The organism is Vibrio sp. 14N.309.X.WAT.E.F5 (assembly GCF_030397615.1).
Taxonomy (GTDB): domain Bacteria; phylum Pseudomonadota; class Gammaproteobacteria; order Enterobacterales; family Vibrionaceae; genus Vibrio; species Vibrio lentus.
The window spans coordinates 1-57671 of the sequence record NZ_JAPNXR010000016.1 but is presented as its reverse complement, the minus strand read 5'-3'; the positions used below and the strand labels follow the sequence as shown (position 1 = coordinate 57671).

The window sequence follows — 57671 nt, the reverse complement described above, 5'->3', positions numbered from 1 at the left end:
GCGTTAGCAAATCGAACTCAAATCAGTACCTCTGAAATAGAAGAGGCGCTGTCTGGCTTGCAGTCGAAATCAGATGGTTTGGTCAAATCGATAGAGTTAACGAAGAGCAATTGCGAGATGACTCGTGCTCAAGTTGTCCAAGCGGTAAACATGCTAGCGAAGCTGACGGAACAGATGGAGACCGTGAGTCGTTTCAATAACGATATCTCAGGTTCTTCTGTCGAGCAAAACGCCCTGATTCAGAGTATCGCTAAGAACATGCATAAGATTGAAAGCTTCGTTGAGGAGCTCAATAAGCTAAGCCAAAATCAACTGACAGAGTCGGCAGAGATCAAAATACTGAATGGCAGCGTTAGCGAGCTAATGAGTAGCTTTAAAGTCTGACGTTTCTATCAATAAACACTAAGAATCAATGCGTTAATTTTGGTTTTTAGCTTGAGAGCCGCTCCAAGCCTGTCGAGTTTAGAGTGGCCTTTCTACGTTGTTTTTGTCTCTAAATCCTCGGTAAAACCAGCTCATATCACTTCATTTGCCGTATCTCACATTCTGATAAATGGACAATTGACATAAAATAGTACAAATATACATTATCACTTAACTCTTATGGATAAGTGAGATAAATGTGAATAAGCCAATTTTTGTCGTCGTGCTCGCTTCGCTTACGTATGGCTGCGGTGGAAGCAGTTCAAATAGTTCAAGTGACAGCAATGACCCTTCTGATAACAGCAATCCAGGGACGTCTTATGGCGTTGTCGCACCTTACGATATCGCCAAGTATCAAAACATCCTCTCTAATTCTGACTTTCAGGTATCGGATCCTAACGGCACAGAGGGAAACAAAACCTCTGAAGTTAAAGATGGCGATTTCGATGGTTACATCAGTGATTACTTTTACGCAGATGAAGAGACGGAAAACCTAATTTTTAAAATGGCGAACTATAAGATGCGTTCTGAGGTTCGTGAGGGAGAAAACTTCGATATCAATGAAACTGGTGTAAGACGAAGCTTGTATGCGGAGATAAGCTTACCTGATATCGAGCATGCAATGGCGAGTTCACCTGCCGATCATGATGAAGTGACATTGCTACAGATACACAATAAGGGTACTGATGAGAGTGGGACAGGATACATTCCTCATCCGTTATTGCGTGTCGTTTGGGAGCAAGAACGAGATGGCCTCACTGGTCACTACTGGGCAGTCATGAAAAACAATGCGATTGACTGTAGCAGTGCTGCTGATTCTTCGGATTGTTATGCCACTTCATACAATCGTTACGATCTAGGTGAGGCGGAACTGGATAGCTTTACCAAGTTTGATCTTTCTGTTTATGAGAACACACTGTCGATCAAAGTGAATGACGAAGTAAAAGTGAATCAAGATATCGCGTACTGGCAGCACCTGTTGAGCTACTTTAAAGCGGGTATCTATAACCAATTCGAGAATGGTGAAGCGACCGCTTACTATCAAGCGCTGAGATACACCACGACTCAAATCAACGGGTCAAACGATTGGGACATTAATGATTGGAAGCTGACCATTCCGACAAGTAAAGATACTTGGTATGGAAGCGGTGGTGATAGCGCTGCTGAATTAGAACCGGAACGTTGTGAATCGAGTAAAGATCTTCTGTCAAATGACAGCGACGTGTATCACAGCGATATTAACCTTTCTTACTTCAATACCGATGAAGGGAGAATGCACTTTAGAGCAGATATGGGATATGGCACCTCTACTCAAAACTCTAGCTATATTCGCTCTGAGCTCAGGGAGCTGTATCAAAGCAGTGCTCAACCGGATTGCAGCACCAGCGATGAAGATACAAGTTGGTATTTGAACGACACTAGAACCCACGCAACCAGTCACGAGTTAAGTGCAACTTTGAGAATCGAAGACTATCCGAACATTAATAACCAAGATCCAAAAGTGGTACTTGGGCAAATTCATGGTTGGAAGATCAATCAAGCATTGGTGAAGCTCTTATGGGAAGGAGAGGGCAAGCCCGTCCGAGTTATACTCAACTCCGATTTTGAGCGCAACAATCAAGATTGCGGCGATTGTGACCCATTCAGTGTTGAATTGGGTACATACGCAGCCAGTGAAGAGTGGCGATATACGATTCGCGCGAACCAAGACGGTGTCTACTTGGCAACCCATGATGCAGATGGAACCAATACTGTTTATCACTCAATCCTTTGGGGACAAGATTACACAGATAAGGATGGGGACACGGTGTCGTTAACGTCAGATTGGGCATCGACAGATATTGCTTTCTATTTCAAAGCGGGTATCTATCCACAATTTAAGTCTCACGACGACTATGCCGGTGAGGTGTTTGATGTGAGCTTTAGTTCTCTTAGAGCTGAACATTATTGAATAAGCTGACGTCTAAATAACAAAAATGACTGCTTCGAAGACCATGTTGACTCCTAACAATGTGGTCTTTTTTTTGCTTTTTGGACGCTTGCAGTATGTGTTTTGAACGACAAAAGTTCTGCTCGAGCCATACAAATGCTCACTATTGCGGGTCCGTTGATCTGCGCTTGCTAGTTCATTTCGCATTCCAAATTATTATAGATTGTCTTTTATCAATAGGAAGTGTGATCCAGTTAAAGTATGGAAAAATCGGAAAGTGTTCCTAGTCTCATTTATCCAACGAAGTGTTTTATTTGTATTATAAGATTACGTAATATTTTCATGTTATCGCAAATACTGATAGGTGAATCGCCTTATAGCTCGTGTTTGCTGATTTAGCTTTCACTTACGAACGCTGTCTTTGTATTATAATAATGGATTAAATATGAAACAAATTACTTTAAAAACTTTACTCGCTTCTTCTATTCTACTTGCGGTTGGTTGTGCGAGCACGAGCACGCCTACTGCTGATTTTCCAAATAACAAAGAAACTGGTGAAGCGCTTCTGACGCCAGTTGCTGTTGCCGCTAGTAGCCATGATGGTAACGGCCCTGATCGTCTTATTGACCAAGATCTAACAACACGTTGGTCTTCTGCGGGTGATGGTGAGTGGGCAACACTGGATTATGGTTCAGTGCAAGAATTTGACGCTGTTCAAGCATCATTCAGTAAAGGTAACGAGCGCCAATCTAAGTTTGATATTCAAGTTAGTGTCGATGGTGAAAGCTGGACGACGGTACTAGAAAACCAACTGAGCTCAGGTAAAGCTATTGGCCTAGAGCGTTTTCAGTTTGAGCCTGCGGTGAAAGCACGTTACGTAAGATACGTTGGTCACGGTAACACCAAGAACGGTTGGAACAGTGTGACTGGATTAGCTGCAGTTAACTGTAGCATTAACGCATGTCCTGCTAGCCATATCATCACTTCAGACGTTATTGCTGCAGAAGCAGTAATGATCGCTGAAATGAAAGCGGCAGAGAAAGCCCATAAGGCCGCACGCAAAGATCTGCGCACTGGTAACTTCGGCGTAGCAGCTGTTTACCCTTGTGAGACTTCGGTTAAATGTGACACTCGTAGCGCACTGCCAGTACCGACAGGCTTACCAGCGACACCAGTTGCCGGTAATGCACCGAGCGAAAACTTCGACATGACTCACTGGTACCTATCTCAACCATTCGATCATGACAAAAACGGCAAGCCTGATGATGTGTCTGAGTGGAACCTTGCAAACGGTTACCAACATCCAGAAATCTTCTACACAGCTGACGACGGCGGCCTAGTATTTAAAGCTTACGTGAAAGGTGTACGTACATCTAAAAACACTAAGTACGCACGTACTGAGCTTCGTGAAATGATGCGTCGTGGTGATCAGTCTATTAGCACTAAAGGTGTTAACAAGAACAACTGGGTATTCTCAAGCGCACCTGAGTCTGACTTAGAAGCTGCGGCTGGTATCGACGGCGTTCTTGAAGCAACGTTGAAAATCGACCACGCGACAACGACGGGTAATGCGAATGAAGTAGGTCGCTTTATCATTGGTCAGATTCACGATCAAAACGATGAGCCGATTCGTTTGTACTACCGTAAATTGCCAAACCAAGCTACGGGCGCAGTTTACTTTGCACACGAAAGCCAAGACGCAACAAAAGAGGACTTCTACCCTCTAGTGGGCGATATGACGGCTGAAGTGGGAGAAGATGGTATCGCACTTGGCGAAGTGTTCAGCTACCGCATTGACGTTAAAGGCAACACGATGACTGTTACTTTAATGCGCGAAGGTAAAGACGACGTTGTACAAGTAGTTGATATGAGTAACAGCGGCTACGACGCAGGCGGCAAGTACATGTACTTCAAAGCGGGTGTTTACAACCAAAACATCAGTGGCGACCTAGATGATTACTCACAAGCGACTTTCTACCAGCTAGACGTATCGCACGATCAATACAAAAAGTAATCTAACCGAGTAAACAATAGCCTCCAACTCCTAGAGTTCGGAGGCTTTTTTGTGTCTGTTATTTGGGCATAAGATTATGATTCAATTTAATAAAAGAAAGGGATAGCTATCAGTTCACGGTTAACGTTAGTCATGATTAATCTCAGCTAATAACAGGCCATCTTGTCTCTTATTCAAAGCTAAACAATGCCAATATCATTTTGGAATCACCATAGCTCGAACACTTCGACTTTGTTCTCAAGGTATTTACCAATGTGACATCTATACACGAACGTATTATTGTGCGTAGTCTACTAATAAGCGTAAGTCCGGTTGATTACTCCCATTCTGTTCTTGAAGGCTTCACTCTTGGGTTGTTTAGCAAGACTCCTAGCAACAGCCATAAATTGTGCTTTAACTCTTTCATAATTAGAAGAGTAGGGTTAGCCATCACTCTATTAGCTATTTTTTTCTATGAAATACATAGGTAGGTTCAGTCGATAATCAAACGACTTTAACAACTCAAGGTTATGTGCTTTAGCGTAGTTACTTGCAGGCCGTAAATGCTGTGTGATGCTGAATAATAATTTATTGGATAAGTGTAAAGCTGAGGGTTTTATCTATATATGATAGATACAGGACTTTGAGAGGGCTAAATAAGTAGGGAGGACAGAGTGATAATTGGCACAGAGTTATTCTAGTTTGGAATTGGAGATAATCAGGGATATTGGCTTGTTAAATGTAAGCGCATCATACCTCTGCATTCTAAAGAATCAAAAAGCCATAGCAGTTGCTATGGCTTTGGATTAGTCAGGTTCAAAGATAAGAAAACAGCATGTCAACTAGCCTGTTTTGATATTATTAGGTTTAGTTCAAAGTATTCTCTTTACCAGGTGAGGTGTTGATTGCATCTGGTTGTGCGTAAATAGCTGTATTTCTAAAATCGCTAGTGTTGTCTGCTGAAAGTAGGGTTTTATAACCATTGAACGTATTACTTTCGACAGTTACATTACAGGTTTTGTTATCATCGGTATCCTTTATTTCCGCACCACTAGAATCACCAACTTTAATTCCGCCGACATCACTACCACCAGATTTAATAGTGAATGTATTATTTGTGATTTGTGAACCAAATCGCGCGTTGTTACTGCTACAGTTAATACGAATTGCATTATTTTGGAAGCTGCCACTTAAACCGACAAATTCGCTATTGTCTAATGTAAAGTAACCTCGAGAGAATAACCAACTTGCTTTTTTAGTACCTAGATCATCTTCGGTAATGCCGTTTGCATCGAACTTTAGGTTTTCAAGTGCTACAGGATCTGAATCTTTACCAATTTTACCTATGATGATCGCACCAGTTTCATTATCTGAAGTACCAGCTGACTCTCTACCAAAACATCCGGCCAAATTATCATTGGCAAAAGTCATGTTTTTGATACTAGCACCGGGTGCAGTGACATCAATACAAGCATCTCCGGTAATTGTTACCAAACTAGCACCATCAAGTATAACGGCTTTGTTTAACTCGATAACGCCAGTATCAAATGTACCTTGAGATGATAGTTCAATAGTTGCGCCTTCTTCTGCTGATGTAATCGCAGCGTTCACTTCTTCGACGGATTTAACTTTTCCATCATTAGCATTTTCTAATGCAGAGATAACATCTTCGTCTGTAATCTCTGTTGCTGAGTAAGCTGTTTCTACATCATCTTTTTCACAGGTCATATCTAGCTGTTGTTCAGTCACTGTGTAAGTACAGTCCTTACCTTCAAAGGAAACAACACCTTCTTCTTCAGCAGTATATATTGAACTCTCAAAAGTGAAGCCATTAGCTACGTCTCCACTGTAAATGCTTAGAGCACGAGTACCTTCCTCATCATTATCAAAGCGATATGGTGAAGTTCCGCTGAGTGACTGTGCAGCAACAGCATCACCTGTTAGATCCCAATAGACGTTTTCTATAGTGTAAACTTCAACAGGTTCAACAGGTTCAACAGGGTCAGTTCCGCCTGGGTCTGTTGGAATAGGTAAACCATCACTGTTACAACCAAATAATAAACCTGTCGAAAGGGCGACAGCAGTAGCGACTTTAGATATTTGCATAAAATATTCTCTTTATGATATTAAATCCATATGTAAGCCATATGAGAGATAAATAATGAATAGCCTTTAAGTATTTATAAGGATGAAACTAACATTAATTAGAACATCCTCTTATTTAAAATAAAGTGCTTAAAATATGCCCCAAAATTTTCAAGAGGAGAGGGCTATTCTATAATGTGACTATTCTATTATTAGAATGAGTAAGCTACGCCAACACGGTATTTTGCTTCGCGATCTTTAGACGATGAACTGATATCAGATGACCAGATTTCAGCAAAAGGTTTCCAAGAACCGAACTTGTAGTTTACTTTTAAGCCAGCATCCCATTCCCAGTCATCACTATTATAAAGAAGTACGTTATCCAAAGATTTTACATAGTTTGCTTCGTAAGAAAGGCCAAGCTTAGGTAGAGATTCAATTTTGTAAGAACCCGTCAGTGTAACTTTAGATTTTTGAGCTGATTCTAAGCGTTCGCCAGTTTCAGAATCTTTGTCGCCAAATTGTGTGTGGTTACGGAAGTCAGCATATTCATGACGGTAACGAATAGCAGTTGTTAAACCCATGTCTGCTTTATAGCCAACGCGGAACTGAGGTTTAAACGTAACCTTCTTCATCTTCCAGTCGCCATCGTTAGCATTAGGCTCATCCCAATCCCAAGCAATAGGCATACCCATTTGTAGATACCAATTATTGTCTATTTTGTATGTCGCAGTGTTATCGATCTCCATACCATAGATGTACCAATTGCCATCGTAAAAACTCTGGCTGTTTGCTGATTTAACAGAACCTGAATCTTCATCGTAGTAAGAGTCATCACCGTGGAACTTAAGTTCTAGACCAGTAGAGTGCTTCCACTTGTCTGACAGCTTAAAGCTTTCACCTAGCTTAACTCGGTGTTGATGGCGAGCGTCTACGTGAGCCGTATCACCATTAGTCTTTGTATAATCCGTCGCAGCACGATACTCGTAACGATAATCAAGAGTTGCACCAGTCGCTGTGCCCGCTAAAAGAGTACATGCAACAGCTGCGGCAATTTTTGTAACAGAATTCATACCTTTGTCTCACTATTATTTTTTTATTGTGGATACATCCAATGTATCCCTGGCTCACAAACCAATACCTTACATGGTATTAAATTAATGTATGACAAATATGGTATTTATTCCTGGGTTAAATTTCTGTGAGATCTATCAAAAGTTCCGACTAATGGCCTATTTATATAGCTAAATGTTATGAATATCTCAATTTAAGGCTTGTCTATCAAATCAATCATGACTCAGTTCTCATATTAACAAACCTTGGGTTATTGAAATTTACCATGTGTTAAAATAATACAAATATTGAGTAGTACCACGTTTTTGTCGATGATTTAGTTATTGTGGTTCTAACATAGCGGAGCATGTTGAGGGATATAGATACAAACCATCGCCAAATGTTTAATAAAAGTTAAAAGATGGCTAAGTGTAAATCTTATTTACTGGTTGGTTTATTTAAGTCGAAGAGAAAATATTTAGTACTAATTCGTGTTCAAAAGTAGTTTCTGTGCTGAGAGTGTACTCAGTATCTGTTAACAATAAAGGATGAGTCATGTTTAAGAAAAACATATTAGCAGTGGCGTTATTAGCGACTGTGCCAATGGTTACTTTCGCAAATAACGGTGTTTCTTACCCCGTACCTGCCGATAAATTCGATATGCATAATTGGAAAATAACGATTCCTTCGGATATTAATGAAGATGGTCGTGTTGATGAAATCGAAGGGGTAGCCATGATGAGCTACTCACATAGTGATTTCTTCCATCTCGATAAAGACGGCAACCTTGTATTTGAAGTGCAGAACCAAGCTATTACGACTAAGAACTCGAAAAATGCTCGCTCAGAGTTACGTCAGATGCCGCGCGGAGCCGATTTCTCGATTGATACGGCCGATAAAGGAAACCAGTGGGCATTGTCGAGCCACCCAGCAGCGAGTGAATACAGTGCGGTTGGTGGAACGCTAGAAGCGACGCTAAAAGTGAATCACGTCTCAGTTAACGCTAAGTTCCCAGAAAAATACCCAGCGCATTCTGTTGTGGTTGGTCAGATTCATGCTAAAAAACACAACGAGCTAATCAAAGCTGGAACCGGTTATGGGCATGGTAATGAACCACTGAAGATCTTCTATAAGAAGTTTCCTGACCAAGAAATGGGTTCAGTATTCTGGAACTATGAACGTAACCTAGAGAAAAAAGATCCTAACCGTGCCGATATTGCTTACCCAGTATGGGGCAATACTTGGGAAAACCCAGCTGAGCCGGGTGAAGCGGGGATAGCGTTAGGTGAAGAGTTCAGTTACAAAGTGGAAGTGAAAGGCACCATGATGTACCTGACATTTGAAACTGCTCGCCACGATACAGTTAAGTATGAAATCGACCTGAGTAAGGGCATCGATGAACTTGATTCACCTACGGGTTACGCGGAAGATGACTTCTACTACAAAGCTGGCGCATACGGCCAATGTAGCGTGAGTGATTCTCACCCAGTATGGGGGCCTGGTTGTGGTGGTACTGGCGATTTCGCTGTCGATAAAAAGAATGGCGATTACAACAGTGTGACTTTCTCAGCACTTAAGCTGAATGGAAAATAGTTAGCAGTTAGCAGTTAGCAGTTAATAGCTAGAGCTGATTAAATAGATAACAGAGTAGGGCGATCGATACGCTAGCTTCAAAGAACATGTTCAAAGGCCACTTAACACAACGTTAAGTGGCCTTTTTTTGTCAGTCGCGTTCGCTCCACCGTTTCTAGTGATGCGTTGACTGTGAATACTATCCAATGCTTAAACGTTGGTTAACTCATCTCAACCAAACCTCCAGTCACTACTACTTACCACTAAATATTTACCATTTAGTTAGACCCCAAATTCTGGCCCCTAAAACAAAACAACCTCGCCAAGTGGCAAGGTTGTTTTCGACAGCTCAGCTAAAGCTTTTTCTGGAGCTAGGTAAGACGATCAGTCATACATCAGTTCATTCGCTTTGTTCGCATCAAATTCTTTTAAAGACTTACGTGCTAGATGTCGGAATGGGAACGCTTTGACTATCTCTTCGAATGGTTGGATAGCAAATGCCCAAAAGATAGAGCCGTCTAAACCAAAGATGATTAATGCGCAAAGCGGGATTGAAACGACCCATTGACCCGTAAAGTTGATTTTGAATACGTCAGTTGTTTTACCTAGTGCTCTTAATACGTGTCCGTGAACGGTGTTGTAACCACGAACGATTGGCAAGAAGATGTAGAGTGGGGCAATAACAGCCAATGCTTGATAGGTAGAAGGATCTAAGTCTGGATACACATCGCCAATCACCAAACTTAAGCCTGCAAACAACACCGCACAAACAACAGATATACCGACGGCAACATCGATACTGGTATCAACGTTCTTAGTCAGGTCACCCATTTTCTTAGAACCGATCGCTTGGCTGATCGTAATCGCGGAAGAGTGAGCCCAAGCGGTAATAAATTGAGTGCCAGCACGTATCCATGGCATCACCAAGGTAATCGCTACGTAGGCATTGATGTTGAGTTGCGAGTACAGCAATTGGTAAATCGTGGCACCAATCGAAAGCATGGTCACATTCGCAGCGACAGGGAATATCTCAATGAAGTGGCGACGAATGTTGGTGATGAATTCTGACTTTTCCGTATCCAATTTTAGTGAAACAGATGAGTCGTAGTGAACACACAGAATCAAATACACAAGACGAATAGTGATAGCGATAACGCTGCCGAGCGCTGCACCTTGTACGCCAATCCCTTCAAAGTTTGTGAAGCCGTGAATAAGCACATAAGAGAGCACAGCGTTTATCGGCAATTCGATCAAGTAGCCTTTAAACGGAACTTTGGTTCTTCCTAACCCGTTAAATAACGCGATGATAACTTGCGTTAATGCAGTGAAAATCACCAGATATTTTGAAATATCCAGATAGTGGCTGATCTCAAGGTGAAGAGTTTTGTCGTCGGTTAAGGCTTGAATTAAAGGTTGTTCAAAAAAGGTAAGTAGAAGCCAGAATATTGCTGCGACGCCAAAGTTGATGAACAATCCTGCCCAAAATGCTTTGGATAACGAAGAGGTGACACCAGAACCAACCGCACGGCTGAGAACCAGTTGCGTACCATTCGCCAGCGCCATTTGAATACCCAACACAAACGCGATGATGGTCGTAGCAATCCCCATGGCAGCAAGAGGAATCTCACCGAGTGGAGAAACCAATAGCGTGTCGATCATTAACATCGACTGCATCAATAATGCGTTTAAGGCTAGGGGCCAAGCGAGAGAGAAGTTTTTCCTTACATACGATTGCGAAGACACAAACAATACCTTATGTGTATAACCGTAAGTTTTCTCTGAGAGGACCCGAGTTCACCATTTATAAGTGAAATACTACGGTAATGGATGGTTAAAAAAGGGCGTTAAAACATGACTGACTCGTGTATTGGGGTACACGAGTCAGTCTGGTAAACCTCGGTTATGCGATGGCTAGTTCAACTCTAGACAGCTTTTGGTTTTCATCATCAAGTAAGGCTTGAGAGGCGATTCGAGCCTGATTTGCATTACCTGACATAATCGCATCGTATATCGCTTTGTGCTCTTCTAAACAGAAGCGGCCGCCTTCGGCTGAATGGTCGATAAACTGCTTGAAGATTGTCGAGAGAATGTTCGCGAACGGAATATAAAATTGGTTACCCGTCGATAGAAAAATCGTTTGGTGAAACAGATGATCGTTCGTTGTCCACTCTTCATAATCAAAGCCGTTTGCCGCGATGGTCATCTTTTGGAAAAGAATCGAAAGCTCTTTGCGTTGCTCTACCGTAGCGTTGGATGCAGCAAGCGCACACGCTTCTGGATCAATCGCTTTTCTTAACCCTAAAAATTGAGATAAGAAGGGCTTGGTGTCTTCTAAGTCTTGAATCCAATACAGTAATTGCGGATCTAAAAAGTGCCATTGCGTTCTTGGCTTGATGCGAGTGCCCACTTTAGGCTTGGATTCAATCAACCCTTTTGCTGAAAGCAGCTTAGTCGATTCTCGAAGGGCAGTTCTGCTGACTCCAAAGATCTCGCATAACTCCATTTCACTGGGTAATTTCTGATTTTCTTCTAACTCGCCAGACAAGATTTTGCGGGCAATTTGTCTCGCGACTTGAACATGAATTCGGCGGCTTGAATCTTCCACCAATGTAAATATTGACATTTAAACCACCTGAAATTGAAATTTTAAAAACAAAAAAAGCCAGACGAATCTGGCGTTTTGGTGTCAGTGTATACGTCTAATATAGTGTGAGGTTTTCCCTCATCTACTCGTACCTGTCAAACAGGTTTTATGTATTTAACTTAGCTACCTACTAGGGCGCTATTTGTCCGCCGTTAACATCTAGGATTTGTCCTGTGATGTAGCCGCTACAAGCGTGCGATGCAAAGAAAGCAAAAGTAGGGGCGACTTCTTCGATACTGCCAAAGCGTCCCATTGGGATGTTGTTAGCAATGTTCGATTTCAGCTCGTCGCTTTTACCATCGTGAAATGCAGTGTCGATAGTGCCAGGAGAAACAATGTTGAAACGGATATTGTCTTTCGCAAACTCTTTCACCCAGTTACGGTGAATATCGTGTAACCACGCTTTTGAAGCGGCATAGATACCAGCACCCACACCACCACCTTCGCGAGCGGCAATAGAACCCGTGCTGATAACACACGATGTTTGACCTGACTCAGCCGCTGAGGCGCGTAAGTGGGGAATAGAGAACTTGGTTGTCATCAATGCAGAGCGAACGTTTAGATCCATGACTCGCTCATAAAACTCGTCATCGATGTCTTCGAGATTTGCACGCCCGCCTAAGCCACCTGCGTTGTTGATCAACACATCCATACCACCAAAATGTTCGGTGAACTCATTAACTAATCTTTCGCACTCTAATGTGTCCATTAGGTTTGCTGGGAAAAACGCAACATCGCCGCCAAGTGCAGTCAGTTCTGTTAGAACCTCATCCACTTTTGGGCTGAAAGCACGACTATTGATGCCGATCTTTGCGCCGTACTTTGCAAAAATACGTGCGGTAGCTAAGCCCATACCAGCAGTAGAGCCAGTAATTAGAATGCGTTTGCCTTTTAAATCGTTAAACATCAGAGTCGCCTATATTGTAGATCATTTGCATTAATAAATCATACAATAACACTTGCTATATTCAAGGATGTTCATCTCAAAACCGATCATTAACGGCATAAATAGTGACAGGAAGAGTGGTTTTGTGAGTTAACGCATACAAAAAATGTGTAAATAAGAACTATTTGTATGAATAAATTGGCTTGTTTGGTTTGATGGGCTTAATACTTATAAGATTGTCAAAATAATGCTCTAGCCTATATTGGTAGTGACCTCACGTTATTCTGATGCTGAGTTGGTCGAGATATAAATTAGTGTTATATTCCGAATTAAATAATACATATCTAATAAGTAAGTAGACACATGGCTGGTCATTTCAATTCTATTTCAGGCTCTAAGCGAAGCCTTCATGTGCAAGTCGCACGTGAAATCGCTCGTGGTATTTTGTCGGGCAATTTGCCTCAAGGTTCTATTATCCCTGGTGAAATGGCTCTGTGTGAGCAATTTGGTATCAGTAGAACAGCATTAAGAGAAGCGGTTAAGCTTCTGACCTCAAAAGGCCTATTAGAATCTCGCCCTAAGATTGGTACTCGTGTTGTCGACCGTGCATACTGGAACTTCTTAGATCCACAGCTTATCGAATGGATGGACGGACTGGCAGATACAGACCAATTCTGTCACCAGTTTTTAGGTTTACGTCGTGCTATTGAGCCTGAAGCTTGCGCATTGGCTGCTACATTTGCCACTGCGGATCAACGAATTGAATTATCAGAAATTTTCCAAAAGATGGTGGAGATATCGAGCGAAGAGACTCTTGATAAAGAGCGTTGGTTAGATATTGATATGAAGTTCCATAGCTTGATTTTCAACGCAACGGGTAACGACTTCTACCTACCATTCGGTAATATTTTAACGACCATGTTTGTTAACTTTATTTCTCACTCTTCGGAAGAGGGAAGTACATGCATTAATGAGCATCGTGCTATTTATGAAGCGATTATGGCTGGCAATAGTGACAAAGCACGTCAAGCATCAGCAAGTCATCTATTAGAAACAAATCATAGATTGCCAATCGCTAGTTAATTGTTTTATAAGGTATTTTAGTGCTGAGTTCTAAGTTCACTCTTTAGGGTTTCTATCTCAAAAAGCTAAGATAAATAAAGTTAACATCGCAACGGTTACCAAACCGGACGATAAGAAAGCACGTTTGATACGTGCTTTTTTTGTATTCAAATTTGATGAAAACCTGACCAATGTCCAATATTTACTCTATTGTTTGTTGTTTTGTTAAAAGCACTAGCAACTAGCGCTATTGGTTATATAATAATACTAATTAAATTATTGCGAGTGTGATTATGCCTCAGTCTCTTTTGCCAAATATTCTTCAATTTATCGGTCAGATAGACCCTTTCGATAAGATCCCTAAACAAGCGCTTCGTGAACTTGCCTCTAATGTTCAGATCACTTATCTCGGTAAAGGGGATGTGGTTGATTTGTGTGAGTCGGGTAAAGAAAAGTCGCTCTACATCATTCGAACCGGCTCTATGGAACAAAGAAAGTCAGACGGTGTACTTCGTGCTCGTTTAGGCAGTGAAGATTTGTTCGGCTTTACGTTCTTAGACTCTGAAGTCAACGACGAGAAAGGCTATCGAGCGATCGCAATCGAAAACACCTTACTTTATGTGATTCCACACTCGGCACTTCAAGCGCTGTTCAAAGCATTTCCAAGCTGCGCAGAACACTTTGCGTCGCAGGCTCAGGTTCGTTTGAAGTCAGCATTGGATGTGGTGTGGTCAAATAAAGAGAAAGGCTTATTCATTCGTAAGGTTGAAGAAGTGGCTAGCGGGCAGGTGGCCATCGTTAAGTCTGAGCAAACTATCCAATCGGTCGCGGTTGAAATGCTGCATCAACGCTCACCTTGTGCGGTGATTTATGAAGGTGAAACGATTGTTGGCTTGATCACCGACCGTGATATGACCAAGCGAGTGATCGCTCATGGTGTCAGTACTGATAACCTGATCTCCGAGGTGATGACGCATTCTCCACTGACGGTCAAACCGGATGATCTTGTGTTACATGCCGCGTCTATCATGATGCAATTCAACATCCGTAACTTGCCTGTCGTGAAAGAGAACAAAGTTGTTGGCTTGCTTACTACGTCTCACTTGGTTCAAAACCACCGTGTTCAAGCGATTTTCTTAATCGAGAAAATCAAATATGCGGGCAGCGTAAAAACAATGTCTTCATTTACTTCAGAACGACAAGCCATTTTTGAAGCGCTGGTGGAAGGCAAAGTGGCACCTGAAACGGTGGGTAAGGTCATGACCATGATTATGGACGCCTACACACGCCGATTGATTCAGATAGCGATTGATAAATTAGGCCCACCACCTTGTGATTTTTCTTGGATTGTTGCGGGCTCGCACGCTCGTAATGAAGTCCATATGTTGTCGGACCAAGACAGTGCGATTGTCCTGGCTGACGATGCAACCGATAGCGACCGAATTTACTTTAAACACCTAGCGATGATGGTAACGAACGGATTAGCAAGCTGTGATTACCCACTGTGTCCGGGTAAATTCATGGCGGCGACACCAAAATGGTGCCAGCCACTCGGTGTTTGGAAGCACTACTATAAAAAGTGGGTCGCAAACCCTGAGTACGAACGCTTACTGAACATCAGTGTGTTCCTAGAGATTCGTACTATCTATGGCAACAGTGAGTTTGAAGGTATTCTTCGTGATGAGCTGCATTCCAATATTCGCGGTAACCGTGAGTTCTTAAGCACTCTAGTGAAAGATGCGGTGAACACCAATCCGCCACTGGGTATCTTCAATAGTTTGGTATTAGAGAAGTCAGGTGAGAACAAGAAAACGTTGAACGTGAAGAAGTACGCCATTAACTTGATTATCGACTTAGCGCGTATTTACGGATTAGCGGTGGAATGTGATTTGTCGGCAACCGATGAACGCTTTGCCGCAGCCAATGAAAAAGGCATGTTGAGTGATGATGCGTTCAAGAACATCCTTGGTGCGTATCAGTTCATTCTGTCTTTCCGTTTCGGTCATCAGTTAGAAGCCTTGAAGAATGGTGAAGTACCAGATAACAACATCAACCCAGACAGTTTTGGTAGCTTTGAACGTAAGCACTTGAAAGATGCCTTTAGGATCATTGCAGATCTTCAAGAAGCAGCGAAAATCCGTTTCGGAGCGCGCTAATGAAATCGTTTTTAAATTACTTTCATCCGCTTGAGCGAATTAAACGTAAGCGTAAGCAGTATTTGAATACGGTTAAGTTGCCAGAAGCGTTACACGATCTTGTTGAACAACCTTGCCCTGAAATGACGGACTTGGCCAAAGACAGCGACTATATCGTGTTGGATCTAGAAACCACGGGCTTAGACAGCGAACAAGATCTGATTTTGTCTATGGGATGGGTCGATGTGGTGAAAGGGCGAATAGACTTAGCGTCGGCCAAGCATATTTATCTCAATAACGATTCGCAGATTAACGCTGAAACCGCGGTTATCAACCACATCACACCTCAAATGCTGGAAGAGGGCGCTTCAATTCATGATGCGATGCTCACGTTTTTTGAAGCCGCAAAAGGTAAGATCATCGTCGCGCACGCTTGTGTGGTTGAAGAGAAGTTCATTAGCCAATATCTTCTTCGCAGCTACGGTTTAAGAACGATTCCTCTGCTTTGGCTTGATACCTTATGTATCGAAAAGAGCATGGAGAAAGCGATCAGCAATCATGAAGAAGTCGACTTAACCTTGGCTGGAACTCGCGAAAGGTACGGGCTTCCTGAATACAACAGCCACAATGCATTGGCCGATGCCGTATCAACAGCAGAATTGCTGTTAGCTCAGCAGAAGCGAGTGGTCCCTAATGATGAAGTGACACTTTCATTTCTATATCGAATCAGTCACTAGGGCAGTAATTTCAATCTCTCGATTCTGTTGAATGAACTGATTTCAAAGTATAAAAAAGCCAGCGATTAAGCTGGCTTTTGTTTAGGTCTTAGAAAATTAGGACAGTAATTATCTTAGATTTTTCACGTAGCGTGCAGATTAGAAGCTGTAAGTTAGACCAACACGGCTACGCAGTTCACGAGTTGCTTTTGTTGATGAAGTGCTCACATCACCAAATTCTACATACGGTGCCCATTGACCCATCATGTGGCGAATACTAGCGTTCAACTCGTAGTTAGTATCGTCGTTGTCGTAGATGTCATATCCATCCGCTTTGTAATAGTTACCTTCTAGACCAAAGCGCCAGTTTTCCATTGAGTAGTTAACGTTTGCCGTTAGACGGTGACGGCGTTGGTTAGAAACATTCTGATCGACCGTAATTGGAACACCATCACTATCAACGATAACATCGCCATTACTATCGAACTGGTACTCTGAGCTGCTCGTGTTCTGTCTCATATCGTAACGGTAACGAGCACTTAGGCTTAGGCCATCAACGCTATCCACTTTGTATGTTGCACGAACTTGAGGTTTGTATGTAACGCCAGATTCACGACCTTCAATTGGCATACCGTAAGTCATTGTCCAGTTATCGTTTAGTACATGACGGTAATTTAGACCAAGCTCCCAACCATTGTTCTTCAAATCTTCCATGAATTTACCGTCTTCTCCCTTGAATTTCGCTTCGATATCTACAAGGAAATTGCCAATGCTATCGCCAAGTTTTACACGAGTAGCGTGTTGATCTGTATGACTCTTGTATTCGTGTCTCATATCGAAAGACGCAGCAGATACAGAGCCAGCAGCGAGTACAGATGCCACAGCAATCACGATTTTAGTTTTATTCATGGTATTAGTTCCATATTTATAGGTTGAGTATTGGCCATAATTACAAGCCAAATAGAGTAGTTCTTGTCTTCAATGCATTTTGTTTTCGAAATTATTTCTTGGTTATTTCAAATTTATTTTGCATTTAAATAATACAAATATGGTAACGATCCGAGGCGTGATGATCTGTGAATTAGATCGTGTTGTAGTGACAAAACCACTGTTTACAAAGGGTTACAAAGTTGAAGTATTACAGTAAGTTAATGATTTTTAGTTGTTTATTGGTTTTTAGGTGATAGGTCTTAATGGTTTTGTTCGTCAATAAATGTGCGCTACAGCAAAAAATTGAACGTTTAGATATCATTCTTATTTGTAATACATTATTATTTACTAACTTTCTGTAGCAACACATAACTTTGCTGTGTTGATTGCATGCACTGACGGTGCAAAGCCGAATAAGTAAGAATGGTCTTGAAGCTAATTGGATTAAATCCAACCGCTTTAAGAGCATGAGGCATTTGTTTGAGGTGATTTAAAGCTCAATCAGAGAAGGTTTGAAATGTAGTAGGCAAGGCAGTGACATAGCCTGCTATATAAGTATGGACTTGATAGGAATGAACAGGGTTCGAATAGTTACTCGTTGTTCTAACCTGCGACAAAGAAGAAATCGTTGAAGTGCTTGCGAAAGCATTTTGATTATTGCTCCCAACTATTCTAATTATAACTTCTGCTTTCATTTAGAAAGGTAGGAGATGGTAGTCGAAGATCTGCCCTTGCGCTCATGTTGATACAGGCAACATGAGCGTTTTTTTATCTGAAATTTGAGTAGAGAGTCGTTTGAGGTTCAATAAGCGTGTAAACCACGGCTCAAGAGCTAGGCTTTTAGATTGATGACAGCACGTTCAAGTGAACCCGTTTGCTTTACCACAGACGTGGCAGAAGCGGCGTTTTTAGATGCTCCCGTCACATTGGCCAGTGTTAGCTGCTTAATCGCACTCACGTTTTCAATGATCTCTGAGGTGACAGCGTTTTGTTCTTTCATTGCATTCGCCACTTCCAAACTGTTATTTAGAATGGTTTCCATGTCTGCGATAACCGATGTGATTCTTGAATGTGCTTTCTCACAAGAGTCGACACTGCTGTTGCCTTTCTCACAACAGTTTTGAATGGTATTTACGACCGTTTGGGTCTGGTCTTGAACGCCTTTAATAATCGTTGAAATCTCTTCGGTTGAAAGCTGAGTTCTGCCCGCTAGGGTTCTTACTTCATCCGCAACCACCGCAAAGCCACGACCTTGTTCGCCAGCGCGCGCCGCTTCTATCGCTGCATTCAGAGCAAGTAGGTTGGTTTGATCTGCAATGCCTTTAATCACTTCTAAAACCGTATTAATTTTCTCGGAATGAACAGAGAGGCGATTCACTTCTTCACTCGCACTGACGAGATCAGTCGAAAGCGTATTGATGGTGTCTCTGGTGAATGCCACGTCGTTCAAGCCATCATTCGCCGTGGAGAAACTGGTTTGTGCATTGGATGAGGCATTTTCACTGTTGGTGGCCACATTTTGAATATTGCTGCCCATCTGGTTTATCGCGGTCGCAATATTTTCGGTTTGTTGCTGCTGTTTGTTTAAAGCACTCTCAACTTCCATTCCATCGTGCTGAAGCTGGTTAGATATGTTACCTAACTCTTGAATAGAGCCCTGAACTTGGCCGACCAACTGACGAATATCAGCGAGTACGATATTAAACGCCCTTGCGATATCGGCTATTTCGTCCGTTCCGCTGTCGTCGGCTCTTACGGTAAAGTCACGTTGCTGCGCGACCAACAACATGGTTGAGTTTAACGAGGCTATTTTCTTTGCGACACGAGATGAAATGCCAAAAGATAGTGCCATCAGTAATGCTGCGACGGTAACAATGGAACCAATAATAAAGGTCGTAATGGTTTGTTGAATTGATTCGACCTGCTGTTCTAAGCGGCCTTCAAGGCTGATGAATATTGAGATGATGTCTTCAAACAGCATCTTCATTTCAGATTTCAGTTCCGCGACCTTTGCCGGGTTTCGATCAATCGCATCCACCATCAAAGAGAAGTCTTTGTCGTATTGCTTTAATTCAAGTGTCAGCTTTTCTAACTCAGGGACTGCAATATCAGACTCTTTGAGCAGGACGGAAAAGCTCCTCATCAATTGTTGAAAGTGAGAGTACTCTTTGGCGAATACTGGCTTGAGTGCTTTCTCATGGCTTATTAGAAACTCTAATTCGGTTCTATTGAGCTGAAGCATAGAGACTTCGAGCGACTTTACTTTGATCAGCGTTTTTTCAAGTTTGATCAATTTCAGGTTGGCCAGTTCAGTGAATGACACAACAACCAACAAAGACACAATGGATAAACAAGTTAGGCTAAAGAGGGAGGTTTTAATTTTCATAGGCGGGCACCAAAGCAGAACAATATGACTCAACAACGTATTTGGAATCGTGTTTCTCTTATTTGCGTGTAGATAGCTTACGAGGTCGGTAATTGAGATCTGACTCGCAACGGAAACGTTTGCTTACAGTATTTTATGGAAAGGTTATGCGCAAGTTAAATATTTATTATTTTAAATGGCTATTGGTGATTATTTTGTTATTAGTGATTGTTTTGGACATAAAGGGAGAGGAAAAGGAGGGAGGGGGAGATTAGGTCAATAGATCTTGTTAATGGAGAGCACAGTGCTTACTTGAGATTAAAGAAGATGAGTACTTGTGCTTTGTAACACGAGCACTCATCCGTTTGTATTTAGCTTTCTGTCGGCATCCACACCTGTTTAGACGTGATTTTGTGGTCTTTAAAGGTCAGTTCTTCAACCTTGTCACCGTTAGTATTCCAGCGAGTTAGTTTTCCGTTCGCGACTTCACCTTCATCGAACTTCGCTTGGCTTGCCTTATTACCGTTAGGGTAGTAGTCCGTTACCAAACCATCTTTTTGTCCGTCGCTGTATTCAGCGGTCAGGCTTTGTTCACCATTGGGATACCAACGAGAGGCGGTGCCTGATAGTTCATTGTCTTTATAATTGAGTTCTTCTTTTTTCTGTCCGTTTGGATACCAGGTTTCTGCCTTGCCTTGTAGTTCACCTTTAACGTAATTCACTTTAGAGGCAACTTGGCCATTCGGATACCAGTTAGTTTCTAACCCTAGTTCTTGGCCGTCAGCAAACTGAGCTTGGGTCGCGACTTGGCCGTTATCAAACTTCTCTTCAAATTGACCAGTAAAGGGTTTTGAATGGTTTACTTGGTAAGCCACGCCTTTACGCATCTGTAAGTAGTCAACAGCATCTTCACGTGGTGTTGCTGCATAGCTCATAGAAGATACCGCACTAAGAGCAATTAAGATTGGAACGTATTTCTTCATAATGACACCTTTTTAATGGACGAGAGAAACTGTAACGGGTGTGTTAAAAGCATTTCACTTCCGTGTATCCCTGTCAGTATCTAATAGTGGTTTTCAAGTTTTCATTATTGGCTACCTAATATAGGGAACTTTTAAAAGCAAATATTTAATCTTATTTGTACTACAAATGTATTGGTTTGATTCATTTTTATAAATTATATCTAACGATTTTCTTGTTGTTCGCATTTGAGCTTTGATCGTGACGAATAATAATTTTTAACGAGTATTCTTTGGTTTTTAGAGACTTTGTTCATGTTTTTCGGGGTTTTGTTCGAAATTTAGTGCGGATGACTGCACTGACTTGAGGAATTGCGCTCCTAGGTGGTGCAACTTTGAACTCGATCACTTGTATGATTAATTGAGTGTCAGACTGTAAGATCATTGTCACGCATTTGGATTATTGTAGTACAAATGTGCTTGCCATCTATCTATAGTGACCTCAACAAAAAAACATAAATAAAAGGTCTAAAGATGGAACTCAATACCCTGATAGTTGGCATCTACTTCCTATTCTTAATTGCGATAGGGTGGATGTTCCGAACGTTTACAAGTACGACAAGTGATTACTTCCGTGGGGGAGGTAACATGTTGTGGTGGATGGTAGGTGCAACTGCATTTATGACCCAGTTCAGTGCGTGGACATTTACGGGTGCCGCAGGTAAAGCCTTTACCGATGGTTTTGCCGTAGCGATTATCTTCATCGCTAACGCATTCGGTTACCTAATGAACTACCTCTATTTTGCTCCGAAGTTCCGCCAACTGCGTGTTGTGACGGTAATTGAAGCGATTCGTATGCGTTTTGGTAAGGTGAATGAGCAAGTGTTTACTTGGTCGGGTATGCCAAACAGCGTTATTTCTGCGGGTATCTGGTTGAACGGCCTTGCGATCATCGCATCAGGGATCTTTGGTTTCGACATGACAACCACGATCATCCTAACAGGCCTTGTCGTACTGATAATGTCGGTAACGGGAGGCTCTTGGGCGGTAATCGCATCTGACTTTATGCAGATGGTTATCATCATGGCAGTAACGGTGACGTGTGCTGTGGTTGCGGTTTACCACGGTGGCGGTGTTACTCAGATCATTAGCGACTTCCCGACAGACTCGTTCATTACAGGTGACAACCTTAACTACCTAAGCATCTTCAGCATCTGGGCTGTGTTCATCTTCTTAAAGCAGTTCAGCATTACCAACAACATGCTGAACTCTTACCGCTACCTTGCTGCGAAAGATTCAAACAACGCACGTAAAGCAGCTCTACTTGCTTGTGTACTGATGACGCTTGGTCCAATCATTTGGTTCATGCCTTCTTGGTTCATGGCGGGTCAAGGTGTTGATTTAGCAGCAGCCTACCCAGAAGCAGGCAGTAAAGCTGCTGACTTCGCTTACCTTTACTTCGTTCAAGAGTACATGCCAGTTGGTATGGTTGGTCTTCTGATTGCCGCTATGTTTGCAGCAACGATGTCTTCAATGGATTCTGGTCTAAATCGTAACTCAGGTATTTTCGTTAAGAACTTCTACGAGCCGATTCTTCGCCCTAAAGCGACAGAGAAAGAGCTAATGGTTGTTTCTAAGCTAACGTCTACTTTCTTCGGTATCGCGATCATCTTGGTTGCTCTGTTCATCAACTCTCTTAAAGGTCTGAGCCTTTTCGACACCATGATGTATGTGGGCGCATTGATCGGCTTCCCAATGACGATTCCAGCATTCTGTGGCTTCTTCATCCGTAAAACACCGGATTGGGCAGGTTGGGGCACGCTAGTTGTAGGTGGTGTGGTTTCTTACTTCGTTGGTTTCGTTATCACTGCTGACATGATCCAAAACTGGTTCGGTCTAAATGAGCTAACTGGCCGTGAGTGGGCTGATCTGAAAGTGGCTATCGGCCTTATCGGTCACATCGTATTTACTGCTGGCTTCTTTGTTCTTTCAACACTGTTCTACAAACCATTACCGGAACACCGTGAGAAAGATGTCGACAAGTTCTTCAACAACCTAGCGACACCATTAGTTGCTGAAAGTAATGAACAGAAGAAACTGGATAACAAACAACGTCGTATGTTGGGTTCACTTATCGCGGTAGCGGGTGTGGGCGTAATGACCATGTTTGTACTGCCAAACCCAATGTGGGGACGCATGGTATTCGTTCTGTGTGGCTTGATTGTGTTCTCTGTCGGTCTGTTACTTGTTAAAGCGGTCGATGACAAAGTCGAGCAACAAGACGAAGTGACTCCAGCCGAAAGCTAATTTAATACGCATCCAAAATAACATCACGACCACCTGAATGGGTGGTCGTCATTTTTATAATCCAATATTTAACGTGAGATGTACGATGAACAAAAAACTATTATCGGTAAGCATTATTAGCGCGTTCACGCTCGCTTTTGCAACAGGCTGTACAACACAAGAAAAAACAGCATCAGTAGTCAGTGTCGCTGAACAAGCTGCGCCTGCTATTAGCGAAATCGACCGTAGTTACCTATTGAGCAGTGACCGCTTAACTGAGGTTGATGGCGACATCTTAGACGTTGCATCAGAAGAGCAAGTCGCTGCGCTTAAAGCACAATTTGAAAACCTAAAAGATGGCGACGAAGTTATTATACCTAATGGTAAATACGCGAACTTAGGTCAAGTCACTATCACGGCGAGTGACATCACCATTAAAGCAGAACAAGCAGGTTCTGCGTGGATCACTGGTTTGATTCAGTTCGAGCTTAAAGGCGATGACATCACGCTTGATGGCCTAGTGTTTACCGAAGGCGGTCCTAACGAACGCTTTGGGGCAGTACGTATGATGGGTAACGGTAACACGTTGCAAAACTCAACGTTCTACTACTTCAACCACGACTACACATACGAGCCAGACGAGCGTCGCTCTGAGTATCCAAAGTACCTTTGGGTTTCGCTATGGGGCAAAGACGGTAAAGTGATCAACAACCGTTTCGAAGGTAAGCAGAAGCGCGGCACTTTGATCGGTGTTCAAAAAGATGACACAGCGGATAACCACCTGATCGCAAATAACATCTTCATGGATCAAAAGCCGAACCAGTTTAATGAATTCGATATCAAAGAAGCGATTCGTTATAACGGCAACAGTTGGGAAGCGATTCGCATCGGCGATTCTAAATCTTCACAGTGGGATTCAAGCTCTAAGTTCGTAAACAACCTAATGATCGATATGGATGGCGAGCGCGAGCTTATCTCTATTAAGTCGGGTGACAACACGATTGCAGGCAACACCATCTTCCAAAGTGCGGCACTGATTTCACTGCGTCACGGTAAAGGCAATACGGTTGAGAACAACATGATTTTGGGTAACGAGAAACGCCTAACTGGCGGTATGCGTATCTACGATGAAGACCATGTGATTCGTAACAACTACATTACGAATACTCGTGGTCGCGATGGTGTGATTGAAGGTAACGCTGACCTGCGTGGCGGTATTGTTATTAACACCGGCATCATCGATGTAGCGAATGGCGAGCAGTTAGATCAATCAGTGAAGGGCAAAGAGCTGAATAAGCAATGGACGCCGAAAAACATCACGATTGAGAACAACTCTCTAGTCGACACTGAGTGGGGCATTGTTTACGGCAACCAAAGCCACCGTGTAAGTCTATTCAACAACGCAGAAGTTGAAGGTATTTACGCAGGTGTGGATGTGGCGTTCAAACACAATGTGGTTGATAACTCACAATCACCTGAGTTTGTAAGTGTACGTGCAACGCAAGATTTCCCATTAGTCGGCGCAACCTACACAGACGAAACTTACGTGGGTCAAGTGACGGATTCAGAACTGATCGAAAGTTACTCGGTTGAACTGCCAAAAGTGACGGTTGAGAACGGCATCAACGCTTACCAAGGCGAAGGTGCAGACGTGTCTAAACTTGCAGTGGTAACCGCTGAAACAGCAGGCCCAAATTACGTGCTTGAAAATACCAAGAAGTAACCCGCATTAGTGCTAATCCTAATGAGAGTAACGATATAAGTGTGAAGCGCGATTCGAGAACGACTCGATAGGTTATCTAAACACTAGAAACTGAAAAAGCCCCAATAGGTATATTCCTGTTGGGGCTTTTTAGTGTTCTGTTTCTCGTTTCTAGGCTCAAGCCTAGGACTTGTATTTATGCAGCAGATCCCAAGGAATATTGCATAAGTGGTGATCTTCAGGGAACTGACTTAGGTGATGCTGGTGGATCTCATCACTCGCGACATAGTGAGTTAACGGCAATATCTCGAGTGCGATTCGGTCTGCGTCCTCACGAGAGGCAATGTAGTTCGCAGCTTCTGATAAGTGCAGGGCGTTAGTGCTGTATACACCCGTGCGGTATTTCTCGCCCACATCAACCCCTTGTTTGTTTACGCTGTATGGGTCGATGATCTCAAACAGATGCTCCATCAAAACCGTGACTGACGTGATGCTCGGATCAAACTCAATCTGGACACACTCTGCGTAACCATCATAAGCGTTTTGGGTCTCATCACTTTGTGTTGTCTCGTTTTCTGTTGGCTGGGCGCTACCATTGGCACGACCGGCTTCTGTACTGATCACTCCGGGTACATATTTAATGAACTCTTGCACGCCCCACAAGCATCCGCCTGCTAAATAAATTTGTTCCATACTTCTTTTTGAGCTCTCTGTGTTTGTTGCTGGCGACTCATTGTGAATAGACCGCCGAGGTAACTATGGCTACATGCATATCAATAGCTTGGAGCAGGCTTAAATACGTGATAGAACCGTATATAAAACAGGCTCATAAAAACAAGCGCTTAAGCATTGTAAAACAGTGACACTGAACAAACGCGCCACTGAACAACTTAAGTAAAATGCGATGATGTGATTATATAAGTCATCGCGCCTTGTCACCAACCCGAATCTCAACATCAAGTGAGAGTTAGTCTAACCATGTTTGATCAAATAAAAGACTTCATCAATCCGAGCAAGAATCCCGATCTGACTCAGGCTCATGAATATCAGCGCACGCATCTTCCGACCTTGTGGTTGTTGGGTAAAACGGGCGCGGGCAAGTCATCGTTTATTCAAGCGGTCACGGGTGACTCTTCTGTTGAAGTCGGCAATGGATTTGCGCCATGTACCATGACGGCGATGTCGTATGAGTTTCCGCAAGACAAACCGGTGATGCGCTTTCTCGATACCCGAGGTTTGGGTGAAGCGAATTACGATGCGAAAAAAGACCTAGAAGAGATTGGTCAGGCAGGTAATGCGTTAGTCGTGGTGATGAAAGCCGATGAACCTGAACAATCCTCGGTACTTGCTGCTCTGAAACAGATTAAGAAGGAAAAGAAAATTAAGCACTTGCTGCTTGTTCATACGGCGGTGTTGTCTTCGAGTGAGACCGACCGAGCAAGACAGGTTCTGTTCAACATCAACCAAGTAGAAACGGTTTGGGGTAAGAGCTTTGAATCCGTCGCGGTGGATTTTGAAACGGATGATTTGAGCAATAACAGTGGCTCAATATATAACTATGACGTTTTGTTAGAAAAGCTGACCAACATCCTTCCTGTTATCGGCATGATGGTGGTAGACAAAGAACATTCAACTCAAGAAGAAGCCAACTTTGATCAAGTAGAAAATGAAGTGCTTTGGTATGCAGGAAGCGCCGCGGCGAGCGACCTTATTCCGGGTGTTGGCTTGGTGTCTGTACCTGCGATCCAAGCGAAAATGCTCCATAGTTTAGCGAACCAATATGGTGTCGAATGGAACAAGAGAGTGTTTAGCGAGTTGATAGGCACTTTGGGAAGCAGCTTTGCGTTGCAATACGGTATGAAATTGGGCACTCGACAGCTGATAAAGCTGATTCCGGTTTATGGCCAAACGGTAGGCGCGGTGGCAGCAGCGGCAATGAGTTTCGGAACCTCTTATGGTTTAGGTCGCGCGGCGTGTTTTTACTTCTATCATAAGAACAAAGGCGAAGAAGTCTCTGAAAAAGAGATGCAAAAAATCTACAAAGAATCCCTGAAAAAAGGTAAGGCGGCGTCGGGCTATGAAGAAAATTAGAAACCTATTTCGATTATTGGCCGTTCTGTCTAGTGGACGTTGGGGCATTGCGCTGATTTCGGCGATCTTCCCAAGCATTATCATGATGGGTTTTGGTGTCTTCTTGGCGGTTAAATACGGCTATTTGTTGGAAATGTCGATTGCTATAGCGGTGAGTACCTTGGTGTTCACCATTCCTTTATTCATCTCTAGCCGCTCTTCTCGCGAGCCAACTTATAGCGATAAGTCTGCAAACCCAGCGAGCGAGGGTGAAACCGAATCTTCGCCTAAGACTGCTGACACTGATGGTGCGTTGGTCAATGATGCGATGGTCAAAGCGTCTGATGAATGGTCTCAAGCGGAGCTGTCGATTTGGAACGATTCGAAACACTATGTACGCCAACAATTAATGGTCGAGATAGAGTGGGGTAACCTCGACCAAACCGGTTTAGAGGTACTTGAGTTTGTCGCCAAAAAGTTTGATAAGAAATCGCTCGATTTCTCTATCCCTGAAGGGCTCAAACTCTTCGAAGAAGTCAGCCGCCGGTACAAGTTGGTGGTGAAAGAACACATTCCGGGTATCGAATATCTCAAGGTTTCCTACATCAAAGCGGGCTATGAAGCCTATGACAAATACGGTGAGCTAGGGCAGAAGATCTTCAAAGCAGCTATCTGGGGCAACCACCTTAAAAACCTGTATTTGAATCCATTGAAGGTGATTTCCGATTTAGGTCGAGAGCAAGCGACATCATCCATGACCAAAGGCGTGGTCGATGACATGCAATACGCAGCGAAACAAGCCTTACTTGATGAAGTGGCTGCAGTAGCGATTGATCTTTATAGCGGGCGATTCAGCATTGAAGACGAAGCATTAAAAGCATCTGATGTGTCTGAAGTCGACGAAAAACGTTTTGCTCCTGAATTAGAGCCTGTGCGAATTGTGCTGGTGGGGCAAACAAGCTCGGGTAAATCCTCACTGATTAATGCCCTTAAGCAAGAGCTGGTTGCTGAGGTCGATGTTCTACCATCAACCGACACTTCAACGGTTTACAACGCGTTTGTCGACGATAATGACGTTCGAGTGGTTGATCTGCAAGGGCTTGACGGCAATGCTAAAACCGAAGCCTTAATGCTGAAAGAGATGACCCAAGCCGATGTGGTGCTGTGGGTACTTAAAGCCAATCAGTCTGCGCGTGATTTGGATAAGCAGTTGAAAGATCGATTTGATGCTTTCTATGACGATCCTAAGAACATCTCACGCAAGAAGCCGATTGTGGTGTCGGTTGTGAATCAAGTGGATAGATTAAAGCCTGTAGACGATTGGCAACCTCCGTATGACTTAGAGAACCCAATATCGGCCAAAGCAAAGATCATTGCTCAAGCGCTCGAATACAATCAAACTCTGTTACAGCCGGACATTGCTTTGCCGCTGGCGATTGCACCAGAAAAGGCGCAGTTTGGTTTAGATATTTTAAGGCAAACGTTGCTCGAACGCATCGCTGACGCAAATAATGTTCAGAGAAATCGCCAACGTTTTGAAGCAATGAAAAGAGGGACGTCGGTTAAAGGACAGCTGAACAAAGCGGTAAAAGCCGGTAAGAAAGTAGCACCAAGTGCACTGAAAGCCGCAACACCGAAGTTAGCTGAAATGGCGATTAAACAAGTGGTTAAGAAGAAGTAACCTGATTTAATGGCAATAGCGATGGCAAAACAATAACAATAACAATAGTAATCAAGCTCTGATGAGGCTAAAGATGAGTTAACGTAACTCAGTGATTATCAGAGCTTGTTTTAATCTACCATTACTTATTATTGAACATTTATTGCCGCAACTGTTTTTCATTACTGTTATTTAGGACTACCGTTATTTACCACCACAGTTATTTATCGACACTTGTTTAACTCGTGAACTAGTTTAATAGTATGCAAACTGATGGTCTTCACAGTTTATATAACACGGCATCGCACTTAATTGTCATTCTAAATATTGATCACATTTATACTTTCTTTCGCTGTATTTATAAAACAATTGCACTATATTTAAATTTCGGATCACCTTGATTTCAACGTAGGGATATATTGTGAACATGTATCTGAAATGGCAATCAACAACTTGGCTAACCTTGTTAGCTTGGTATACTTTAGATCACCAGCTCTCGTTCCACCTTTCTTCAGAGTAGTACCCTCTAGGCGTCACGCGCCAGCAGAGTCCTTGAGCTTTGCCCAATCCTGTTAATTTTTCTTTAAGAGATGTAGTAGTTCATGTGGCCGCTATTTGTGTTGTTATGCATGTGGTTCTTTATCTCTTAGTCATTATTAACTGGATCCTAATCAATACGTCATTGATTAAATAATTTATTTATAGCTATTAATTTTAATCGTAATCATCACGATAGTGATTGTGCGTGAAATTAAATTAATGGTGATGACTCGTGACATCTAAAAATAATGGATTTGGCTTTTTCGATTTAGGCTGAATTTATTGAAAGGTACTATTATGGAAAACTTCAAACATCTACCAGAACCGTTTCGTATTCGCGTTGTAGAGCCAGTAAAAAGAACAACTCGCGCTTATCGTGAGCAAGCCATTGTCGAAGCGGGCATGAACCCGTTTCTACTCGACAGCGATGATGTGTTCATCGATTTGTTGACCGACAGCGGAACCGGTTCAATTACTCAACGTATGCAAGCCGCGATGTTGATGGGTGATGAAGCTTACAGCGGCAGTCGCAGTTACTATGCACTGTCGAATGCGGTGAAAGATATCTTCGGCTACGAGTTGACGATTCCAACACACCAAGGGCGCGGCGCAGAGCAGATTTACATTCCTGTTCTGATTCAGAAGCGCGAAATGGAATAAGGACTCGATCGCAGCAAAATGGTCGCTTTGTCGAACTACTTCTTCGATACCACGCAAGGACACACTCAAGTGAATTGCTGTGTCGCGAAAAACGTTTATACCAAAGAAGCGTTTGATACCTCAGTGAACGCTGATTTCAAAGGCAACTTCGATGTGGTGAAACTGGAAGAAGCTATCTTAGAAGCAGGCGCGGCTAATGTTCCTTATATTGTGAGCACCATTACTTGTAACTCGGCTGGTGGACAACCTGTGTCTATTGCCAACCTTAAAGCCGTGTATGAAATCGCACAGAAGTACGATATCCCAGTAATTATGGATTCTGCACGATACGCTGAAAATGCTTACTTCATTCAGCAGCGTGAAGTCGGTTATCAAGATTGGACAATTGAACAGATCACTCGTGAATCTTACAAATACGCGGATGGTTTAGCCATGTCAGCTAAGAAGGATGCGATGGTGCAAATGGGTGGCTTACTCTGCTTTAAAGATGAGTCATTCATGGATGTTTACACAGAATGTCGAACCTTGTGTGTCGTTCAAGAGGGTTTCCCAACTTATGGTGGGTTAGAAGGCGGCGCAATGGAGCGTTTGGCGGTTGGCCTTTATGACGGCATGCGTCAAGACTGGTTGGAATACCGCATTGGTCAGGTTCAATACCTTGTTGATGGCTTAGAAGCGATGGGTATCGTGTGTCAGCAAGCAGGGGGGCATGCCGCATTTGTAGATGCGGGTAAATTGCTTCCACACATTCCGGCGGGTCAGTTCCCCGCACATGCTTTGGCGTGTGAACTGTACAAAGTGGCAGGTATTAGAGCGGTTGAAATTGGTTCTTTACTGCAAGGCCGTGATCCTGCAACGGGCGAGCAACATCCATGCCCTGCAGAATTATTGCGCTTAACCATTCCACGCGCGACGTACACACAAACCCACATGGATTTCATTATCGAAGCATTCGAGAAAGTAAAAGAGAATGCTGGGAAAGTGAAAGGGCTCGACTTTACCTATGAACCGCCTGTGTTAAGACACTTCACGGCGCGCTTGAAAGAGGTAGAAATAAGCGAGAAGCAAGCAGGAAAAAAGAATGAACAAACGCTCGAAGAAGCATTTTAAAATAAAAACATAAGCGAATAGTCACTAATCAAAAGGCTCCTTCAAGGAGCCTTTTTTCGATCATAAAGCCGTTATCGGTTGATCTACGCTTGCTTGTTTTTCAGAGCGGATTTCAGAATTTGTAATAGCCATTGATTCAAAGGCGCGTCTTTCTGTGAGCGACGACAGCTCATGACATAGCTGACATCGATAGTCAGCTTTTCCGGCAAATCAATACTTCGACATCCATCTGGTACGCTGCCATTGAGAGTGATACCAAAATAGTCAGATTTAAGTACGACATCATGAATCATTGCAGGGTGGTCAACTTCTACTTTAGGGTTTATCTGAAAACCTATGTTTCTAAGTCGCTCAAGGATCGGATATTTGTTGTCATTCCATCCAGGGGTTTTAAACAGAATGATTGGATAGTTGGCGAGTGACTCAAAATCTTTTGCAGGATGGTCTTCTCTGACGAAGAACACGACTTTTCCTTTTCCAAATTCTGTCTGAGAAATTGACTGTGGCAGGGTTTCATCAAAGTAGTGCACCGCTATCGCTTCTTCGCCGTCGATGAGCCTATTTTTAACATTGCTTCCCCATCTAACGAACGAGTAGTGAGCATGCGGGGCTTCTTTACTCAAAGAAAAGTAGAGTTTCGAACCAAAGCGTTCCCAGAAAAGCGTATTCGCGTAGATTTTGATATCACCTTGGTAAGTTTCGGGGGAAAACTCTTGATGCTTTATCGCTTCTACACTACTCAGAATCTGCTCAAAATTAGCGATATTGGCTTCTACGAATGAAGTAGGTTCGAAACCTTGTTTGGTTTGAATGAACAAGGGGTCGTCGAGCTGAACCTTTAACTTAGACAAGTTTTTACTGATTGCCCCCGCCGTTTTGCCCAACGACTCTGCGACCAAACCAACATGACGAAGTTCGTACATACGTTTGATGACTAAGATATTTTGGATATCTAAATTGAAGTCCACAAGCACTCCGAATTGAGTTGATAAGGATGAGCTCTCGCGTTAGTTACACGAAAGAAAAACATCTGACCTTAGTATCATAGTCTTGAGAGTCTTTAGTTAAGACAGAACAGCGTCAAAATGTGACTATTACATTGATTTAAAACTGTATTGATTGTGAGCGATTTCTATTTTGTAAATCTTGGTTTTCCTCGAGTGCACAACATCGGGTTGTTAAAGTTACCTCAACAAAGCAACACACTAACCAAACAACAAGAATTAAAACAATAAGAGGTGACGTATGAAAAAACTAATCGCATTAGGCTTAATGGCGCTTTCAATGAATACTGCATTTGCTGCCGATGGTACGTATACAGGTACAATCGACATGACAAGAAGCGAAGGTAATCAAGTAAAGGCTGAGCGTGTTGAATCTGACTTAACACTGGAAGGAAGAAATGAAGCGTCTAACGGCGGAATCCAATTCCAAAAGAACGTAGATCAAGACCAAGCGATCCAGCTTACAGGTCGTCGTGATTAACATTAAAAATGTGCTTACCATTGTCATGAGAAATGCTGCGCCCTTGGGAGCAGCATTTTTCGTTTTGGGATTTGGGGTATTTTATAAACTCTAGTGGTCTAGCCTTGGCATGGTGTGTAACGTGTGGCATTTTGTCTTTCTATTAACGTTAACTCACGACTCGATGTGGGCTCGAATGACACACAAGCAAACGAAGACTCGAAAAGGACTAGAAATGAATCGAAAAGAAACGGGAATGATTCGTCATATTTTGCTGATTAAGTTTAAAGAAGAGGCTGAAGCTTCTGAAATAGAGAAACTGAAAGGACTGTTTGAAGCGATGCCCAGTAAGGTTGAAGGCGTGACTTCAGTCGAGTGGGGGCTAAACGACAGTCCTGAAAACAAGAACCAAGGTTATACCCATTCCGTTTTAATGACGTTCGCAGATGAAGCAGGGCGTCAAAACTATCTTCCGCACCCAGAGCATGATGCGCTGAAAGATGTGTTTCGTCCTTTGTTAGATGACATCATCGTGTTCGATTACTCCCTGTAATCAGTTTTTCAGTGCGTCTCCATCTATCTTGAGTCACCTTTGCTAACCAAGAGTTAGGGCTTGTATGACTAAGCCCTAACCAATAAGGAACAGATTTACTCTGTTGGCGAAATTGTCACAGGAGTAAATGATGCGACCGCATTTCCGCCAGCACCCGGGCGATCAACATAAGGGGTGTTTTGCATTAAGGTGTAATACACGTCCACGAAGTCATCATCATTCACTAATACGCCATCAGGAATTACGTCGATAATCTTGCCTGTGATCTGAGGGATAATCGCATAACCCTGAACTTCTGGATCAGGAATCATCTTCAGTATCTCTTCAGCGGCTTGAACCAATAGTTTTGCTAACGCTTTATAATCAGTACCATCATCGTGCTCCATCAAGATCATATCGGCAGCGCCCCAGCGGTAACGAGGCCAGAAAATGACGGTTTGATTTGGGTAGTAGGTTTGTTTGTCGTAATCCAGATAAGGCATCTCAACGAGGTCAATCTGTGGCTCTATACGGCTTGAATCAACCCCAGTGACAATAGCGTAGATTTCAGCTTTGCCAGAGATCCAAGGTTCTCTATCGATAGCCAAACGAATCTTAGATAATTGGGTGGTGTTCAATTCTTCAGGTTCAGACATCGTCATTGAGCGAGTCGCTTTGCCTAAGAACGTTTGTTTCTGAGCTTTGGACATACTGGCGTCAGTTTTGCTATCGCTATTGATTTGCGTGGTGGTACCTAGTTTCTGCATCTCGCTCTGCATTGCCATTAGGCCTGCTTTGAGTTCTTCTGCGCCGTTACTATCAATGACAAATACGGGAACGTCTGGCGTTTGGTACACGTCTAGTTCGTGAACCTGCCCATACACATCATAGGCTTCAATGTATTGCCAATTTGAATCATCGCCTGATGGTTCGAAGGCAAACAGCGGGCTCTCGCCGTTCTTCCAAGCTTCAATCATCGCTTCATCGGCCATGCGAATCTCTAGCAAAGAGTCACTGAAGTCGTTGACCCCTTTCATCTTACGGTAGCTAAGGTCGGCTTTTTGCATCTTGCTTGAAAACGCGGAGTAGGGCTTGGTTGAGTTAAGCTTGTCTATCGGTGTAGACAGTTGCTTTTCTGTTATCTGGTCTTTTAAAGAAAGCTCGAGATCGGAGTAGCGGGCACTGATTTGCAACGCTAAAGATTGCTTTTGTGCTGAGGCGTTCTCCGAAAGAGAGCGTGTGTCTGTCGTGTCGATATTGTTTGCATAAGACTGGAAGCCAACCACTGTCGTTGCAAGTACCATACTGATAGAAAAAGATGGTCTCATAAATAATCCTTATTTTAGTTTTTATCATTAATAGAGCATTTGCCCTACAGGATAAAACCTATCAGTAAGGTGAATGTGTTCAAAACTTAGTCAGTCATTTTTATCTCGTTGTACAGCACAGGATCTCAATTTAAAGAATTTATAAAATATTAAGTTGGCACTGGCTTGATATATGCAAATTTATAAACCAATCAATAAGAGGTTCTGCAATATAATTAACTCCTTTGTATTTCTTATGAGTACATTCGGTGTTTACTCCACAACATCGTATCTGTAGGCAAAAAGAAAGCCTGCTCATGATGGGCAGGCTTGATCGATTCGCGGTTATTGAAACTTAGAATTTCAAACTGCGGGTTTAATGGCTATTCCGCTGTATTCGTTTATTGGCCATATGGAACTTCAATGGTTCTGCTGGTTCGGTTCCCTAGGTGAGAAACACTACGAACCAAAACGCTCGACTCTACTGAAGGCTTACTTGCATTGAGGTAGACGTGCCAAGATTGACCGTTGTCGGTTGAATATTCTAAAGATAATCCCGGAAACTGAGAGTTCATATGTAGTTTACCTTGGAGGATCTTCCCTCCCGGAACGGGCAAGCGGTATGTGATGTCTCTCATTTCCGTTTTTGCCAATTCACGTTGGCCAAGAATACTGGCAAATCGGCTCCAATCGTCGGTCAAGATGTTCTTGTTAGTACGCTCTGTGGTAGATGAGTACTCGACATCGGCTTGATACTCTAATTCCCATTCCGCCTTGTTCCACGCTCGTTCAGCGACTGCCATTAGGCGAGGGAAGGCCATGTATTCATACTGAGCGTCAGTTCTGATGGTTTCAGACCACAGAGCTGCTGAGAGGCCGTAAACAGGTTGGTTCGGCGTGAGCGTTCCTTTAGCGGTATAAGAATCTCCATTTCTATCCTTCGCTAGTTCTGCATTTTGCGGCAGGTTCTCTGGGGTGTATGAGAACATCTTGCGAGTGTCAGAGGCTCGTGTTGCCCAGTAGTAGCCGCGTTCATGCTCGTCAACCTCGTAAGGCATATCGAGATAGATATGGTCAGGGTTAGACAACACGACTTGATAACCATCGTTCACGAGTTGGCTCGACGCGTCGCTTGCTCCCCAGAAAACCGTGTCCCATAAGTTGACACGTGTGTTGTCGGTGGCAAGAGCGTCTGAATTCTCAACGTACTTTAGCCCGTCTTGCCACGCTTGGAAGGTCGATACGTTCTGTTCTTTTAATAGCTTTGAAACTTCGATGGCAAAGTAGCTCAACAGTGCGTCTTGGTTTTCTATTTCACCAGATTCGATTTTGGCTAAGCATTGAGGCGATTTCTCATAAGGTTTGTGTTCTTTGGAGAGATCAATTTGTCCTTTGCCCACTTGAGGCGCGTCGTTTATGTCTTGGAAGCCATTACCAAGCTTGATGTTCTTGGCTTCGTCTCCTCCGAAATGCCACTGGGTTAACGGCATGCCGGCTTCTTCGTGCATGCTCTTAACTTCAGTGATGACCTTGTTTACGAACTGTGTTGAAGACTCAAGACACGGGTTGATAAAGCTTTGACGATTATAGAACTGAACGGTGGTCACGTTGGATTCGTCCTGTGGATCGAGAAGGCGATACTGCTCCGCTTTTTCAACGTCACCTAAATTCATGTATTTTTGATAGCGAGCTTCCATCGACATTACGGCGGCTCTCGCGTGCGCTGGCATATCAAATTCAGGAATCACTTCGATTTTGTGTGCTTTGGCATACAGCAAAATGTCGATGTAATCTTGGCGAGTAAAATACCCCGAGCCAAAGTTATCGTTGTTAGCCCCCGAACCGAGCTGCGGCATCAAACATTGCTGTTCATCTTCATTGAAACAACGTTGGCTGCCAACCTCCGTCAGTTCAGGTAGCCCCGGAATTTCTAGTCTCCAACCTTCATCTTCACCCATGTGTAGGTGCAGTTTGTTCATCTTAAAGGCGGCCATTTGTTCAATGGTTTTGAATATCGTGTCTTTAGAGTGGAAGTTACGGCCGACATCCACCATGAAACCTCGATATTCAAACCTTGGTGCATCGACCACCTTCATGGTTGGAATGGTGTAACGAGAGAAAGGGTCGTAGACATTGAGGAGCGACTGCATCGCATAGAACACGCCAATCTCGTCGATAGCAATAATGTTAATGCTGTCTGAGTTGATCTCTAGCTGGTAGCTCTCTTTATCCTTAATCAGTTCGGCATTTTGATATTGAACATTGATGTTAATACCACTTTCCAGATTGGTAATCCCCATCATGTCAGCTTGGTTAATCACGGCTTGCTTAGTTGAATCTGATACCGGCAGTGAATCTAGGTTGAGACCTTGGATAATGGGTAAATAGCTGCCAGTGAACTCTACGTGTTTCGGTGTTGGTAGAATCTCGCCCGTCGCTTCTCTAAATATCATGTCCTGATTATTCTCAAAGCGGCTTTCTGCGGTTGATCTTGGGTTGTTGTCGTCGACAGAGAATCGAACTTGAGATTGGTCCAAACCTTTAACGAACATAGTGAGATCTTCCGTATCTGTAGATGCGATGTTTTTTGCTTCTGCGCCTTCAGCAAACACAAAGGCGCGCGGCATAAAGTCGGTGTAAGAGACTTGCCACGCTTCGGATATGATCGGAATAGTATGGGTCTTGTTCTTTTGGAAGCCTGTGAAGTGATCACTCGGTTCGATCTTATGCAGATCTCCGGTTATGTGCGTGACCTTAAATTCTTTGTTACGGTTCTCTAAGACTGGGCGAATACTATGGAAATAGATCGACCAATCTTCGATGTTTACTTGAGACCCATCATTGGTCAGAACGATGTTGACCAAGTTGCAAGATGCATAATCCGCTTTGAGCTCTGCACAAGCAATACCATTTTCGCTGCCGTAGTTTGTAACGATTTCAAACGACATGTCTAAGTTGTCGGCGAGCATGTCGACTTTAGTTTGTGTGGTGTTTTGAGTAGGCGAACCACACCCTGATAGAGCGGCGAAACAGCAAATGGCAAGCAGTGATTTTTTTAACATGGTTATTCCAATGGGAAGAAAATTTCGGCCGTATTATGCAAGGGTGGTTGGCTTTCGTTAATGCGCTGTAGCCTATACAAGATATAGGGTTTATTTATAACACGTCGTTCTTAATGCTTGATGTTGATGCTCATGAGCGGGACGTTGACTGCGAGATAATGAGGGCGTTGTACGCGAGTAACAGTTATAGGAATCACCTATATCGACTATAGCGAGCTCGATATTTCGGAGCGGGTGGTTTTAGGTATAATTCGTCTCCCTTAATCAATAACACAACTTAAACGATCCACTGCGCACACCACGTTACTCTTAACAGCAATAATCTCCTCACTCGACCAACGTTAAGCAAGTTCCTTTACGTTGAACTGCTTCAAGTGAAAGACCTCCCATACAACACAATTGAGGTTTTTGGGCTTCTACCGCATTAGGAATACTAAATATGACGAATTTTAATGGCGCCTCACGCTTATCGAAGGTGTTGGTTTTTATTTCTATTATTTCCAAATCAGCTTTTGGTTTTGAAGTGCCGGACAACGCCCATAAATCCTATATCGGTGACTTCGATGTGCTGCAGAAAAAAGGCGTTGTTCGCGTGTTAGTCTCTGGTGATGTTGGCTTTTATCATATTGAAAATGGCAAGCCGAAAGGGATTCTCGCGGAACAAATTCATTACTTTCAACAGGCGTTGAAGGTTCGTGATCCTTTGCTGCGTGTTCAGGTTATTCCGGTTGAACGAAGTGAACTGCTGAGTGCGTTAAATCAAGGCCGAGGCGATATTGCGGTGGCGAACTTAACCGTCACAAAAGAGCGAGAGCAATTGGTCGATTTCAGCATCCCCATTCGTAGCGACATTGATGAACTGTTGGTGACGAACCATTCTACCCCGTTGATTACCGACATCACTCAGCTACAAGGTAAGGAAGTTTGGCTAAAACAGAACTCCAGCTATATCAGCAGTGTGCATACCGTGAATAAGCAGCTAGAACAGAACGGTATGGTGCCTATCTACATCCATTTATTAAACAATAACATCCAAGATCTGGAACTGTTGGATTTGATTAAGCGTGGAAAAATCACTGCAACGATTGTCGATAGTCATAAGTTGGAGTTGTGGGGAAACCTAGAACAAGATATCCGAATTCATAGGGATCTCGCCTTTAGGCACAATGCGGATATTGCTTGGGCTATACGTAAAAATAACCCACAGTTGAAAGCTCAAATCGATCAGTATTTACAAGAATCAAAACAGGGAACTTTGCTTGGCAATGTTATTGATAATCGCTATCTGGAAAGCATTACTTGGATGAATAGAGCATCGAACGCTCTGCAAAACGAAGAGCGAGAGAAGCTCGAAGAACTGTTTGTCGCGTACGGTGAAAAGTATGAAATCAATTGGCTCATCTTGTTAGCGATGGCTTTCCAAGAGTCTGGTTTAGATAACACAAAAATATCGCATCGTGGTGCAGTCGGTATTATGCAGGTGATGCCTAAAACAGCGCGTGATTGGTACGTCGATATTGATGACGTCTACGACTTAGAAAGCAATATTCACGCTGGCAGTAAGTATCTACGTTTCATCTACGATCGATATTTTGATCTTCCAGAGTTGTCCGATATCGATAAGATTCACTTCAGCTTAGCCGCTTATAACGCAGGCCCAGCTAAAATAAGACGAATGAGAGTATTGGCAGCCAAGCAGGGCTTTAATCCAAATAAGTGGTTTAACCATGTTGAGGTTATTGCGAGAAAAAACATTAGCCAAGAGCCAGTAAAATACGTCGCAAACATTAATCGATATTTCACTATTTACCAGCGACTCGATGAATTCCAAGACATCCGAGAAGAGCAACTAAGTAACATGACTCGTCAGTTGAATGTGAAACGTTTTTCTCCTTACTTTGCTTATTAGTCGTGGCTATTCTCCATAAGCCATAAGCCATAAGCAATAAAGCAAAAACTGTAAACAAAAAAGAGAGGTTAGCGACTAAGCTAACCTCTCTTTTTTATAGGTACTAACTAACTGACTTGATGGGGGTGTATCAGTTAATTCTGCGTTACTTACGATTGCTTAGCGGCTGCCATGTACATTTGCATCTCTTCTAAGCTTGTTTTCGCAATCACTTGGTTATCGAGAGAGTAACGCACTTCATCACCGAAGCGTTGGCCTGTCAGTGTCGCGCGAGTACCGTCGTTGTAAGTTAACTCGATTATGATTTCATCTTGGTTGATTACTTTCATTTCACTGTGGTCAATCACATGCTTTGCCAGCGGGTCGATTGGCGCTTCTGTTAGGCTGTCATCAAGTTGGTCATTAACATCAATGTAAGTATCAACCTTGCTATCAAAGATGTGTGGTTTCTTATTGATTGGGTTTTTACCCGTCCAAAATTCCAGCGAGTTAAACACGATGTAATCGGCAGCAACGGTAATACCGTAAGCAGGAGCAAGCAGCATGTTTAAGCCACCACGAGCGTAACGGTTATCAACGGCTTTAACGTTAAACTCCATTAGTTTACCCGTTACTGCGTTGCTACCTACGCAGCCAAATAAAGTTACTAGGCTTGCTGAGATTATTATCGGTTTTACAAATCGGTTCATCATTCTCTATTTCTATAAGTGTATGTTTAGGAACCGGTAATTATGGCAAACTCAAGCTGTTTCTAATATAAAGCCACACCTATACTAGATATCAGGAAAAGCTATATCTATATTAAAAACATGACCTTATCTATTTTTGGAATTCAATCACCCATATCCTACCGTACTAGTTCATGTTATTTTCAATTGGTGTTTTAACAATGCTCTGTCATAACCCTAACCAAAATATAGAATTAAAAAACGATAATATGGAGTCATTTAAACGGTATTATTTATGATCGTTTATTAAATTTAATGATTGCCTGAAGAGCTCGAATGAAACGATTTAACCTGAACCTCATATATTACTTTATCGCTATATATGAAGAGGGAAACCTAACGTACGCAGCAGAAAGGCTCAACATATCTCAACCTAGCCTCAGTGCGCATCTTAAGCAGCTTCGAGATGAGTATCGAGACTTACTCTTCGTTAGAAAATCATACACACTTGAGCCGACTCCGGTCGCTAACGATCTATACCCTATATTTAAGCAAGCGTATAAGCTCGTTTCGCATTCCTTACCTGAAACTCACGACTTTGATCCGCAAGAGTGCAGCTACACGTTCAGAATCGCAGCGATGAGTATTTCAAGCAGCGCCATCTTGCCCAAGATTTTGGATAAAATTCAAAAAGAAGCGCCTAACTGCATTATCGAAGTGGTCAATATCAAAGAAGATATGGTCACAGATATTCGAGAGAAAAAAATCGACTTGGTTGTTGATCTCACCAACGCTCATCCAACATTGCAGAGCCAAGAAATTTGGAGTGATGAGTTGTGTGCGGTGTGTAGCCAAAACCACGCGCAGATAGAAGAACAGCTGACCTTAGAAAGATATCTGTCTGAAAAGCACGTGATGCTGACTCATGATAATTATAGAGTGCATCAATTAACCGAGTTCCACAGTCCTATCTTTTCAGAGCGTAAAGTGGCGAGAAAGCTCAACTCCATCGCTGATTTCTCGGACACGATTTATAACAGTGATTGGATCGCGACTTTCCCTAAGTCCATCGCGAATGCTTACTTTGATAAAAGCAAAATCAAGATGTTAGACCTGCCATTTGAATACAAAACCCCATCATTGAGCGTGTATTGGCACAGCAACCGCAACGACGACATCGTGAATTTATGGTTAAGGGAACTCTTTACCAGCGAAGTCTTAAGCTTGAGCTCTGAAATATAAATAACGCCTACTCATGTGAGTAGGCGTTTTAGTTTGCATTACCGATAGAGGCTCGCGCTAACTCAATCTAAACGCAATGTTAGGCCAGCGTAGTTCGAGTATCCGCGCAGTAACACATGATAAGTCACGCCCGGTTGCGCGCTCACACTGCACTGCTCATTGTTGCCAGCGCGATACGGGCGACAATCGTAACTCGATGTCGTTGGCTTACTGCCTGATTTCACGTAAAGATCGGCATCGCCTGAACCACCAGACATTGAAACCGTCACGTTTGATGCTGAATCAACGGTGAAGGTGTAGAAGCTCTCTGAAGATTGATTCCCGCTTAGGTTCGCAATCGGTGTGCCTTTCGTTAGTACATTGCCAGTTGGAGGCGTGACACCACAACTCGCATTCACGCCTACGGTATTAAAAGCATCTTCAACATCGGCAACCACATAGCCCATGTCGGCTGCGGCTTTCGCTACGCCACAAGCACCTGCATCAAAGGTACTGTTTGCCGTCCAATACAGTTGGTTGGCGACCGTGAATATTTCAAAGCCCTTACGTACATTCCAACCCGATTTGTTCGCTAAAAGGTAAAAGGCGCGGTTATAAACACCGCTAGATAAGTGAACGTTCAAACCGTCGTAGTATTGAGAGGCATGATCAATTGAGCGGCCATCTTTTGAAGGTTGATCAAAGTAACGCAAGCCACCTTCCGATTTGAAGATATCGCTACCGACCACCCAATCCACATTGCCACGCAAGTAGTATTCAGCCGCTTCGCCTGCAATGTCTGAGAAGGCTTCATTCATACCACCCGACATATTTCGGTACACAAGACCGGAGTTTTGCTCTGTGAAGCCGTGGCTGACTTCGTGAGCACTCACGTTGATATCGACCAATGGGTAAAAGGTGTTTTTGCCATCTCCAAAAGTCATTGATGTACCATTCCAGAAAGCATTTTCATAATCGGTGCTGTAATGAACTCGCATCGTCAGCTGGAAAGTTAAAGGCGATGTGTTCATCCACTCTTTGTACATATCGAATACGACATTACCAAAGTAGTGTGCATCGTTAAGAGGCGAGTAAGCCCCGTTGATGTATTTATGATCGGTGTAGTTGGTTCCGTCGGCACAGTTGTAGCTGTAGGCTGCGCTGCCAGAGGTTCCATGATTCAAGTTGACTGTCTTAACCGAATCGTTTTCTAACGTACAAGTTGTGCCTGTTTTGTCGATGGGAAAGCTAGGGAAGTCACTGCCATATTCATATCGAGTGGTTTTGAGGTTGCCACCGGGGCCAGTACCTAATGCTTTAGCGTGGTTTAGCCCATTCCATTTTTGGAGTACATCGCCAGTCGTGGCATCAATAAAGTAGAAAGGGCGCTCTGGCATAGAGGACGCGATAAAGAAATCGACCAGATATACCACTTGGGCGACTTGGTTCTCATCCAATCTCACCATCAGTTTCGCGTTTTTATTTTCAATCGACTTTTTGCCGACAGTAAACGTGCGATGAGCAGACAGTGCGGCTTCAATCGCTTGCTCCTGATTCAGCTTTGGTGCAATGCTGGATAGGTCTCCACTGATCCCTTGTGCCATTGAACCGAACACCTGAGTGGGTTGGTTTTTGGAAAGGGTGGCGACAACGGAGGTATCAAAGACGGGTAAACCTAAGTGAGTTTGTTGGTAGCGGACTTTCGTTTTTCCATTGGGCAGTACCACCCGTTTAACTTCAGAAAAACCTAATTCTAGTGGAGCAACACTCTTCGACTGAGCGACGAGACTTTGTTGGAATAATGCATCATTATCGACTCTGACCATTTCTGCAGCGTGTGCATTAAAGCCAAAAGAGGTACCTAGAATAGCTGCTATTTTCCAGCTTAGTTGACGTTGTTGGTTCATTTTTCGTTCCTGATTTTAATATAAACTCCTTCTTCCCAACGGCTTTATAGGAAGTCTATATGCAACACGCTAATGCCATGTGTTGCGAATCAAGATTGGAAGAGCATTTGGATTTATGACAAGTTTATCAGGGAGATTGAATTTTATGGTATGTAATTCAAAGTTTACAAAGGCTCTTATTGATCAAATTGTTTTTATAAAATGTAAATTTGTTATTTATCGTAAACGTATGATAGGGCGTGATTTATTAAAATCCGTTTTGTTTGAATTGATAGAATAAATTTCTTTAAGTTAATCTCGATATTTTTCTGTTTTTATCTTAATTACAAATGAGTAAATAACCGAGTTTTTGGAAGTTGCAATATTGTCTTTATTATCAATAGTAATCTTGTTTTAACAATGTTACTAAGTACAGATCTAATCTTTTCTACATTTGATTTTGTTAGACAGAAAAAGATCTACATTTTCTTGTTCAATCACAAACTAAGAACGATAAGTCATTGTTATGAATGGAGTAAGTCGCTTAAGATAGGCAGCATAGGAACTAGACAGAAAAATTCTTAATTTAAATACAGAATTTCTCTGTCTAATAGCTGTAATAGGAATTGAAATGGATCTATTCGAACTAAAAGTATCAGAAGAAAAATTACACCAGAATTTTAGTAATATTTTGGTGCCTGAGAGAGAGGTAGAGCGTAAGTTGTTTCAATCATGGGCTGATGGTTTTCTGGATCGAGATAAAAAGTTTGTAAAGGAACTTCAAACTACCTTTAACTCGAGTTTTTGGGAAATATATCTATTTAAGGTAATTAAAGACCTTGGTTATTCTGTAGACTGGACTAACTCTGCTCCCGACTTCGATATTGTATCTCCGTTTTTTAACTTCACGATAGAAGCAACAACAGCTAATGCGGCAAATGGAAAACCAAATGAATGGGACAAAAAATTTTCCCAAGAAGAGTTAAAGAAACTAAAGCGTTTCACTGAGATCAATAGGGAAGCAATGATACGGTTGGCAAACTCATTTTTAAGTAAATCAAAAAAATACTTAACATCATACTCAAAACTAGAACATGTAAAGAGAAAGCCCTTTGTACTCGCTATTGCACCGTTTGAGCAACCACATTTTAACCTACAATATAATCGACCAATTAATGCGGTATTGTATAACCAGTACGTCGATGAGGATGTACATTTAGACAATCCTCAAAAATACCCAATGGGGCCACCAACTGTAGAACTAGATTTTATTGAGAAAGATAATGGTGCAGAAGTACCGCTAGGTTTCTTCTCAACGAATGAATTCGAGCATATAAGTGCTGTCGTGTTTTCTTGTACAGCATCATGGGGAAAGCTCAGTGCAATGAGCTTAGATTTTGGTTCAAATGTTGAAGTTCGCTCTGTTTGGTCTAGCTCAAAAGATGGAGTTCCCACTAAAAGAGCCTTAATGAACCAAGAGCACTCAGAAACAGCAGTTGATGGTTTACAGGTTTATCATAATCCTTATGCTTTGGCTCCATTACCGTTTGAAGTGTTTGATAAAAAGGGTGTTGTCCAAACGTATTTTGATCCCAAGACAAAAGAAATAGCCCGACATGGGCTTGAGCATGCGTTGTACTTTAGGCAGGTTGTGCGTCTAGCCCCCCAAAAAAAACCTATAACAAACTGTATAAAATGATTTGCAACACGTGGCATTTTTGCTAAGCGTTGATTTTAGTTATTAATGTGGTTTTCGGGAGGGATTAGGTATTGCATTGCTCACACCTTAACAGGGTGTTAAAAAAATTAAATAAGGTGAAAAATGAAAGTTATATATCTAAATCAAAACTCAGAAAAATATAAAGAATTAAAAGAATTAAAGTTGAATTTTATCGCGCTATGGAGTGATAATTGGGATGACTATGATTATAAAACAACCCTAAATGCGAACGCATTTATTGATGGTAAGGAAGTTGATTTACCACGAATTAAAATATTATTTGATGATATACAAGTGACGTTTAAATATTTAAACGATTTGCTTAAAGAAGGATGGGATGGATATTTTCCCTTAGTAGGGAAAAACTATGTGTCATTACCCGTTTCAATGGACTTCTATGAGCTATTAATTGGGCATGCATGTATAGATCAAGCTCGTACTTGTGCTGAAATTTTGAATGACGCAAGTTATAGTATTAGAATAAAAGATGATGAATCTATTATTAATTTGTCAAATAATTCTGCATTTTCAACCTCTTTACTTAGAGATCGAAGTGCTGGTGTAGCATTGCAAGAAGGTTGGAGGTTATTTAATGATGATTTCATTGAGATTTCAAATTTTTCTTTTGATTTCGATATAGGTAATAAAAGTAAATCAATTCCTTTTGATTTCGAAACGAAAATATTACCACATGAAATTAACGTATTAATTGGGCCTAATGGATGCGGAAAATCACAAACATTGCATAAAATGGTAAGTAAATGGTTAGACCCTTCATTAGATGATAGTGGTATGTATTCTAAAGAACTCAATGTGCGTAAGCTAATTGTTGTGTCATATAGTCCATTTGAATTATTTCCTGTTGACTTAAATAATTTTGATAATATAAGTGATAAATCAGTCTATAACTATTTTGGTTTAAGACGTCGAAGTAATACTGTAGACAAATCAAAGAATAGAATTAAGTTGTCAAGAAGTTACCCTCAAACTGATGCTGTTGATTCTATTCTTAATTGTGTTGTTGATGATATTAAATTCAATATGATAAAAGATTGGTCAAATAAAATTGATACAGTGTATTCAGTATTAAATGAAGCGATTGAATTTGATTCAATCGCTATTGAAATAACAAATAAAGTTAATAAGGCCGATCTATATTCTGGTTTTATTTTTGGAGCTGAACCTGTTTTTGAAAAAGATGGGAAGAGGTATATAAAAATATCAAACGATACAAATACATCACTAAATATTGATGAAATACGAAAGCATGTAATAAAAACATCTGGAGTTTGTTTCTTCAAAAAAGGAAAATTACAAAAAATGAGTTCAGGGCAAAGGCTATTTTCATATATTGTAATTAATATTTTAGGTTCTATAAAGAAAAATAGTCTAATTATAGTTGATGAACCTGAGCTATTTCTACACCCAACATTAGAAATTGAATTTGTCAGTATGCTCAAGAAGATTTTGAAAAATTATTTTTCAAAAGCTATTTTGGCTACTCATTCTTTAGTTACAGTTCGTGAGGTTCCAAAATCATGCGTGCATGTATTCAAAAAAGAATTAGATGAGACGTACATTAATAACCCACCATTTGAAACATTTGGCGGCGATATTCAACGAATATCGTCTTATGTTTTTGGCGATAAATCCACCTCAAAACCATACGAAGCTTGGATAAAAAGTGAATTGGAAAAATATGGTTCAGCCAAAGCATTAATTGATGCTCTTGGTCGAGATATAAATGAAGAAATGATTGTTCAAATTCACGCTATGGATAAAAAAGAATGGTTTTAAAGTTAAATATTCCAGATTTAGTTGAAGACGAGTTAGCATTTGTCGACGAGATTGTTTCTGAAAGAACGCAAGAGCCAAATAAAACATATTTCACCGATTTTCGTACAAAATGGAAAGATAGGGTTACTGAATATGAAACTAACAGAGGGGATCCAGAATTAATAAATGAGTCGACAGAGATTGATAGCAAAAATAAATTTATTAATTTATATGGAACAAAGGTTGATACAATGTATCAAAAGTTGATTATTGACCAGTTAAGGGAGAGGACATTACAAATTTGTCCAGCATGTGGAGAGGATGGTACTCCAAATACTTTAGACCATTATCTACCTAAGGACTTATATCCAGAGTTTTCTATCCTATCTAAGAATCTATTCCCTATGTGTGATATTTGTCAGGGAAAAAAATCAACGAAGGTACTTAGTCCTGCACGAAAGAGGATATTTCTTCATCCGTATTATGATGATTTCTTAAATAATCAAGTCATTAATTTGTGCATTGAAAAACCATTTAATGCACCTGAAGGTTTTTCTTTGAAAGTCGCAGAAGGTATTGATGTTCAGAGTAGAAATGTTGTAATGAGACATATTAAAGAAATAGAATTTACTGGCAGGTACTCAAAGTTTTTTAAAGATGAGTATTTCAGATTATTAAGGGTTGTAAAGATGATGCGTGATAATGACCACAATATAGAACAGCAAATTGATTCTTTTATGGCTATGGCTAAAGATAAGTCTATAAACTCATGGGGGCATATTCTTTATTCTGGGGTTAGATCTAACCCTGAATTAATGGATTATCTTAAAAATGGAGATTTGTCCCCGCATCTGTAATTCGTTTAACTAATGCATCAACACGATTTACTACACTCGGCAATCTCAGTTTGCCGAGTGTTTCTCGTTTTAAGACGTCAATTTTGAGTAAAATTGCTTGGTAGTAGACGTGCTATGTAGACGCTGATGGAGATCTTCATAATTTCCCCAGCTCTACATTGTGTGTCAGCCTTTGATATTCGAACATTCCCCATTGATATTGGAATTCGTTAATTTGATATCGCCGATGATTTCGAACCTCTCTTCCTAGACAAGGTATGGATAGAACTCGGCGGTATTTAATGCTTTTGACTTGGAAGTCAAAATGTCATTTGGCTCGTACTGCAATTAGATCATCTCACTACATCAATATTTCAGCGAGCAACGCAATAAGAAGCAGGATATCCAATCGCTTAGTACAACGAGTTCTGTTGTGACGAATTGCGATCCCCTAAGTGGTGCTATTTAAACCGCAGAATGCCTCTTCTATTGTCACCCGCTTAGTGTACAGATTGGTAATTTGTACTTCATTTAAGGTATATCTAGGGGCATCAGTCGAGAGTAACCACGGCTCCTTTGCTCTGGGTTGGTAGATATGGGTAGCGGAGTGTTTTTGGCTAGCTCTGAAATGGCGCTGGGGTTTTCTACCATATCCAAAAAGTTGTTCACGAACACTGCACCAATCATTAAGGAAAGCTCAGATGAAAAACATTGCTATGGCGGTGGTTGTAAGAGGTGGGAAAGTCCTCGTCCAAAAGCGCTTTTGACATGGTCAAGGTATGGTCTTTGAGTTCCCAGGAGGTTAAGTTGATCCCGGTGAGTCGGGTAGCCAAGCCGCAATTAGAGAGTTCTGGGAAGAAACAGGTCTTAAAGGTTTACAACTGCTCGGAACTCATCAAGGTAAGAACGACTTCGGTGGTGAAATTCACTATGTAGTTTTGCGTGCGGATCAGAATGAAGAGCCTAAAATGGTCGATGCAGAAAGGCAGCAAACTTTCTATTGGTTAGAGCCCTCTGCGATTCCTATTGATGATTTTTATTGTGCAGATATCGAGTTTATAGAGAAGTATTTGAGTCGATATACCTCTCAAAGATGCTAGTTACATAACCACCATCTCTATTCATCGTTAGTTTCAAGGAGGAAACATGACAAGCGACCAATTAATGGAAAAGGCACTTTATAGCAGTGCCAGCATCCATCAACCTCATTCTTTAAAAGCCTACTTGGCTTCGAATTATCTAAATGGGTATTTCGCTAAATCAGACAATGTGTGGCTTAAAACGAGTGAGTTGATAGACCAAACTGAGATTGAAGTTTTAGGTGAGTACTCTGCAACGCTACAAGCGCCCAAGTTCTCAGATTTTCGTATTCAAAGGATATTGGATAACGGGGTATACCCAGCGGCGTATGCTGCTTTAACGCAGTGGCATGAGAATAAGGGCTTTCAAGACATCTTCGCGCATTGCGTTTCGCAGGCTTCTCGAACAAGCGAATATCTTTCCCACAATGTGACTATCTTATTGGCGTTAAATCGTGTTTACCGTGAGTTAGAGCCGTCTCAAGTTCCAGTATTCCTTAACCGCTTCACAGAATTTGTCACATCGACTCGTTCTGACGGTGACCGAAGCCCTGACACAAGCGAAGTCGTAGAGCTCGATAAGGTATTACAAGCATGCCTAAAACAGTTTGGTTTCTTTGGGCATAACTTAATTACGCTGACGTGGATAATGCGTTGTAAGGAAGAGCTGTCGAAAGAGCAATATGACGTAATGCTTTCTAATCTCTATCAACAGGCCAATAGCCCTTTGGAAGATCCTGATGATGAGATTAATCAAGCTATCTTGGCGCAGTGTCAAAGCTCAGATAATTCAAATGAGCTCTATGACAATGTCCACCGATTGGTTTTTGGGTATACGTCGAATCTTCACCAGATAACGCTAGCGGATGCATTGTGCTTTCTTCACGAACGATTCCCTGCACATACATCGGAGCTAAAGCACATTGCCGAGTATCAGTGTCGGCTGTTAGAAAAGTGAGTTTAAGTAGGACGTTGCATTTAACTTATGAAACGTTATCAGTCTAGTTAGCGCAGAAGTACAACTTACACGCTAATCAGATCTCAAATTGAAAAAAAGAGCTACTCGATAATGCAGCTGTGCTCTTTACTTCTGAAAACCAGTCAGGTGTGAAATATAGCTCACATATTACGGCTCTCCCACGCAAAGGCGAACGCTTGCTTTTTGTTTCTCGGAATTTAATTGCAACAGTAAATGACACACAAACGTAGAGGTAGCGCACAGAATCGAAAAAGGGGATATCGCGATTACGTAATCATTGATCTAGCCGATAGTGAGATAGTGATAAGAGGTCGATAATTCGTTGTCGGATCTAAATTAGAACTTTAAATCTAATTTCTAAGTAGTTGTTATCTCAGGAAGAGTTTTTGTGCTATGCGCCCCTATATTAAATACATTGTCCCTATTTTAATTCCTTTCATTATCCTCGTAATGCCGCTATCAGCGTTTCCATTTGAAGGCCTTACGATTATTCAACAACGCGTTATCGCGATCTTTTTATTAGCGGCATTGTGCTGGGTGTTCGAGCCCATCCCGATCTACGCGACGTCTGTTGTTATTATCGTTCTGCAATTGTTGATGTTGTCGGATAAAGGGCTGATCTTTTTAAGGTTTGATCATGGGGAAGAACATTTTGGTGAGCTGTTAAAATACAGCGACATCATGGCGACGTTCGCCAGCCCAATCATCATGCTGTTTTTAGGTGGTTTTTTCTTAGCGATGGCCGCCACTAAATATCGATTAGACGTAAACTTAGCCCGTGTATTATTGAAGCCATTTGGACAAGACCCAAAGTTTGTGATGCTCGGCTTAATGTTGATCACTGGTATCTTTTCGATGTTTATGTCTAACACGGCAACAACGGCAATGATGCTATCTATTTTAACGCCGGTACTGGCTGTGTTTGGCCCCAAAGACCCCGGTCGTATAGCGTTTGCGCTTTGTATTCCTGTTGCCGCTAACATCGGTGGCATTGGTACCCCGATCGGTACCCCGCCGAACGCTATCGCACTTAAATATTTAGTTGGCGATAACCTCATTACGTTCGGTGAATGGATGGCATTTGGTGTGCCATTTGTTGTTATTATGATGGCGTTAGCGTGGTTTTTAATAGGCTTTATGTACAAAGCTGACCAAAAGAAAATCGAACTAAGTATTAAAGGTAAATTCCTTAAAACACCCAAAGCCATTGCGGTGTACGTCACTTTTGCGCTGACCATCATTCTTTGGTTAATGGGCTCAAGCCATGGTATGAACTCTTATACCGTCGCTCTTATTCCTGTCGCTGTGTTCTCACTCACAGGGATCATCAATAAAGAAGACCTGAAAAAGATTTCTTGGGACGTACTGTGGCTTGTATCAGGTGGTATTGCGCTTGGTTTAGCGCTCGATAAAACTGGCTTAGCAAGACTCGTGGTACACAGCATTCCGTTTGATTCCTACTCACCATATGTGGTGTTGTTCGGAGCGGCGTTCTTGTGTTTGGTAATGGCAAACTTTATGTCTCATACCGCAACGGCTAACTTGTTAATGCCAATTATGGCCGCATTAGGTTCGTCTATGGCTTCACTCACGCCACTAGGCGGTGAATTAACGTTAATTCTGGTTGTGACTTTTGCCGCTTCATTAGGTATGTCGCTGCCAATCAGTACGCCACCGAATGCGTTGGCTCATGCTACTGGTCATGTGCAAAGTAATCAAATGGCCAGAATCGGTATTATTTTGGGTGTGGTTGGTGTGCTATTGAGCTTTGTTATGGTGTGGGTGCTACATTCAATTGGTCACATAGGATAACGATACGTGTATCAACAAAAGCTAGAAGCACTGATCGATCGCTATTTTAATCAGACAGAACGTCGGGTGACGTGCCGTGCCGGTAACACCATTATTGAACAATCAGCGTTAAACACTCGTTTGTATTATGTGTTTAGTGGAGAACTGGAAGGGTTTTATTCCGAAGCGAATACACCGCAAGTGCGAGTATTTAGTGCGGGTAGTGGGGCTTTTATAGGCGTTCATAGCTTCTTTTCAGGTAATTGGACAGCATCTTCAACGGTTGTTGCCAAAACCGATGTCGAGTTAGCGTGGATCGATAAAGACACGCCTGCAGAAGATGAACGTAAATTTGGTCCTCTTACCGCACAGTTCACACCTGTGATTGTCAATGAGTTGTCGCGTCGTCAACGCCGTGCAACACAAGAAGCGATAGCGAAACAAAAAGCGCTAGAGAAGTTACATACTGCTGAGCAAATGACGACCTTGGGTCAATTGGCTGCAGGGATTGCCCATGAGCTTAACAACGCTATTGGTGTAGTAAATAGCAAATCTGGTCGACTTGAAACGGTCATCATGGATCTGCTTGAAGAAGTGCATCCAGAAGCCAGTCAATTTTTCGATTTTGGGTTAATGCATGGTCAGAAAACGTCGTCGTTAGAAGCACGATCACGTGGGCGACAATTTGAAAGAAAATATGGTTTAGACAAAAACATTGCTCGCTCTCTTGCAAAGGCGATTCCAATTGACGCTTTATCTGCAACAGACGTTATTTCAAAACATTGGCTGAAAAACCCAGAAGAAGCGATTCGTTTTTGGCAGATGGGCTGTGATTTACATGATTTACGTTTGGCATCTAGACACACTGTCGGCATTGTAAAATCGGTTAAACAACTTGGCAGAGTTGATATTGACACCGAAGAAGCGGTTGATATTAATGACTCCATTAACCATGCCTTATCGTTGTTACAAAGTGAGTTACGTAGAGTATCTGTGCGATTGAGCCCTGCAGATTTGCCGACTTTTAAAGGCTCGAAAACAGAGCTCGTTCAGATTTGGGTCAACATTGTAAAGAATGCTTGTGATGCAATGTCGAATTCAGACGATGCTGCAATAGAAATTCAAACCAGATTAAGTAAGAAAAGAATATTAGTTACGATCGCGAATAACGGCCCTGAGATAGACGAGGTGACTCGTAGAAAGGTATTTCAGCCCAACTTCACCACTAAAAAAGGTGGTTTATCGTTTGGATTGGGCTTGGGTTTATCAATCGTTAAGCGGATTGTGGCGGGTTATGGCGGAAGTATTATTGTGAAAAGTGATGCTTCTAAAACTGTATTTAGAATCAAGTTACCAATAGAGGGTGAACATGGAGAAGCTTAATTTAATCTGTGTCGATGACCAGAGAGAAGTACTGAGCGCAGTGATACAAGATTTAGAGCCGCTGGCGAGTTGGCTGAATATTGAAGATTGTGAATCAGCGCAAGAAGTGCTTGATCTCATTGATGAACTTGACGCAGAAGGCGAACACATTACCGTCATTGTGTCTGATCATGTGATGCCAGGGAAAACGGGTGTGGAGTTACTCACTGAAGTGTTCCATGACAGTCGATTTCCGAATACTAAGAAAATTCTTCTTACGGGGCAGGCCACTCACACCGATACCATCAATGCGATTAATGCAGCAGGCATCGACCGTTACTTTGAAAAGCCTTGGCAAGCAAGCACATTAGTTGAATGCATTCGCACTCTTGTCACTGAGTACATATTTGATCAAGGGCTTGATTACACGGACTATCAGAATGAGCTCGACCAGCAGGTTGTGTTGAGACGCTTACGTTAGTCTCTTATGTCAGTCGCTTGAAACTATATGCACCGAAGGATGCTTTCTGAAGGATATCGTCTTTGAAAGATGTAATCTTTCGGTGCCTATATTACCTATCTCTTTTAGTCGTTCAGGTTTTAGTACTCAGTTATTAACACACTGGTTGCTGGCTTAAGTCTAAAACTTATACGCTACGCCAACGCCAACCAAAATTGAAGTTAATGCATATCTTTATACACCACATGAGTGCCGTTCTTGCCTCCAGTACCTCAAGGATACTACGACGTGCTTGTTTCAGTAAGTTCGAAGTACTTCTTCATCTGTAACCGTCGACAAACTTAGCTCGGCTGCAATAATTTCATGAGTGCTTGTATCGACAGCAATATGAGTCGATGATTTCTAATCTCTATCAACAGGCCAATAGCCCTTTGGAATACTCTGACGATGAGATTGATCAAGCTATCTTAACGCAGTGTCAAAGCTCAGATAATTCAGATGGACTCTATGACAATGTCCACCGATTGGTTTTTGGGTATACGTCGAATCAACACCAGATAATCCTAGCGGATGCATTGTGTTTTCTTCAGGAACGATTGCCTGGACATACTACAGAGCTAAAATGTGTCGCAGAGTATTAGTGTCGTCTGTTAGAACAGTGAATTTAATTAGGACGTTGCAGCTAACTTATGCGTCGTTATCAGTCTAGGAAGTAAAATGAAAAAATTGGTTTTGGCTTTGTTGTTATTGGTTTCGACCAGTGCGATGGCATCTGAAAACGTTCCGGAAATGTCGATTAAAAACGGCTATGTTGAACCGTTCCAAATGTTCGATAACGTTTATTACGTTGGTGATAGATGGGTGTCGTCTTATGCGTTAGAGACTGCAAAGGGATTAGTTCTGATTGATACACTCGATTTCCCTTATTCGATGTGGATACCCATCAATCTAAAAAAGCTTGGGTTACAAGATAAGGCCATTACTCATATTTTGGTGACTCACGGCCATTCTGATCATGCTGGTGGAGCGCAATTTCTCCAGTCTGAATATGGTTCAAAGGTCGTGATGACACAAAAGGGTTATGAGTTAGCCGTAGCTCAAGCGAACAAAAGCAGTGGTAAGAATACGTTTTTACCGCCCAAGGTAGACTTCTTTGTGCAAGATAGTAGTAGTCTTATTGTCGCTGCGGACGAGTTTAAGTTCTACCTTACGCCCGGCCACACAGAAGGGGATTATTCAATAGATCTTATGGTGAAAGACAACGGCACATCACATCGCGCATTTGTAGTTGGCGGTCACAGTATTAATGCACGAGATCCAAAGTTAGCGAAGCAGTTCTTCGAGAGCATGGACAGAGTGAGAGAGATCGCTTTGCAGCCACCTGTGGTGAGCGTGAATTTGTCTAATCATCCCCATAAGAATCATCTATTCGCTAATCGTGAGAAACGAAATGCCGATGGTTCGAACAATCCGTTCATTAGCGAAAGTAACTTCTTTAGCTTTTTAGACCAGCAAGAAGCCTTAGCGAATGAAAAACTCAGTGATGCACAACAGCGGAATAAATCGGAAAGTTCACAGTAGACGCTCGCTTAAGTATAGATACGACTAACACGAGCCATTCGTAGTTTGTTCTTGCTAGGCAATGAAGAGGTTGCAACCAACTTATGTGATTTCTTGATCGCAGCAGCGAATGAAACCGGTTCTGTGTCTGATAAAACGGTGCAATATTGACATAATACGTTAAATGGTTAGAAGCTCGCAAAAGCCAGTGGGTTACACACTGTATGAAAGGGAAGGAGACTCAGGATGAGTACAGGTTTTAAAGGTTCGTGTTTGTGTGGCAGTGTTCGTTTTTCTGTTGAAGGGTTCAGCGAAAAAGCAGCCAACTGCCATTGTTCAATGTGCCGAAAATTTCATGGCGCCGCTTTCGGGACGTTAGTTGGTGTACAAGGCTTAAACTGGCTTTCAGGAATTGATTTACTCAAAGAATTTGTGGCACCAAACGGCACAACACGAACATTCTGTTCCAATTGTGGTTCAAGCCTTGGCTTTAGAGTACAAGGTGAACCTCTTGAAAATATCGAGTTGGCGATATCGACATTTGATGTGGATATTCCAGTCAAAATTGACGCTCAAATTTATACAAACTACAAAGCGAACTGGTGTGAATTACAGCCAGATTTACCTAAGTATTCAGAAGGGCGAACAAGCTAGTCGAGCTTTCGAGTCTTTGAATCGCACAGTGATGCTGGGTTACGTACTTGGTGTTGCCAATGCTTAACGCATGTTGACTTCTCTCCCCAATTTTATTGAGGCAGCTCGAAAAGATCGGGTTTTCACACAATCCTATATTGGCACCTATCCATACTGAACCTAGGAGGAAAGTATGAGATGGTTAATCATTAAAAATGCGTTAATTACGCTGACTATAGGGTTTGTCATTGTATGGCTAAGTTATCGAGGAGAGTATCTAGTCACAGCGTCAGTTTACCCGACCGACTTTGTGTTCTTATGGTTAGGCGTTGTTTTAGCTGGCTTCGCATCGATTTATACAATAAATGATATTCAACGAGGTTCATCGCACAAGTCTGCTGTGATTTATGCATTTTATTATTATGGTGCATTCGGTCTTTTTGCCGACGGCCACGTTGCGGGTTGGGCTCATAGCACTGGTTACATTGAGAAATTGTTTATGTCTGGCTTTATAATTTTCGTCTCGTTATTTTCAATAGTCGTGCCGTTAATCGTGTTCACGATATCTGTTATACAGGCACACCTCCTTTCTATCGCCGTTGAAAATAGGCAGCTGTAAATAAGCCAGTTATCTATATGTATGAGTTCTTAAATAGGAGTGTTAATTAGTTAAATAAGGTGCGAATGTTAGTCTAAATATTCATCATTTTGTACATGGAGGTACAATGAACATCGGTATCTATATTTATAATCAAGCAGAAGTTCTCGACTTCTCTGGGCCATTTGAAGTCTTTAGTACGGCAAAGCGCTTAGGTGCTGAAGATCTAAATGTATTCATGGTTTCTGAGCACGCCGAGCCAGTTGTTGCCCGTGGTGGGTTTAAAGTTTTGGCTGACTACTCGTTACAAAATCATCCAGAGATAGATTTGTTAATGGTAGTTGGTGGTGTGCATACTGACGAGATGAACAAGTCGAATGTACTGGATTGGTTGGTATCAGTTGAGCCGAATGCTGAACAAGTTGTGTCAGTTTGTACTGGCGTATTTTTATTGGCTAAAGCTGGATTACTTAAAGGGTTAACCGTTACTACTCATTGGGAAGATATTTCTGATTTGTCATTGCAGTTCCCTGATTTAAATGTGACTACCGAGCAGCGTTGGGTGACATCAGGTAAATTCACAACTTCAGGTGGTATTTCTGCTGGTATAGATATGAGCTTACATCTGATATCTGAGCGCTATGGTTTAGAATTTTCCACGGTCGTCGCTCGGCAAATGGAATACAACTGGTAGGAATACGCATAACTAACGTTCTAAAAAGATCACTATCGACTCTGACTATTTTCCAGGTGTGCAGTGAAGCTGAAAGACGTACCTAGAATGGCTGATATCTTCTAGCTTACTTGACGTTGTGGGCTAATTTTTTGTTCCTGATTTTAATCTAAATACCCTTTCCCACTGCTTTATAGTAAGTCTATATGCAGCACTCTAATATCATGTGTTATGACAAGTCTTTGAGAGATTAAATCTTATTGTTTATCGTAAGTGGGTGGGTGTATATGCGTTAGTAAATTCAATGCTGTTTGAATTTTATGTACTGATTTTATTCAATTAAAAATATATCAGTAATGATATTTTTGGATCTTTAATATTATTATTTCTATCAGTTTTCAGGATTTTTAGTATGTATCAATCAAAACGAAACTGAGTTTTTTGTTAATAAACCTGCGAAAGTTTGCGTAATGTTGCATATCTCCAGTGAATTAAGGTAAAAGCTATATAACCTCTTGTTATTTATAAAGTAGGTCAAGTAAGATTAGTGACTTAAAGAGCGGAGCAGAAAGCTTAGGGTGCGAAATCAGACGCCGTCAGCTTAATAACCGTTATACGCCATAGCATTCTATCAAATAAAAGGAATCAGCATGTTTAAAGGGTTTAGTCTAGTCCTGTCAGTTTTCATTTGTACATTTGCACAAGCTAATACTTCCGTTGAGTTTGAAACTGCGCAAAAATTGTTGACGGCGATGGACGTTGATAAACAAATGTTAGGTGGTTTCGAGGCTATGTTGCCAATCGTTAATCAGATAGCGGGTAAGCTTGAGCTTAATTCTCAAGAAACTGATCAACTAAAAGATCTTTATAAAGATTGGTTTGAAAATGATATTGATAGAGTAAAAATGCGTATCGAAATTGCAAAGCTCTATTCTAATCAATTTACCGTTACGGAAATGAACCAAATAATAGAGTTTTACGACACGCCAATTGGGCAAAAGCTGATACAAAAATCGCCAGAGTTAGCAAAGCTTGGAGCGCAAATTGGCATGACAGAAGCTCAAGATAAGCAACAACAATTACTTGAAAGAATCACTCCTTTTATAAAGGAGCATAGTGCTAAGTAACAGGTGTATTAGTTATGACTACGGAATGAATGATTGACCTGTAGCCGCGCTTTTGTCCCATATGGTGCAATCTGTCAGAACCATGTGGGATGACAATCCTCTACGTATTACAGTTGTTATTGCTGCTTACTTCGGTTTTTCTTTCGAGAACAATACATCATAACGGACTTCCTCTAGAAAATATCGCACTTGTAAACTCGACATTCGACGTGGGTGTTCCAGTCAAAATCGATGCTCAGATCTACAC

At 42.0% G+C, this 57671-nt stretch carries 41 protein-coding genes and 4 pseudogenes (1 of these 45 running past the window's edge); 30 read left to right on the top strand and 15 right to left on the bottom strand.

What is annotated here, in order from left to right:
• From OW495_RS16715 to OW495_RS16705, 3 genes are all read left to right on the top strand, one after another.
• Positions 1-384: the 3' portion of a methyl-accepting chemotaxis protein gene (locus OW495_RS16715; RefSeq protein WP_102543535.1), read on the top strand. Its footprint begins 1488 nt before the window's first position; 384 of the gene's 1872 nt are visible here — the last part of the coding sequence; its start codon lies off the left edge, out of view; the stop codon is at positions 382-384.
• A gap of 238 nt (positions 385-622) precedes the next feature.
• Entirely contained in the window at positions 623-2374 is a 1752-nt protein-coding gene (locus tag OW495_RS16710; RefSeq protein ID WP_102543532.1) for a polysaccharide lyase family 7 protein, read from the top strand.
• A 424-nt stretch (positions 2375-2798) separates the two neighbouring features.
• Positions 2799-4367 carry a polysaccharide lyase family 7 protein gene (locus OW495_RS16705; RefSeq protein ID WP_289887501.1) on the top strand — a complete coding sequence of 523 codons (1569 nt, stop codon included), beginning with the start codon at positions 2799-2801 and terminating at the stop codon, positions 4365-4367.
• A gap of 846 nt (positions 4368-5213) precedes the next feature.
• Here OW495_RS16705 and OW495_RS16700 read toward each other — a convergent pair.
• Both OW495_RS16700 and OW495_RS16695 read right to left on the bottom strand, forming a co-directional pair.
• Positions 5214-6452, bottom strand: a complete 1239-nt coding sequence (locus OW495_RS16700) for a hypothetical protein (RefSeq protein WP_289887499.1) — start codon at positions 6450-6452, stop codon at positions 5214-5216.
• A 191-nt stretch (positions 6453-6643) separates the two neighbouring features.
• A complete protein-coding gene (locus OW495_RS16695) occupies positions 6644-7504 on the bottom strand; it encodes an oligogalacturonate-specific porin KdgM family protein (protein ID WP_076669610.1) in 861 nt (286 codons plus the stop codon).
• 535 nt (positions 7505-8039) lie between these two features.
• Between OW495_RS16695 and OW495_RS16690 the strand changes: the two genes are divergently transcribed.
• Positions 8040-9077 (top strand): polysaccharide lyase family 7 protein, encoded by a 1038-nt coding sequence (locus tag OW495_RS16690; RefSeq protein WP_102543523.1) that lies wholly within the window; start codon positions 8040-8042, stop codon positions 9075-9077.
• Between the two features lie 363 nt (positions 9078-9440).
• On the opposite strand, the gene OW495_RS16685 is transcribed toward OW495_RS16690, so the two are convergent.
• The 3 genes from OW495_RS16685 to OW495_RS16675 all read right to left on the bottom strand — a co-directional run bounded on the left by OW495_RS16685 (position 9441) and on the right by OW495_RS16675 (position 12607).
• Positions 9441-10799: an MATE family efflux transporter gene (locus tag OW495_RS16685; protein WP_102311299.1), complete on the bottom strand. Its 1359-nt coding sequence runs from the start codon at positions 10797-10799 to the stop codon at positions 9441-9443.
• Between the two features lie 157 nt (positions 10800-10956).
• A complete protein-coding gene (locus OW495_RS16680) occupies positions 10957-11679 on the bottom strand; it encodes a FadR/GntR family transcriptional regulator (RefSeq protein WP_065104089.1) in 723 nt (240 codons plus the stop codon).
• A 151-nt stretch (positions 11680-11830) separates the two neighbouring features.
• The gene (locus tag OW495_RS16675; protein ID WP_065104088.1) at positions 11831-12607 is read right to left on the bottom strand and encodes an SDR family NAD(P)-dependent oxidoreductase; all 777 of its coding nucleotides are present in this window, start codon (positions 12605-12607) and stop codon (positions 11831-11833) included.
• Positions 12608-12949: 342 nt separating this feature from the next.
• Here OW495_RS16675 and OW495_RS16670 point away from each other — a divergent pair, with 342 nt between their 5' ends.
• The 3 genes from OW495_RS16670 to OW495_RS16660 all read left to right on the top strand — a co-directional run bounded on the left by OW495_RS16670 (position 12950) and on the right by OW495_RS16660 (position 16520).
• Positions 12950-13669: a FadR/GntR family transcriptional regulator gene (locus OW495_RS16670; RefSeq protein ID WP_065111186.1), complete on the top strand. Its 720-nt coding sequence runs from the start codon at positions 12950-12952 to the stop codon at positions 13667-13669.
• A 272-nt stretch (positions 13670-13941) separates the two neighbouring features.
• Positions 13942-15804 carry a DUF294 nucleotidyltransferase-like domain-containing protein gene (locus tag OW495_RS16665; protein ID WP_065111187.1) on the top strand — a complete coding sequence of 621 codons (1863 nt, stop codon included), beginning with the start codon at positions 13942-13944 and terminating at the stop codon, positions 15802-15804.
• The gene (locus OW495_RS16660) at positions 15804-16520 is read left to right on the top strand and encodes a 3'-5' exonuclease (protein WP_102352074.1); all 717 of its coding nucleotides are present in this window, start codon (positions 15804-15806) and stop codon (positions 16518-16520) included. The genes OW495_RS16665 and OW495_RS16660 overlap by 1 nt, the downstream gene beginning before the upstream one ends.
• Positions 16521-16658: 138 nt before the next feature.
• On the opposite strand, the gene OW495_RS16655 is transcribed toward OW495_RS16660, so the two are convergent.
• The 3 genes from OW495_RS16655 to OW495_RS16645 form a co-directional block, all read right to left on the bottom strand.
• Positions 16659-17408 (bottom strand): oligogalacturonate-specific porin KdgM family protein, encoded by a 750-nt coding sequence (locus OW495_RS16655; protein WP_065104084.1) that lies wholly within the window; start codon positions 17406-17408, stop codon positions 16659-16661.
• Between the two features lie 853 nt (positions 17409-18261).
• Positions 18262-19815: a methyl-accepting chemotaxis protein gene (locus OW495_RS16650; RefSeq protein ID WP_289887497.1), complete on the bottom strand. Its 1554-nt coding sequence runs from the start codon at positions 19813-19815 to the stop codon at positions 18262-18264.
• Between the two features lie 350 nt (positions 19816-20165).
• Positions 20166-20777, bottom strand: coding sequence for a toxin-antitoxin system YwqK family antitoxin (locus tag OW495_RS16645; protein ID WP_102543512.1), 612 nt, complete (start codon positions 20775-20777; stop codon positions 20166-20168).
• A 510-nt stretch (positions 20778-21287) separates the two neighbouring features.
• Between OW495_RS16645 and OW495_RS16640 the strand changes: the two genes are divergently transcribed.
• Complete coding sequence (locus tag OW495_RS16640) at positions 21288-23060, top strand: transporter (RefSeq protein WP_102543509.1); 1773 nt, start codon at positions 21288-21290, stop codon at positions 23058-23060.
• An 85-nt stretch (positions 23061-23145) separates the two neighbouring features.
• A complete protein-coding gene (locus tag OW495_RS16635; protein WP_289887495.1) occupies positions 23146-24762 on the top strand; it encodes a polysaccharide lyase 6 family protein in 1617 nt (538 codons plus the stop codon).
• A gap of 162 nt (positions 24763-24924) precedes the next feature.
• On the opposite strand, the gene OW495_RS16630 is transcribed toward OW495_RS16635, so the two are convergent.
• Positions 24925-25434, bottom strand: coding sequence for a peptide-methionine (S)-S-oxide reductase (locus tag OW495_RS16630; RefSeq protein ID WP_099165464.1), 510 nt, complete (start codon positions 25432-25434; stop codon positions 24925-24927).
• A 285-nt stretch (positions 25435-25719) separates the two neighbouring features.
• Between OW495_RS16630 and OW495_RS16625 the strand changes: the two genes are divergently transcribed.
• From OW495_RS16625 to tnaA, 3 genes and pseudogenes are all read left to right on the top strand, one after another.
• Positions 25720-26832: a GTPase gene (locus OW495_RS16625; RefSeq protein ID WP_289887493.1), complete on the top strand. Its 1113-nt coding sequence runs from the start codon at positions 25720-25722 to the stop codon at positions 26830-26832.
• On the top strand, positions 26819-28492 hold the full coding sequence (locus tag OW495_RS16620; RefSeq protein ID WP_289887492.1) for a GTPase: 1674 nt from the start codon (positions 26819-26821) through the stop codon (positions 28490-28492). The genes OW495_RS16625 and OW495_RS16620 overlap by 14 nt, the downstream gene beginning before the upstream one ends.
• Positions 28493-29308: 816 nt before the next feature.
• Positions 29309-30781, top strand: a pseudogene (gene tnaA / locus OW495_RS16615) (tryptophanase).
• An 83-nt stretch (positions 30782-30864) separates the two neighbouring features.
• Here tnaA and OW495_RS16610 read toward each other — a convergent pair.
• The gene (locus tag OW495_RS16610) at positions 30865-31749 is read right to left on the bottom strand and encodes a LysR family transcriptional regulator (RefSeq protein ID WP_065111197.1); all 885 of its coding nucleotides are present in this window, start codon (positions 31747-31749) and stop codon (positions 30865-30867) included.
• 277 nt (positions 31750-32026) lie between these two features.
• On the opposite strand from OW495_RS16610, the gene OW495_RS16605 reads away from it, so the two are divergent.
• Together OW495_RS16605 and OW495_RS16600 are read left to right on the top strand one after the other, a co-directional pair.
• Positions 32027-32266: a hypothetical protein gene (locus OW495_RS16605; RefSeq protein ID WP_065111198.1), complete on the top strand. Its 240-nt coding sequence runs from the start codon at positions 32027-32029 to the stop codon at positions 32264-32266.
• A 214-nt stretch (positions 32267-32480) separates the two neighbouring features.
• Positions 32481-32798 carry a Dabb family protein gene (locus OW495_RS16600; RefSeq protein WP_170961312.1) on the top strand — a complete coding sequence of 106 codons (318 nt, stop codon included), beginning with the start codon at positions 32481-32483 and terminating at the stop codon, positions 32796-32798.
• Positions 32799-32893: 95 nt separating this feature from the next.
• Here OW495_RS16600 and OW495_RS16595 read toward each other — a convergent pair whose 3' ends face one another.
• Together OW495_RS16595 and OW495_RS16590 are read right to left on the bottom strand one after the other, a co-directional pair.
• On the bottom strand, positions 32894-34105 hold the full coding sequence (locus tag OW495_RS16595) for a DUF3103 domain-containing protein (RefSeq protein WP_289887488.1): 1212 nt from the start codon (positions 34103-34105) through the stop codon (positions 32894-32896).
• Positions 34106-34485: 380 nt separating this feature from the next.
• Positions 34486-37146 (bottom strand): beta-N-acetylhexosaminidase, encoded by a 2661-nt coding sequence (locus tag OW495_RS16590; protein WP_289887486.1) that lies wholly within the window; start codon positions 37144-37146, stop codon positions 34486-34488.
• A gap of 439 nt (positions 37147-37585) precedes the next feature.
• On the opposite strand from OW495_RS16590, the gene OW495_RS16585 reads away from it, so the two are divergent.
• Entirely contained in the window at positions 37586-39055 is a 1470-nt protein-coding gene (locus tag OW495_RS16585; RefSeq protein ID WP_289887485.1) for a transporter substrate-binding domain-containing protein, read from the top strand.
• Positions 39056-39204: 149 nt separating this feature from the next.
• Here OW495_RS16585 and OW495_RS16580 read toward each other — a convergent pair whose 3' ends face one another.
• Positions 39205-39747 (bottom strand): DUF3332 family protein, encoded by a 543-nt coding sequence (locus tag OW495_RS16580; protein ID WP_289887484.1) that lies wholly within the window; start codon positions 39745-39747, stop codon positions 39205-39207.
• A gap of 312 nt (positions 39748-40059) precedes the next feature.
• On the opposite strand from OW495_RS16580, the gene OW495_RS16575 reads away from it, so the two are divergent.
• The gene (locus OW495_RS16575) at positions 40060-40965 is read left to right on the top strand and encodes a LysR family transcriptional regulator (protein ID WP_065104069.1); all 906 of its coding nucleotides are present in this window, start codon (positions 40060-40062) and stop codon (positions 40963-40965) included.
• A 62-nt stretch (positions 40966-41027) separates the two neighbouring features.
• Here the strand turns inward: OW495_RS16575 and OW495_RS16570 are convergent, their stop codons facing one another.
• Entirely contained in the window at positions 41028-42851 is a 1824-nt protein-coding gene (locus OW495_RS16570; RefSeq protein WP_289887483.1) for a M4 family metallopeptidase, read from the bottom strand.
• A 610-nt stretch (positions 42852-43461) separates the two neighbouring features.
• Here OW495_RS16570 and OW495_RS16565 point away from each other — a divergent pair.
• The 8 genes and pseudogenes from OW495_RS16565 (at position 43462) to OW495_RS16530 (ending at position 52854) form a co-directional block, all read left to right on the top strand.
• Positions 43462-44529 carry a hypothetical protein gene (locus OW495_RS16565; protein WP_289887482.1) on the top strand — a complete coding sequence of 356 codons (1068 nt, stop codon included), beginning with the start codon at positions 43462-43464 and terminating at the stop codon, positions 44527-44529.
• 123 nt (positions 44530-44652) lie between these two features.
• Positions 44653-46347, top strand: a complete 1695-nt coding sequence (locus OW495_RS16560; protein WP_289887480.1) for an AAA family ATPase — start codon at positions 44653-44655, stop codon at positions 46345-46347.
• A complete protein-coding gene (locus OW495_RS16555) occupies positions 46338-47183 on the top strand; it encodes a hypothetical protein (protein WP_289887479.1) in 846 nt (281 codons plus the stop codon). Before OW495_RS16560 ends, OW495_RS16555 begins: the two co-directional genes overlap by 10 nt.
• 758 nt (positions 47184-47941) lie before the next feature.
• Positions 47942-48262, top strand: a pseudogene (locus OW495_RS16550) (NUDIX hydrolase).
• Positions 48263-48308: 46 nt separating this feature from the next.
• A complete protein-coding gene (locus OW495_RS16545; RefSeq protein ID WP_289887477.1) occupies positions 48309-49199 on the top strand; it encodes a hypothetical protein in 891 nt (296 codons plus the stop codon).
• 414 nt (positions 49200-49613) lie between these two features.
• Positions 49614-51032: an SLC13 family permease gene (locus tag OW495_RS16540; protein ID WP_289887475.1), complete on the top strand. Its 1419-nt coding sequence runs from the start codon at positions 49614-49616 to the stop codon at positions 51030-51032.
• A gap of 6 nt (positions 51033-51038) precedes the next feature.
• Entirely contained in the window at positions 51039-52394 is a 1356-nt protein-coding gene (locus OW495_RS16535) for an ATP-binding protein (RefSeq protein ID WP_289887473.1), read from the top strand.
• Positions 52381-52854: a response regulator gene (locus OW495_RS16530; protein WP_017070648.1), complete on the top strand. Its 474-nt coding sequence runs from the start codon at positions 52381-52383 to the stop codon at positions 52852-52854. Before OW495_RS16535 ends, OW495_RS16530 begins: the two co-directional genes overlap by 14 nt.
• Positions 52855-53101: 247 nt before the next feature.
• Here the strand turns inward: OW495_RS16530 and OW495_RS16525 are convergent.
• Positions 53102-53223, bottom strand: a pseudogene (locus OW495_RS16525) (IS5/IS1182 family transposase); the annotation flags it as partial.
• On the opposite strand from OW495_RS16525, the pseudogene OW495_RS23880 reads away from it, so the two are divergent.
• The 6 genes and pseudogenes from OW495_RS23880 to OW495_RS16500 all read left to right on the top strand — a co-directional run.
• Positions 53211-53474 (top strand): annotated as a pseudogene (locus tag OW495_RS23880) (hypothetical protein); the annotation flags it as partial. The pseudogenes OW495_RS16525 and OW495_RS23880 sit on opposite strands and share 13 nt — an antisense overlap.
• Before the next feature lie 76 nt (positions 53475-53550).
• Complete coding sequence (locus OW495_RS16520) at positions 53551-54414, top strand: MBL fold metallo-hydrolase (protein WP_289887470.1); 864 nt, start codon at positions 53551-53553, stop codon at positions 54412-54414.
• Between the two features lie 225 nt (positions 54415-54639).
• Positions 54640-55047 carry a GFA family protein gene (locus OW495_RS16515; protein ID WP_289887468.1) on the top strand — a complete coding sequence of 136 codons (408 nt, stop codon included), beginning with the start codon at positions 54640-54642 and terminating at the stop codon, positions 55045-55047.
• Positions 55048-55219: 172 nt separating this feature from the next.
• Positions 55220-55645 carry a hypothetical protein gene (locus tag OW495_RS16510; protein WP_289887465.1) on the top strand — a complete coding sequence of 142 codons (426 nt, stop codon included), beginning with the start codon at positions 55220-55222 and terminating at the stop codon, positions 55643-55645.
• Positions 55646-55751: 106 nt separating this feature from the next.
• On the top strand, positions 55752-56318 hold the full coding sequence (locus tag OW495_RS16505; protein ID WP_065104059.1) for a DJ-1/PfpI family protein: 567 nt from the start codon (positions 55752-55754) through the stop codon (positions 56316-56318).
• A gap of 629 nt (positions 56319-56947) precedes the next feature.
• Entirely contained in the window at positions 56948-57424 is a 477-nt protein-coding gene (locus OW495_RS16500; RefSeq protein ID WP_289887462.1) for a DUF2059 domain-containing protein, read from the top strand.
• Positions 57425-57671 lie beyond the last annotated feature (247 nt).

Bases quoted from the DNA above. Each gene is read 5' to 3' on its own strand.
- OW495_RS16705 (WP_289887501.1), top strand. From the start codon at position 2,799: ATGAAACAAATTACTTTAAAAACTTTACTCGCTTCTTCTATTCTACTT.
- OW495_RS16700 (WP_289887499.1), bottom strand. From the start codon at position 6,452: ATGCAAATATCTAAAGTCGCTACTGCTGTCGCCCTTTCGACAGGTTTA.
- OW495_RS16695 (WP_076669610.1), bottom strand. From the start codon at position 7,504: ATGAATTCTGTTACAAAAATTGCCGCAGCTGTTGCATGTACTCTTTTA.
- OW495_RS16690 (WP_102543523.1), top strand. From the start codon at position 8,040: ATGTTTAAGAAAAACATATTAGCAGTGGCGTTATTAGCGACTGTGCCA.
- OW495_RS16680 (WP_065104089.1), bottom strand. From the start codon at position 11,679: ATGTCAATATTTACATTGGTGGAAGATTCAAGCCGCCGAATTCATGTT.
- OW495_RS16675 (WP_065104088.1), bottom strand. From the start codon at position 12,607: ATGTTTAACGATTTAAAAGGCAAACGCATTCTAATTACTGGCTCTACT.
- OW495_RS16670 (WP_065111186.1), top strand. From the start codon at position 12,950: ATGGCTGGTCATTTCAATTCTATTTCAGGCTCTAAGCGAAGCCTTCAT.
- OW495_RS16665 (WP_065111187.1), top strand. From the start codon at position 13,942: ATGCCTCAGTCTCTTTTGCCAAATATTCTTCAATTTATCGGTCAGATA.
- OW495_RS16660 (WP_102352074.1), top strand. From the start codon at position 15,804: ATGAAATCGTTTTTAAATTACTTTCATCCGCTTGAGCGAATTAAACGT.
- OW495_RS16655 (WP_065104084.1), bottom strand. From the start codon at position 17,408: ATGAATAAAACTAAAATCGTGATTGCTGTGGCATCTGTACTCGCTGCT.
- OW495_RS16650 (WP_289887497.1), bottom strand. From the start codon at position 19,815: ATGAAAATTAAAACCTCCCTCTTTAGCCTAACTTGTTTATCCATTGTG.
- OW495_RS16645 (WP_102543512.1), bottom strand. From the start codon at position 20,777: ATGAAGAAATACGTTCCAATCTTAATTGCTCTTAGTGCGGTATCTTCT.
- OW495_RS16640 (WP_102543509.1), top strand. From the start codon at position 21,288: ATGGAACTCAATACCCTGATAGTTGGCATCTACTTCCTATTCTTAATT.
- OW495_RS16635 (WP_289887495.1), top strand. From the start codon at position 23,146: ATGAACAAAAAACTATTATCGGTAAGCATTATTAGCGCGTTCACGCTC.
- OW495_RS16630 (WP_099165464.1), bottom strand. From the start codon at position 25,434: ATGGAACAAATTTATTTAGCAGGCGGATGCTTGTGGGGCGTGCAAGAG.
- OW495_RS16625 (WP_289887493.1), top strand. From the start codon at position 25,720: ATGTTTGATCAAATAAAAGACTTCATCAATCCGAGCAAGAATCCCGAT.
- OW495_RS16620 (WP_289887492.1), top strand. From the start codon at position 26,819: ATGAAGAAAATTAGAAACCTATTTCGATTATTGGCCGTTCTGTCTAGT.
- OW495_RS16605 (WP_065111198.1), top strand. From the start codon at position 32,027: ATGAAAAAACTAATCGCATTAGGCTTAATGGCGCTTTCAATGAATACT.
- OW495_RS16600 (WP_170961312.1), top strand. From the start codon at position 32,481: ATGAATCGAAAAGAAACGGGAATGATTCGTCATATTTTGCTGATTAAG.
- OW495_RS16595 (WP_289887488.1), bottom strand. From the start codon at position 34,105: ATGAGACCATCTTTTTCTATCAGTATGGTACTTGCAACGACAGTGGTT.
- OW495_RS16590 (WP_289887486.1), bottom strand. From the start codon at position 37,146: ATGTTAAAAAAATCACTGCTTGCCATTTGCTGTTTCGCCGCTCTATCA.
- OW495_RS16585 (WP_289887485.1), top strand. From the start codon at position 37,586: ATGACGAATTTTAATGGCGCCTCACGCTTATCGAAGGTGTTGGTTTTT.
- OW495_RS16580 (WP_289887484.1), bottom strand. From the start codon at position 39,747: ATGATGAACCGATTTGTAAAACCGATAATAATCTCAGCAAGCCTAGTA.
- OW495_RS16575 (WP_065104069.1), top strand. From the start codon at position 40,060: ATGAAACGATTTAACCTGAACCTCATATATTACTTTATCGCTATATAT.
- OW495_RS16570 (WP_289887483.1), bottom strand. From the start codon at position 42,851: ATGAACCAACAACGTCAACTAAGCTGGAAAATAGCAGCTATTCTAGGT.
- OW495_RS16565 (WP_289887482.1), top strand. From the start codon at position 43,462: ATGGATCTATTCGAACTAAAAGTATCAGAAGAAAAATTACACCAGAAT.
- OW495_RS16560 (WP_289887480.1), top strand. From the start codon at position 44,653: ATGAAAGTTATATATCTAAATCAAAACTCAGAAAAATATAAAGAATTA.
- OW495_RS16555 (WP_289887479.1), top strand. From the start codon at position 46,338: ATGGTTTTAAAGTTAAATATTCCAGATTTAGTTGAAGACGAGTTAGCA.
- OW495_RS16545 (WP_289887477.1), top strand. From the start codon at position 48,309: ATGACAAGCGACCAATTAATGGAAAAGGCACTTTATAGCAGTGCCAGC.
- OW495_RS16540 (WP_289887475.1), top strand. From the start codon at position 49,614: ATGCGCCCCTATATTAAATACATTGTCCCTATTTTAATTCCTTTCATT.
- OW495_RS16530 (WP_017070648.1), top strand. From the start codon at position 52,381: ATGGAGAAGCTTAATTTAATCTGTGTCGATGACCAGAGAGAAGTACTG.
- OW495_RS16520 (WP_289887470.1), top strand. From the start codon at position 53,551: ATGAAAAAATTGGTTTTGGCTTTGTTGTTATTGGTTTCGACCAGTGCG.
- OW495_RS16515 (WP_289887468.1), top strand. From the start codon at position 54,640: ATGAGTACAGGTTTTAAAGGTTCGTGTTTGTGTGGCAGTGTTCGTTTT.
- OW495_RS16510 (WP_289887465.1), top strand. From the start codon at position 55,220: ATGAGATGGTTAATCATTAAAAATGCGTTAATTACGCTGACTATAGGG.
- OW495_RS16505 (WP_065104059.1), top strand. From the start codon at position 55,752: ATGAACATCGGTATCTATATTTATAATCAAGCAGAAGTTCTCGACTTC.
- OW495_RS16500 (WP_289887462.1), top strand. From the start codon at position 56,948: ATGTTTAAAGGGTTTAGTCTAGTCCTGTCAGTTTTCATTTGTACATTT.